General features: G+C 73.0%; 52 protein-coding genes (2 of these 52 running past the window's edge). 21 read left to right on the forward strand and 31 right to left on the reverse strand.

What is annotated here, in order from left to right; all coding sequences use genetic code 11:
* Positions 1-3,326, reverse strand: partial view of a beta-ketoacyl synthase N-terminal-like domain-containing protein gene (locus tag AB0G28_RS25910; protein ID WP_361093965.1) — the 5' portion only. The gene continues 1,990 nt to the left of window position 1, outside the view; only the first 3,326 of its 5,316 coding nucleotides appear in the window; its start codon is at positions 3,324-3,326; its stop codon lies beyond the left edge, outside the window.
* Between the two features lie 230 nt (positions 3,327-3,556).
* On the opposite strand from AB0G28_RS25910, the gene AB0G28_RS25915 reads away from it, so the two are divergent.
* Positions 3,557-5,191: an AMP-binding protein gene (locus AB0G28_RS25915; RefSeq protein ID WP_361093968.1), complete on the forward strand. Its 1,635-nt coding sequence runs from the start codon at positions 3,557-3,559 to the stop codon at positions 5,189-5,191.
* Positions 5,192-5,346: 155 nt separating this feature from the next.
* Here the strand turns inward: AB0G28_RS25915 and AB0G28_RS25920 are convergent, their stop codons facing one another.
* Positions 5,347-5,523 carry a hypothetical protein gene (locus AB0G28_RS25920; protein ID WP_361093972.1) on the reverse strand — a complete coding sequence of 59 codons (177 nt, stop codon included), beginning with the start codon at positions 5,521-5,523 and terminating at the stop codon, positions 5,347-5,349.
* Between the two features lie 342 nt (positions 5,524-5,865).
* Here AB0G28_RS25920 and AB0G28_RS25925 point away from each other — a divergent pair, with 342 nt between their 5' ends.
* The 5 genes from AB0G28_RS25925 to AB0G28_RS25945 all read left to right on the forward strand — a co-directional run bounded on the left by AB0G28_RS25925 (position 5,866) and on the right by AB0G28_RS25945 (position 9,196).
* Positions 5,866-6,192 carry a DUF6235 family protein gene (locus AB0G28_RS25925; RefSeq protein WP_361093975.1) on the forward strand — a complete coding sequence of 109 codons (327 nt, stop codon included), beginning with the start codon at positions 5,866-5,868 and terminating at the stop codon, positions 6,190-6,192.
* A gap of 204 nt (positions 6,193-6,396) precedes the next feature.
* Entirely contained in the window at positions 6,397-6,882 is a 486-nt protein-coding gene (locus AB0G28_RS25930) for a DUF6423 family protein (RefSeq protein ID WP_361094127.1), read from the forward strand.
* The gene (locus AB0G28_RS25935) at positions 6,879-8,240 is read left to right on the forward strand and encodes an FAD-dependent oxidoreductase (RefSeq protein WP_361093978.1); all 1,362 of its coding nucleotides are present in this window, start codon (positions 6,879-6,881) and stop codon (positions 8,238-8,240) included. Before AB0G28_RS25930 ends, AB0G28_RS25935 begins: the two co-directional genes overlap by 4 nt.
* Positions 8,233-8,679 (forward strand): DUF6187 family protein, encoded by a 447-nt coding sequence (locus tag AB0G28_RS25940; protein WP_361093981.1) that lies wholly within the window; start codon positions 8,233-8,235, stop codon positions 8,677-8,679. The genes AB0G28_RS25935 and AB0G28_RS25940 overlap by 8 nt, the downstream gene beginning before the upstream one ends.
* Entirely contained in the window at positions 8,651-9,196 is a 546-nt protein-coding gene (locus AB0G28_RS25945) for a peroxidase-related enzyme (protein ID WP_361093984.1), read from the forward strand. Before AB0G28_RS25940 ends, AB0G28_RS25945 begins: the two co-directional genes overlap by 29 nt.
* 51 nt (positions 9,197-9,247) lie before the next feature.
* Here the strand turns inward: AB0G28_RS25945 and AB0G28_RS25950 are convergent, their stop codons facing one another.
* Together AB0G28_RS25950 and AB0G28_RS25955 are read right to left on the reverse strand one after the other, a co-directional pair.
* A complete protein-coding gene (locus AB0G28_RS25950) occupies positions 9,248-9,742 on the reverse strand; it encodes an SgcJ/EcaC family oxidoreductase (protein ID WP_361093987.1) in 495 nt (164 codons plus the stop codon).
* Positions 9,739-10,209, reverse strand: coding sequence for an SgcJ/EcaC family oxidoreductase (locus AB0G28_RS25955; RefSeq protein ID WP_361093990.1), 471 nt, complete (start codon positions 10,207-10,209; stop codon positions 9,739-9,741). Before AB0G28_RS25955 ends, AB0G28_RS25950 begins: the two co-directional genes overlap by 4 nt.
* Before the next feature lie 238 nt (positions 10,210-10,447).
* Here AB0G28_RS25955 and AB0G28_RS25960 point away from each other — a divergent pair, with 238 nt between their 5' ends.
* Both AB0G28_RS25960 and tpx read left to right on the forward strand, forming a co-directional pair.
* On the forward strand, positions 10,448-10,909 hold the full coding sequence (locus tag AB0G28_RS25960) for an SgcJ/EcaC family oxidoreductase (protein WP_361093993.1): 462 nt from the start codon (positions 10,448-10,450) through the stop codon (positions 10,907-10,909).
* An 11-nt stretch (positions 10,910-10,920) separates the two neighbouring features.
* Positions 10,921-11,457 (forward strand): thiol peroxidase, encoded by a 537-nt coding sequence (tpx, locus tag AB0G28_RS25965; RefSeq protein WP_361093996.1) that lies wholly within the window; start codon positions 10,921-10,923, stop codon positions 11,455-11,457.
* A 173-nt stretch (positions 11,458-11,630) separates the two neighbouring features.
* On the opposite strand, the gene AB0G28_RS25970 is transcribed toward tpx, so the two are convergent.
* The 16 genes from AB0G28_RS25970 to AB0G28_RS26045 all read right to left on the reverse strand — a co-directional run bounded on the left by AB0G28_RS25970 (position 11,631) and on the right by AB0G28_RS26045 (position 32,379).
* On the reverse strand, positions 11,631-11,822 hold the full coding sequence (locus AB0G28_RS25970; RefSeq protein WP_361093999.1) for an acyl-CoA carboxylase epsilon subunit: 192 nt from the start codon (positions 11,820-11,822) through the stop codon (positions 11,631-11,633).
* 17 nt (positions 11,823-11,839) lie between these two features.
* Positions 11,840-13,534, reverse strand: a complete 1,695-nt coding sequence (locus tag AB0G28_RS25975; RefSeq protein ID WP_361094002.1) for an acyl-CoA carboxylase subunit beta — start codon at positions 13,532-13,534, stop codon at positions 11,840-11,842.
* Positions 13,531-13,728 carry a DUF6222 family protein gene (locus AB0G28_RS25980; RefSeq protein WP_361094005.1) on the reverse strand — a complete coding sequence of 66 codons (198 nt, stop codon included), beginning with the start codon at positions 13,726-13,728 and terminating at the stop codon, positions 13,531-13,533. The genes AB0G28_RS25975 and AB0G28_RS25980 overlap by 4 nt, the downstream gene beginning before the upstream one ends.
* Before the next feature lie 77 nt (positions 13,729-13,805).
* Positions 13,806-14,375, reverse strand: a complete 570-nt coding sequence (locus AB0G28_RS25985; RefSeq protein ID WP_361094008.1) for a flavin reductase family protein — start codon at positions 14,373-14,375, stop codon at positions 13,806-13,808.
* 1 nt (position 14,376) lies between these two features.
* On the reverse strand, positions 14,377-14,829 hold the full coding sequence (locus AB0G28_RS25990; protein WP_361094011.1) for an acyl-CoA thioesterase: 453 nt from the start codon (positions 14,827-14,829) through the stop codon (positions 14,377-14,379).
* A gap of 2 nt (positions 14,830-14,831) precedes the next feature.
* Positions 14,832-20,660, reverse strand: a complete 5,829-nt coding sequence (locus AB0G28_RS25995; RefSeq protein ID WP_361094014.1) for a type I polyketide synthase — start codon at positions 20,658-20,660, stop codon at positions 14,832-14,834.
* Between the two features lie 239 nt (positions 20,661-20,899).
* Positions 20,900-21,694, reverse strand: a complete 795-nt coding sequence (locus AB0G28_RS26000) for a TIGR03084 family metal-binding protein (RefSeq protein ID WP_361094017.1) — start codon at positions 21,692-21,694, stop codon at positions 20,900-20,902.
* Positions 21,695-21,811: 117 nt separating this feature from the next.
* Positions 21,812-22,852, reverse strand: a complete 1,041-nt coding sequence (locus tag AB0G28_RS26005; RefSeq protein WP_361094020.1) for a carboxymuconolactone decarboxylase family protein — start codon at positions 22,850-22,852, stop codon at positions 21,812-21,814.
* Between the two features lie 8 nt (positions 22,853-22,860).
* A complete protein-coding gene (locus AB0G28_RS26010) occupies positions 22,861-24,513 on the reverse strand; it encodes a GMC family oxidoreductase (RefSeq protein WP_361094023.1) in 1,653 nt (550 codons plus the stop codon).
* On the reverse strand, positions 24,510-25,079 hold the full coding sequence (locus AB0G28_RS26015) for a DUF5987 family protein (protein WP_361094026.1): 570 nt from the start codon (positions 25,077-25,079) through the stop codon (positions 24,510-24,512). The genes AB0G28_RS26010 and AB0G28_RS26015 overlap by 4 nt, the downstream gene beginning before the upstream one ends.
* A 33-nt stretch (positions 25,080-25,112) precedes the next feature.
* Complete coding sequence (locus tag AB0G28_RS26020; RefSeq protein ID WP_361094029.1) at positions 25,113-26,486, reverse strand: cytochrome P450; 1,374 nt, start codon at positions 26,484-26,486, stop codon at positions 25,113-25,115.
* Positions 26,483-27,481: an enediyne biosynthesis protein gene (locus AB0G28_RS26025; RefSeq protein ID WP_361094032.1), complete on the reverse strand. Its 999-nt coding sequence runs from the start codon at positions 27,479-27,481 to the stop codon at positions 26,483-26,485. Before AB0G28_RS26025 ends, AB0G28_RS26020 begins: the two co-directional genes overlap by 4 nt.
* A 4-nt stretch (positions 27,482-27,485) precedes the next feature.
* Entirely contained in the window at positions 27,486-29,459 is a 1,974-nt protein-coding gene (locus AB0G28_RS26030) for a VCBS repeat-containing protein (RefSeq protein ID WP_361094035.1), read from the reverse strand.
* Complete coding sequence (locus tag AB0G28_RS26035) at positions 29,456-30,439, reverse strand: DUF1702 family protein (protein ID WP_361094038.1); 984 nt, start codon at positions 30,437-30,439, stop codon at positions 29,456-29,458. The genes AB0G28_RS26030 and AB0G28_RS26035 overlap by 4 nt, the downstream gene beginning before the upstream one ends.
* Positions 30,440-30,544: 105 nt before the next feature.
* Positions 30,545-31,540 (reverse strand): DUF1702 family protein, encoded by a 996-nt coding sequence (locus AB0G28_RS26040; protein ID WP_361094041.1) that lies wholly within the window; start codon positions 31,538-31,540, stop codon positions 30,545-30,547.
* Positions 31,541-31,566: 26 nt separating this feature from the next.
* On the reverse strand, positions 31,567-32,379 hold the full coding sequence (locus AB0G28_RS26045; RefSeq protein WP_361094044.1) for an AraC family transcriptional regulator: 813 nt from the start codon (positions 32,377-32,379) through the stop codon (positions 31,567-31,569).
* A gap of 619 nt (positions 32,380-32,998) precedes the next feature.
* Here AB0G28_RS26045 and AB0G28_RS26050 point away from each other — a divergent pair.
* Positions 32,999-33,835: an AfsR/SARP family transcriptional regulator gene (locus AB0G28_RS26050; protein ID WP_361094047.1), complete on the forward strand. Its 837-nt coding sequence runs from the start codon at positions 32,999-33,001 to the stop codon at positions 33,833-33,835.
* 44 nt (positions 33,836-33,879) lie between these two features.
* The gene (locus AB0G28_RS26055; protein WP_361094050.1) at positions 33,880-34,575 is read left to right on the forward strand and encodes a winged helix-turn-helix transcriptional regulator; all 696 of its coding nucleotides are present in this window, start codon (positions 33,880-33,882) and stop codon (positions 34,573-34,575) included.
* Between the two features lie 10 nt (positions 34,576-34,585).
* Here the strand turns inward: AB0G28_RS26055 and AB0G28_RS26060 are convergent, their stop codons facing one another.
* Both AB0G28_RS26060 and AB0G28_RS26065 read right to left on the reverse strand, forming a co-directional pair.
* Positions 34,586-35,827 carry a DUF6596 domain-containing protein gene (locus AB0G28_RS26060; protein ID WP_361094053.1) on the reverse strand — a complete coding sequence of 414 codons (1,242 nt, stop codon included), beginning with the start codon at positions 35,825-35,827 and terminating at the stop codon, positions 34,586-34,588.
* Complete coding sequence (locus AB0G28_RS26065; protein WP_361094056.1) at positions 35,824-36,213, reverse strand: YciI family protein; 390 nt, start codon at positions 36,211-36,213, stop codon at positions 35,824-35,826. The genes AB0G28_RS26060 and AB0G28_RS26065 overlap by 4 nt, the downstream gene beginning before the upstream one ends.
* A 135-nt stretch (positions 36,214-36,348) precedes the next feature.
* On the opposite strand from AB0G28_RS26065, the gene AB0G28_RS26070 reads away from it, so the two are divergent.
* Positions 36,349-37,047, forward strand: coding sequence for a maleylpyruvate isomerase family mycothiol-dependent enzyme (locus tag AB0G28_RS26070; protein WP_361094059.1), 699 nt, complete (start codon positions 36,349-36,351; stop codon positions 37,045-37,047).
* A gap of 3 nt (positions 37,048-37,050) precedes the next feature.
* Here AB0G28_RS26070 and AB0G28_RS26075 read toward each other — a convergent pair whose 3' ends face one another.
* The gene (locus AB0G28_RS26075) at positions 37,051-37,671 is read right to left on the reverse strand and encodes an L-threonylcarbamoyladenylate synthase (RefSeq protein ID WP_361094062.1); all 621 of its coding nucleotides are present in this window, start codon (positions 37,669-37,671) and stop codon (positions 37,051-37,053) included.
* Between the two features lie 146 nt (positions 37,672-37,817).
* Between AB0G28_RS26075 and AB0G28_RS26080 the strand changes: the two genes are divergently transcribed.
* On the forward strand, positions 37,818-38,330 hold the full coding sequence (locus tag AB0G28_RS26080; protein WP_361094065.1) for a DUF899 family protein: 513 nt from the start codon (positions 37,818-37,820) through the stop codon (positions 38,328-38,330).
* 145 nt (positions 38,331-38,475) lie between these two features.
* Positions 38,476-40,821, forward strand: coding sequence for a histidine kinase (locus tag AB0G28_RS26085; protein WP_361094068.1), 2,346 nt, complete (start codon positions 38,476-38,478; stop codon positions 40,819-40,821).
* 51 nt (positions 40,822-40,872) lie between these two features.
* On the opposite strand, the gene AB0G28_RS26090 is transcribed toward AB0G28_RS26085, so the two are convergent.
* Both AB0G28_RS26090 and AB0G28_RS26095 read right to left on the reverse strand, forming a co-directional pair.
* Positions 40,873-41,478, reverse strand: a complete 606-nt coding sequence (locus AB0G28_RS26090) for a response regulator transcription factor (RefSeq protein ID WP_361094070.1) — start codon at positions 41,476-41,478, stop codon at positions 40,873-40,875.
* A gap of 214 nt (positions 41,479-41,692) precedes the next feature.
* Positions 41,693-41,872 carry a hypothetical protein gene (locus AB0G28_RS26095; protein WP_361094073.1) on the reverse strand — a complete coding sequence of 60 codons (180 nt, stop codon included), beginning with the start codon at positions 41,870-41,872 and terminating at the stop codon, positions 41,693-41,695.
* A 458-nt stretch (positions 41,873-42,330) separates the two neighbouring features.
* On the opposite strand from AB0G28_RS26095, the gene AB0G28_RS26100 reads away from it, so the two are divergent.
* Complete coding sequence (locus AB0G28_RS26100; RefSeq protein WP_361094076.1) at positions 42,331-43,074, forward strand: AraC family transcriptional regulator; 744 nt, start codon at positions 42,331-42,333, stop codon at positions 43,072-43,074.
* A 190-nt stretch (positions 43,075-43,264) separates the two neighbouring features.
* Positions 43,265-43,870 (forward strand): response regulator transcription factor, encoded by a 606-nt coding sequence (locus AB0G28_RS26105; protein WP_361094079.1) that lies wholly within the window; start codon positions 43,265-43,267, stop codon positions 43,868-43,870.
* On the opposite strand, the gene AB0G28_RS26110 is transcribed toward AB0G28_RS26105, so the two are convergent.
* The 3 genes from AB0G28_RS26110 to AB0G28_RS26120 all read right to left on the reverse strand — a co-directional run bounded on the left by AB0G28_RS26110 (position 43,812) and on the right by AB0G28_RS26120 (position 49,052).
* On the reverse strand, positions 43,812-45,140 hold the full coding sequence (locus AB0G28_RS26110; RefSeq protein ID WP_361094082.1) for a histidine kinase: 1,329 nt from the start codon (positions 45,138-45,140) through the stop codon (positions 43,812-43,814). The genes AB0G28_RS26105 and AB0G28_RS26110 overlap by 59 nt on opposite strands.
* Before the next feature lie 109 nt (positions 45,141-45,249).
* Positions 45,250-46,689 (reverse strand): SagB family peptide dehydrogenase, encoded by a 1,440-nt coding sequence (locus AB0G28_RS26115; RefSeq protein WP_361094085.1) that lies wholly within the window; start codon positions 46,687-46,689, stop codon positions 45,250-45,252.
* A 53-nt stretch (positions 46,690-46,742) separates the two neighbouring features.
* The gene (locus tag AB0G28_RS26120; protein WP_361094088.1) at positions 46,743-49,052 is read right to left on the reverse strand and encodes a TOMM precursor leader peptide-binding protein; all 2,310 of its coding nucleotides are present in this window, start codon (positions 49,050-49,052) and stop codon (positions 46,743-46,745) included.
* 234 nt (positions 49,053-49,286) lie between these two features.
* On the opposite strand from AB0G28_RS26120, the gene AB0G28_RS26125 reads away from it, so the two are divergent.
* The 3 genes from AB0G28_RS26125 to AB0G28_RS26135 all read left to right on the forward strand — a co-directional run bounded on the left by AB0G28_RS26125 (position 49,287) and on the right by AB0G28_RS26135 (position 51,976).
* Positions 49,287-49,976, forward strand: coding sequence for a winged helix-turn-helix transcriptional regulator (locus tag AB0G28_RS26125; protein WP_361094091.1), 690 nt, complete (start codon positions 49,287-49,289; stop codon positions 49,974-49,976).
* 99 nt (positions 49,977-50,075) lie between these two features.
* Positions 50,076-50,648, forward strand: a complete 573-nt coding sequence (locus AB0G28_RS26130; RefSeq protein WP_361094094.1) for a hypothetical protein — start codon at positions 50,076-50,078, stop codon at positions 50,646-50,648.
* Positions 50,645-51,976, forward strand: a complete 1,332-nt coding sequence (locus AB0G28_RS26135; protein ID WP_361094097.1) for a CopD family protein — start codon at positions 50,645-50,647, stop codon at positions 51,974-51,976. The genes AB0G28_RS26130 and AB0G28_RS26135 overlap by 4 nt, the downstream gene beginning before the upstream one ends.
* A gap of 14 nt (positions 51,977-51,990) precedes the next feature.
* Here AB0G28_RS26135 and AB0G28_RS26140 read toward each other — a convergent pair whose 3' ends face one another.
* Complete coding sequence (locus AB0G28_RS26140; RefSeq protein ID WP_361094100.1) at positions 51,991-52,659, reverse strand: maleylpyruvate isomerase family mycothiol-dependent enzyme; 669 nt, start codon at positions 52,657-52,659, stop codon at positions 51,991-51,993.
* A 101-nt stretch (positions 52,660-52,760) separates the two neighbouring features.
* On the opposite strand from AB0G28_RS26140, the gene AB0G28_RS26145 reads away from it, so the two are divergent.
* The 3 genes from AB0G28_RS26145 to AB0G28_RS26155 all read left to right on the forward strand — a co-directional run bounded on the left by AB0G28_RS26145 (position 52,761) and on the right by AB0G28_RS26155 (position 55,380).
* Positions 52,761-53,486, forward strand: coding sequence for an MgtC/SapB family protein (locus AB0G28_RS26145; protein WP_361094103.1), 726 nt, complete (start codon positions 52,761-52,763; stop codon positions 53,484-53,486).
* 121 nt (positions 53,487-53,607) lie between these two features.
* Entirely contained in the window at positions 53,608-54,543 is a 936-nt protein-coding gene (locus AB0G28_RS26150) for a M protein (RefSeq protein ID WP_361094106.1), read from the forward strand.
* A gap of 129 nt (positions 54,544-54,672) precedes the next feature.
* Positions 54,673-55,380 (forward strand): CPBP family intramembrane glutamic endopeptidase, encoded by a 708-nt coding sequence (locus tag AB0G28_RS26155; RefSeq protein WP_361094109.1) that lies wholly within the window; start codon positions 54,673-54,675, stop codon positions 55,378-55,380.
* On the opposite strand, the gene AB0G28_RS26160 is transcribed toward AB0G28_RS26155, so the two are convergent.
* On the reverse strand, positions 55,377-55,658 hold the full coding sequence (locus AB0G28_RS26160) for a metal-sensitive transcriptional regulator (RefSeq protein ID WP_086678475.1): 282 nt from the start codon (positions 55,656-55,658) through the stop codon (positions 55,377-55,379). The two genes, AB0G28_RS26155 and AB0G28_RS26160, sit on opposite strands and share 4 nt — an antisense overlap.
* A 69-nt stretch (positions 55,659-55,727) precedes the next feature.
* Positions 55,728-56,775, reverse strand: the 3' portion of a protein-coding gene (locus AB0G28_RS26165; RefSeq protein ID WP_361094112.1) for a heavy metal translocating P-type ATPase. 1,025 nt of this gene lie beyond the right edge of the window; the window shows 1,048 of its 2,073 coding nt (coding positions 1,026-2,073); its start codon lies off the right edge, out of view; the stop codon is at positions 55,728-55,730.

Raw genomic sequence — 56,775 nt, forward strand, 5'->3', positions numbered from 1 at the left:
ACCGGCGCGTCCTCCGGCGTGACGACGACCGCGCTGATCGTCAGCGCGCCGTCGATGACGTGCGCCCAGCTGGTGGCGTGCTCGGCGTCCGGCTCGATGGTCATCACCGCGAGCTGGTCGGTGTCGCTGCGGCGCAGCTCCTCGAGGTCCCACGGGAACGCGTAGCCGCCGACACCCATGCGGCGGAACATCGTGTCGACCTGTTCCCACGACGCTTCCGGCAGCCGCTCGCGCAGCCCGGCGACGTCGACCGTGCCGTCGGTGAGCCGCACGCCCGGGTCGATGACGGCGGTGGTGTGGGTGATCCACTCGTGCTCGTCGCCGGCGTCGTCGTCCTCGGCCAGCCGGGTGGACAGGCGCAGCGTGTTCTCCGACTCCACGATCTGCACGATCCGGGGCGGTACCACCGAAAGCGGCGTCCGCAGGACGATGTCGGTGATCGCCGCGGCCTGCCCGTCGCGCGAAGCCGCCTCCGCGAAGGTGTTGATGATCGACGCGGCCGGGGTGATCTCGACCCCGACGACCTCGTGGCTGAGCGGGTACGGCCGGACGTCCATGTCCAGGTGCGTCTGCCACACCACCCGGGTGGGCGAGCCGCTGACGGTCGTCTTGCCGCCCAGCAGGCTGTGCCGCTCCGGGTCGTGGCCGGCGCCGAGACCGCCCGCGCCCACCGCGCCGTCACCGAAGATCCAATAAGGACGGTGCTGCCACGCGGCGGGCGGCAGCGGGAGCTGCGGCGCGTCGGGGTGCTCGGCGGTCCAGTCGAACTCCGCGCCGTGGCAGTGCAGTTCGGCGAAGTTCGCCAGCAGGGTCGCGATCTCGTCCTGGTCGCGGCGCAGGGTGCAGGCGACGGTCGCCTCCTCGACGCCGTGGTGCTCCAGCGTCTCCTTGATGGAGTGGGCCACCACCGGGTGCGAGGAGACCTCCAGGAACAGCCGGTGGCCGTCCTCGATCGCCGCGCCGACCGCCTGGGCGCAGCGGACCGGCTGGCGCAGGTTCGCCACCCAGTAACCACTTCCCCGTTCGTCGGCCGCCCGCGGGTCGGCCAGCGCGGTGCTGTACAGCGGGACCGCGGGGGTGCGCGGGTGCAGTTCGGCGGCCGCCGCGGCCACGCGGGCGGTGACGTCGTCGACGTGCCTGCTGTGGAACGCGATGTCGGTGTCGACGGTCCAGACGCCCAGGCCGTCGGCCTTCCACTGCTCCGCGAGCCGCTCGACCGCGGCGCGGTCGCCCGAGATCACGGTGGAACCCGGGCTGGCCGCGATGGCGGCCTCGATGTCGGCGCGCCCGGTCAGCCGGGCCGAGACCTCGTCGAAGCCGAGGCTCACCAGGGCCATGCCGCCCCGGCCGGCCAGCGGCTGGAGGGCCGCGGCGCGGCGGCAGGCGAACCGGGCGGCTTCCCGGACGTCGAGGGCGCCCGCCACGACGGCGGCCGCGATCTCGCCGACCGAGTGGCCGATCACCGCGCTCGGCTCGGCGCCGTGGCGGCGCCACACCGCGGCGAGCGCGATCTGGATGGCGAAAGTCATCGCCTGGACGTGCGAGGCACTCCAGGGTCCACCGTCCACAATGGCCTCACGCGGGGTCCAGCCCAGCTCGGCGCGGAAGACGTCGGCGAGCGAGTCGACCGCGTCGGCGAACACCGGCTCTTCGGCGAGGAGCTTGCGGCCCATCCCGGACCACTGCGCGCCGTGGCCGGAGAACACCCACACGACCTTGCCGTCGGTGTCGGACGGCACGCGCGCGCCGGCGACGCCCGGGCCGGGCGTGCCCGCGGCCAGGTTCCGGAGCCGCTCGGTGAGCTCGGTGACCGAGCCGGCGACGACCGCGCCGCGCTGCGCGAGGTGGGAGCGGCGCCGCGAGAGCGTGGCGCCGACCGACGCGAGGGAAACGTCCGGGTTGGCGGCGAGCCAGTCCGCGGTCTTTCCGGCGAGGGCGCGGACACCCGCCTCCGACGCCGCCGAAAGCGGGAAGACCGAAGCCACCGGCTCGGGCACCGGCGCCCGCAGCGCCTCGGGCGCCGCGGCCGGAGCCTCGCGGAGGATGACGTGGGCGATCGAACCGCCGACGCCGTAGCTGGAAACGCCCGCGACGCGCGGCTGCTCGCCCCGCGGCCACGCCCGGCGGCCGTCGACCAGCCGCAGGCCGGAGTTCGCCCAGTCGAAGTCGGGGTTCGGCGCGGTGTGCAGGCTCGGCGGCAGCTCTTCGTTGCGCAGCGCGAGGATCGTCTTGATCACGCCCGCGATGCCGGAGCCCGCCTCGACGTGCCCGATGTTCGGCTTCACCGAGCCGATCAGGCACGGCTCGTCCGCGCGGCCCGCGCCGAAGACCGCGGCCAGCGCGCGGGCCTCCTCCCGGTCGCCGACCGGCGTACCGGTGCCGTGCGCCTCGACGTAGCCGACCGACCGCGGCGAAATCCCGGCGCGCCGGTAGGCCTGGCGCAGCATGTGCTCCTGCGCTTCGCTGTTGGGCGCCATCATGCCGTCGGACTTGCCGTCCTGGAACACGCCGCCACCCGCGACGACCGCGAGCACGTCGTCGCCGTCGCGCCGCGCGTCGGACAGCAGCTTCAGCACGACCACGCCGGCCCCTTCACCGCGGCCGTAGCCGTCGGCGTCGGCGGCGAACGCCTTCGACTTGCCGTCCGGGGCGAGCGCGCCGGCGCCCTCGAGGGCGATGTTCAGCGTCGGGCTGGCCATGATGTTGACGCCACCGACGATCGCGACCGGCGTCTCCCCGACGCGCAGGCTCTGGCACGCCAGGTGCAGCGCGGTCAGCGAACCCGCGCACGCCGTGTCGACGGCGAGGCTGGGCCCGCGCAGGTCGAGGAAGTACGAGATGCGGTTGGCGATGCCGTAGTAGGTCGTGCCGTTCACCGCGTACGCGCCGGTGCGGCCCACGTCCTCCAGCAGCCGCCGCCCGTAGTCGTTCGAGTTGGCGGCGACGAACACGCCGGCCTCGGTCCCGCGCAGCAGGTGCGGCGGCAGTCCGGCGTTGACCAGTGCCTCCCAGGCCAGCTCCAGCACGATGCGCTGCTGCGGGTCCAGGAAATCGGCCTCCTTGGGGGAAATCCCGAAGAAATCGGCGTCGAAGCCCTCGATGTCGTCGAGGAACGCGCCCTTGCGGGTGGTGTTCCGGAGGATGTTCGTGGCCTGCGGGCTGCCGGCGGCATAAGGCTGCCAGCGCTTCTCCGGCATTTCGCGCACCGAATCACGCCCGTCGACAAGGAACTCCCAGAACTTGTCCAACGAGTCGAGATCCGGGGCGAAGCGGCAGCTCATGCCGACGACGGCCACTGATTCTGTGAATTCCACGTCCTGGCTCAAGTCCCGGCTCCTCTGCAAATCACGACTCGGCAGCGGCACCGGCGTCCGGTCGTCCGCTGGTCTTCTCGATTCCGCGCATGACCCGTGGGCGGGCGGCGCCAACGCATGTCATTCTTCGGAACCGGTGCGGCCGCGGGCATCTCTTCGGTTGCCCGCATCCGAAGAGACGCGGGCGGCGCGGCGGGCCGCCTACCCTCCGAACCGGAGACCACACCAGAGGAGGTCCGGGAATGCCGGAGAGGACGAGCGCGGGCACCACGCCGTGGCCGCCGGAGTTCGCCGCCCGGTACACCGCCGAGGGCTATTGGGCGGGCCGGTCCCTCGGCGCGCTGCTGGGCGAGCTGGCCGGATCGGACGCGCCTGGCCTGGTGGACCGCGGTCTGCGCCTCAGCCACCGGGAACTGCTGTCCCGCGCCGACGGCGCCGCCGCCCGGCTGCACGCGCTCGGCCTGCGCCCCGACGACCGCGTCGTGCTCCAGCTGCCGAACCAGTGGGAGTTCCTGGTCGTGACGGTGGCCTGCCTGCGTCTCGGGATCGTCCCGGTGCTGACCCTGCCGGGCCACCGGAAGCAGGAGCTCGCGGACGTCGCCGAGCACGCCGAGGCGCGGGCGATCGTCACCGCGGGCACGGTCCGCGGCTTCGACCACGAGGCGCTGGCGCACGAAGTGGCCGCCGGATCGGCGACCGTCGAGCACGTGCTCGTCACCGCCGACGAGCTCGCCCCGGGCAGCCTGGACCTGCGGGCGTTCTGCCTGCCCGCCACCGGGCCGCTGCCGCCGGTGCCCGAACCGGACGGCACGGCGGTCGCGCTTTTCCTGCTGTCCGGCGGAACCACCGGCGCCCCGAAGCTGATCGCCCGTACCCACAACGACTTCGCGTACATGGTGCGGCGGTCGGCCGAGATCTGCGGCCTCGGCCCGGACAGCACCTACCTCGCGGTGCTGCCGCTGGGCCACGGTTTCCCGATGACCGCGGCGCTGGGCACGTGGCTGTCCGGCGGCCGGGTGGTGCTGGCCGGCTCGCCCGCGCCGGAGCGCGCGTTCGCCCTCGTCGAAGCCGAGCGCGTGACGATGACCTCGCTCGTCCCCGCGATCGTCCGGCGCTGGCTCGAACACCGCGCGACCGACCGCCGCCACCACCTCGGCTCGCTGCGGCTGATCCAGGTCGCGGGCTCGAAGCTGCCCGAAGACGTCGCCGCGCGGGTCACGCCCGTGCTCGGCGGCGTCCTGCAGAACGGTTACGGCATGGGCGAAGGGCTGTTCTGCCTCACCCGCCCGGACGACCCCGCCGAGGTCGTCTGCCGGACGCAGGGCAGGCCCATCAGCCCGGCCGACGAGCTGCGGCTGGTCGACGACCGGGGCCGGCCGGTCCCGGACGGCGAACCGGGGATCCTGCTCACGCGCGGGCCCTACACCCCGCGCGGCTACTACCGCGCACCGGAGAAGAACGCGCAGGCCTTCGTCGACGGCTGGTACAACACCGGCGACGTGGTCCGGCTGCGCCCGGACGGCAACCTCGTGGTCGAGGGCCGCGAAAAGGACGTGATCAACCGCGGCGGGGAAAAGATCTCCGCCGAGGAGATCGAAGCCTTCGGCCGCGCGGCCGGCGCGAAGGAGGCGGCTGCGGTGGCGATGCCGGACGCGGAGCTCGGCGAGCGGATCTGCTTGTACGTGACGGGAACGCGGCTCGAGCTGCCGCGGCTGCACGCGGCCATGCGGGAAGCGGGCGTGGCGACGTTCAAGCTGCCGGAGCGGCTCGTGCACGTCACCGCGCTGCCGGTCACGGCGGTCGGCAAGGTCGACAAGAAGGCCCTGCGCGCGGACATCGCCGCCCGGCTGGCGGCCGAGCGGCGGCGGGCGGGGTGACTCCCGCGGCAGGCCCGCACCACGAACCCGAAGTCGCCGGGCGACGCGCCCCCAATGTGGCATTGGGTGCGTCCAACGCCCCCAACGCCACATTGGGGCGCATGGACGCGCCGGACGTCGAACCACTGGCGACCGGCCCGCACCACCGACCCGGATCAGGCCGCCTTCCGCGCACCCTCGGCAGGCCGGCGCGGCGGGAACGTGCTGTGTCCCGCGTGCACGGCCACATAGCGGACGATGCCGTCGAGCACCACTTCGATGTCGGTCCGCTCCCCCGCGCGGAACCGCCCGCCGCAGGCGGCGCACGTCCGCTGACGGGCCGCCGCGCTCACGGCCGCCTCCGCGCGATCACGCCGGTGCGGCCGTCCCGTCCGGTCCGGATCCGCCGGGGGTCAAGGTGTTCGCTCATCGTGCACCTCGGTGGGTCGTCCGTGCTTCGTCACACCACTCCAGCTCACCGCACCGGCCGAGCGCGCCGCGTCTCGCGCGCTGCGCACCTCCCGGCGGCCACGGTGGGCAACTTCGAAGATGACCACGGTCGCGGCCGGCCCCAGACTTGAAGTGATACCGCTCCGGAGGACGAGAGGAGCCTCCGGCCGTCCACACGGCGGGCCGTCACGCGCACGCCCGGGCCCGCTCCAGCCGTCGGCGTGCGCTCGTTGGGAGGCCAGCGGATGGCCATGCGCCTCCAGCTCAGCGCGGGACTCGAGGTGCTCGAAGAGTGGTCGGCCACCGCGAGCCAGGCCGAACGGAACATCGTCTACGAGGCGCTCTTCGCGATCGGCGACGGTTCGGCGTTCCTCATCTACGACGTGTTCGGCGATCCCCAGCAGATCCACAACTTCGCCATCCTGGTCAAAGCCGACCTGATGATCAAAGTGTGCATCCACCGCGGTGAGTCCTTCGAAATCTGCCACATCGGCGTGCTCGACGACGAGACGGCGCTTCCGGACACTCCGGCCAGGCCGGCGGAAGTCGACGTCGACTCCGAAGATCTCTGAGCCGCCGCGATCACCCGCGCGGGCCGAACACCCGTCGTGATCATGTGTTCGTCATCTTGCGATGCCCCGGCCGCTCTGGAATCCTCAGCCTTACTGGGTGGGCAATGGGGGTTCTCGGGGGAACCAAGGAGGCCACACGCAATGTCATCACCGGATTTCGCCGGGCTTGACGTCTCCGGCCGCGTGCGCGCGAAGGACATCCAGCTGGCGGGCGTCGCCGATCTCCGGCGGCGGGTACTGATGATTTCCGGCGCGATCGACACGACCGACCACGACGTTTCGGTGACGGTCAACCTGCCGGAACCCGGGCGCTGGCAGGTCATCAAGTCCGAAACGAACCTGACCGAGCAGACGTGGGTCGCGCTGCAGGTGGTCGTGGACGAGGAGTCCACCTTCGTCGACGATCCCGAATCGCTCGTGATGTCGCGGCAGTTTTCGAAGTCGTTCATGACACCCGACCAGCGCCGCCTGACGTTCTACGGCGGCGAGGTGCGGCCGGGTGAGGCGGTCCTCAAGGTCTACGAGATCGAGACGACCGGCCGGAAGCCGGCCTACTCCTACTCGCGCTACAGCCCCGTGGCCACCGACACGCTGGAGAAGTCCGAGCAGACGCTCGAAGAGCTGGTGACGAACGGGATGCCCCGGCGGCCGATGGTGGAAGTGGTCGTCCCGGTCACCGTGATCGGATGACCGCCGCGCCGGTGACCGGCACCTCGTTCGTCCCCGGACCGCACCTGCTCGGCTCGCCGCGCGGGCGGGACTGGCCACGGCCACCGGCCCCGCCCCGGCCCGGGCGGGACGAGCCGCCACCGCGTGCCGACGTGGTCGTGGTGGGGGCCGGCCCGGCGGGCCTCGCGGTCACCTCGGCGCTGTGGCACCACGGCGTGCGCGACGTCGTCGTCCTGGACCGCGGCGGGCGCGCGTGCGGGCGGTTCTTCGCCCGGACCGACCGGCTGGGCCAGCGCGTGCTGCGCTCGCCGTACGAGCACCACCCCGGGGTCGAGGGGTTCCGCGACTGCGAGCTGCTCGACTTCGCGCGGCTGCACTGGGGACGGCTCACGCCGGTCGAACGCCGCGAAGTGCGCATGGCGCAGGCCGGTCACCGTTCGGTCGTGCCGGTGGACGTGTTCGAGGCGTACTGCGAGCACGTCGCCGCCACGCACGAGGTCGCGGAGAAGACCTGGCGGGCGGTCGTGCGCGAGGTGCTCCCGGCGGACGGCGAGGTCGTCGTGCGGACCGACCGCGGCCCCGTGACCGCCCGCCACGTCGTGCTGTGCCCCGGCGAGGAGCGCGTGGCGGCCCCGCCCTCGTGGTGGGGGGACGGGCCCGTCCCGGCCGGCGTGAGCTACTGGGACGAGCCGGTGCCGCCGGGCGCGGGGCGCCAGGTGGTCGTGGGCGCCGGCCTCACCGCCGCCCACCTCGTCAGCGGGGCCCTCGAAGCCGGGCGCGAGGTGCACTGGGTGGTCCGCGCGGCCGCCGAGCACTACCAGTGCGCCGACGTCAACGCGAAGTTCTTCCGCCCCGAGGGGCGCGCCCGGATCGGCGGCGTGCCCTGGGCGGACCGCCTGGGCCTGTTCGCCCGCTACCGCCGGGCCTCGATCATGTTCGAGTTCCGCCCGGCGCTCGAGCGGGCCGAAGCCGACGGCCGGCTGGTCGTGCACCGCGGCGAGGAGGTCACGCGGGTCGCGGCGGGCCGCGGCGGGACGGTGGAACTGCGGCTGGGCGACGGGCGGCGGGTCGCCGGGGACAACGCCGTGCTCGCGCTGGGCACGAAGCCGGAGATCGGGCTCGGCCTGCTGCCGGCGTCCGCGGTCGGCGCCCGGGACGGCTGGCCGGACCTCGACGAGCGCACGCTCGCCTACACGCGGGCGCCGCGCGTGTCCGTCGTCGGCGCGGCGGCCGGGATGGTGCTCGGGCCGGCGGCCCGCAACATCGACGGCCACCGGGTCGCCACGGCCCGGGTCGCCGACGCGGTCGCCCGCGGCCTGCGCCGCGACGGCGTCGGCGTGGACGCCCTGTCGCGCGGCGAGGTGGGGGCCGGTGTCTGACCCCCGGTTCGACCTGCCGGACCTCGACGTCGCGGCGGAGGAGGAAGCCGGGGTGATCCTGCTCGGCCTCGACCCGGACCGGCTGCTCGCCGGGCTCGGGTTCGCCGAGCTGGCCGACGATCCGGGGCTCGTCACCCAGGTCGTCGACCGCGCCCGCCACGGCGGGTTCACGACCGGCCACGCCGAGCTGGTCGCCGGCGGCGCCCGCCGGTGGCGGCGGCTGCGGCCGGCGATCGCGGCGGTGCCGGCGAAGGTGGCGAGCGGGAGCCTGCGCCGCGAGTGGCGCGACACGACCGCCCGGGTCGCCGTGGCCGTGCCGGACACGGGTCCGGCGTCGCGCGCCTACCTGGCCGCGTGCTGGATCCGCCGCGAAGAAATCGACCGGTTCACCGACCGAGAGGACCGCCGCGATGTCGTACCTCAAATCCCTGCCGGCTGAGACGACCCTGCTGCAGGTCTTCCAGGCGCACCCCGGACCGGCCCGGCACCTGCTCGCGTTCCACGAGACGCTGCTGCGCGGGAACTCGCCGTTCACCGTCGCCGAGCGGGAGATGATCGCCGCCTACGTCTCGGGCGTGAACAGCTGCGGCTACTGCCACGGCATCCACACGGTGACGGCGGAGACCTTCGGCGTGCCCGCCGGGGTGCTCGCGGCCGCGGTCGCGGACCTCGACAGCGCGCCGGTGCCCGAAAAGCTGAAGCCGGTGCTGGCCTACGCCGGCAAGCTGACCCGCACGCCGTCGCGAATGACCGAAGCCGACGCCGACGCCGTGTTCGCGGCGGGCTGGGACGAGCACGCGCTGCACGACGCCGTGCTCGTCTGCGCGCTGTTCAACTTCATGAACCGGATGGTCGAAGGGCTCGGGATCCGAGCCGACGAGGCGTACGCGACGACGTCCGGGGAGCGGCTGGCCGAAGGCGGTTACGCCGGGCTGGCCCGGTTCCTCGGCGACTGAGCGCTCCGGTACGCGGAAGAGCCCGCCGGCCCGCGGGCTCTTCCGCGCCGATCAGCCCTTGACCGGGCTGCTCTGGTGCGAGACCAGCCGCGGGCCGTCCTCGGTGCGGGCGATCACCCACACCGCCCGGATCTGGTTCTCCGGCGCGATTTCCGACTCGCCCGGCCGGATGATCCCGCCCTCGGTGATCGCGATGGCGACGTCCGGGGCGAGGAACTTGACGTCCAGCGGCCAGCCGTGCACGCGCGCGCCCTTCAGGGCGCCGTGGAAGGACGCCCGCATGTAGCCGCGGATCTCCTCCCGGCTGACGAGCTGGTTGTCCTGCAGCAGCAGGCTGCCGTTCTCCGTGAAGACGTCGGCGAAGACGTCGGCGTCGTTGCGCGCCCAGGCGTCCTGGATGCGCTGCGGCACCGCCAGGACGGCCTTCTCGTCGGCGCCGGTGAAGTTCCGGTAGAACGACGTGTCCTCCTCGACGCCGTGCGCCGCGAGGATCGCCGGGGCGTCGCCCCAAGCATTGTCCGACACGATGATCTCCTGTCCTGTCACCAGCGCAGGGTCGCGCCGGCGCCGCGGGGGCTGTTCTGGTAGACGGCCAGCTGCCACTCGTTGTCCCGCTTCACGACGACCCAGGTCGAGCGGACGGCGAGCTCGTCGTCGATCTCGGTCTCGCCCGGCGCGAGGATGCCGCCGTGGGTGCGCAGCAGCGCCACGGTGTCCGAGACGAACCGGACGTCGACCGGGCGGCCGGTGACGCCGGTGCCCTTGAACGGCCCGGCGTAGGCGGCGGTCATGAACGAGCCGATCTCGTCACGGCCCTTCTTCAGCACGTCGCCGGGCAGGATCAGCACACCGTCTTCGGTGAAGCACTTGGCGACGCCGTAGCCGTCGTTCTTCGACCACGCGGCGACCAGCCGCAGCGGCACGCTGAGGGCCTCTTTCTCTTTGTCCGAGGTGAACGGTCCGTAGTAGGCGTCCAGCCTGGCCTGGTCCTGGGCGGAAGTGGGTGCGGACACAGTACGACTCCTTCGCTCGGTGGGCCGACCACGCATGGGGAACACGATCAGCGCATACGCGGAAATGGTCGCAAGCCCGGCGGCCCGCGAACGTCTTCTCGGTTGCCGCAGGGGCATTCCCGGCCCGCGCAGCGGAGAAGACGCGGGGAGCCCGCGCGCCGGACGATCCTGGTGCGGACAGCGGGCCGCCGTCGCGGCACCGGAGAACCGTCCCGGAAAGTCAGCCAAGGAGAGCCGGATGTCACAGAAGGCATCGTCCCTCGTAGCGGGGGCCAAGCAGTGGGCCACGTACTACGGCAAGTTCACCCAGGGCGAGGAGAGCGCGGCCCTGACCGCGCCACTGCGCGCCCGGGCCGCGTGGGACGCCAACGACGCCGACGCGTTCGCCGACGTGTTCACCGAAAACGGCAGTATTCTCGTCGACGACGAGCAGATCAACGGGCGCGAGGCGATCCGCGCCTTCTTCACCGAGGCGTTCGCCGACGGCGGCGCCCTCGCCGGCACGCGGATCGTCACCGACCCGATCGAGATCAAGGTCGTCGAGCCGGGCGTGGCCGTGGTGATCACCGACGGCGGTGTCCTGCACGGCGCCGAGACGGCCGTGCCGGCGCAGCAGACCGTGCGCGGCAGCTGGGTCACCGTGCGGGAGGGCGAAGAGTGGCGTCTCGTTTCCCAGCAGACCAGCCCGGTCAAGGGCTGAGCGGGGGCGAGATGACGACCGAACGCAAGGGAGCCACGACCTTCCGCGGGCGCCCGGTGACCCTCGTCGGCCCGGAGCTCGCCGCGGGCGACCCGGCACCCGACTGCACGGTGCTGGCCGGTGACATGTCGCCGGTGCGGTTCGCCGGCCTGACCGGGACGCGCGTGATCTCGGTCGTGCCGTCCCTCGAGACGCCGGTCTGCGACCTCCAGACGCGCCGCTTCAACGAAGCCGTCGCCGAACTGGGCGAGGCCTCGGTGCTGACGGTGTCGGTCGACCTGCCCTTCGCCCAGGCACGCTGGTGCGGCGCGGCCGGGGTTTCCGGGGTCCGCGTGCTGTCCGACCACCGCGACGTCTCGTTCGGCCGGGCGTACGGCGTGCTCGTCAAGGAGTTCCGCCTGCTGGCCCGGGCGGTGTTCGTGGTGGACGCGACGGGCACGCTCGTCCACACCGAGTACGTCCCGGCGATCGAGCAGCACCCGGACTACGACGCCGCCCTCGCCGCGGCCCGCGAAGCGGAGCGGCACCGCCTCGCCCGCGCGGCGTGAACCACGAAGGCCGTCACCGCGACGCGGTGACGGCCTTCGTCCGTCCAAACGGGAATCACGGGCATCACGCGTGATCAGAGGGGACACAAGCGTGATGGGAAGGCCATCACCGCGATGCCCCTCCAATCACGAGAGATGACCCTCCAATCACGGATGATGCCCCTCGGCGCACGTCAGCCGGGCAGTCCGGATCGCCGCCACGCTCCGGGGAACGCGCGTGAGCCGGGCGGGACCGGGCGGGACCACCACGACCGGTCAGGCCGCCGCGGCGGCGGCCGGCGGGCCGTCAGGGCCGCCACGGCCGCGACCAGCGCGGCCAGTTCGTGGTCGTCCGGGTTTCCCCGTGCCACCCGCAGTTCGTCCACTGTGTCCTCCCGGCGGCTCAGATCGGCTGGTTCCCGTGCTTGCGGGCGGGGCCCGGCTTGCGCTTGTCCCGCAGCATGGCCAGGCCCCTGGCCACCGCCGCCCGGGTGTCGGCCGGGTCGATGATGTCGTCGACCAGGCCGCGTTCCGCGGCGTAGTGCGGATCCAGGTACTCCCGCGTGTAGTCGGCCACCAGCCGCGCCCGCAGGGCCGCGGGGTCGGCCGCCGCCGCGAGCTCGCGGCGGTGCAGGACGTTCACCGCGCCTTCCGCGCCCAGCACGGCGATCTGGTTCGTCGGCCACGCCAGCGAAAGGTCCGTGCCGATCGACCGCGAGTCCATGACGATGTACGCGCCGCCGTAGGCCTTCCGCACGATCACCTGGATCCGCGGCACGGTCGCCTCGCAGTAGGCGTGCAGCAGCTGCGCGCCCTGGCGGATGATCCCGCCCTGTTCCTGCTCGACGCCCGGCAGGAAGCCGGGCACGTCGACGAAGCTGACGAGCGGGATGCCGAAGGCGTCGCAGAACCGCACGAACCGCGCGGCCTTCTGGGACGCGGGGCCGTCGAGCACGCCCGCGAAGACCGCCGGCTGGTTGCCGACCAGCCCGGTCACGCGGCCGTCGATCCGGGCCAGCGCGCACAGCACGTTGCGCGCCCAGCCTTCGTGGAGTTCGAAGAACTCGCCGTCGTCGACGACTTCGGCGAACACGTCCCGCATGTCGTACGGCCGGTTGTGCTCGACCGGGACGATGCCGGCCAGCCGCGGCCGGTGGTCGTTCTTCGCCCCGGTGCCCGCCGTCGCCGGGGGCGGCTCGAGGTAGTTCGACGGCAGCAGCGAAACCAGGTAGCGGACGTCGGCCAGGCAGGTTTCCTCGTCGTCGTGCACGACCGTGGCCACGCCGGAGCGCGAACCGTGCACGTCCGCGCCGCCGAGCTCCTCGTGCGTCACGCGCCGCCCGCTGACCGCCTCGACGACGTCCGGGCCGGTGAGGTACATCCGCGCGGTGTCCCGCACCATGAACGTGAAGTCCGCCAGCGCGGGCGAATAGGCGGCGCCGCCCGCGCACGGTCCCAGGATGACGCTGATCTGCGGGATCACCCCGGACGCCTCGACCTGGCGGCGGAAGATCCCGCCGTACCCGTCGAGGGCGAGCACGCCCTCCTGGATCCGCGCGCCCCCGCTGTCGTTCAGCCCGATCACCGGGGCGCCGTTGGCGATCGCGAGGTCGAGGACCTTGTGGATCTTGGCCGCGTGCGCTTCGCCGAGCGAACCGCCGAAGACGGTGAAGTCCTGGGCGTAGACGAAGACCTGCCGCCCGTCGATGGTGCCGGCCCCGGCGACGACGCCGTCGGTGTGCGGCCGGTTCGCCGCGAGACCGGGACCGTCCGAGCGGTGCCGGCGGTAGGGCTCGAGCTCGACGAAGGAGTCGTCGTCGAGCAGCAGGCCGAGACGTTCGCGGGCGGTCAGCTTCCCGTTCGCGTGCTGCCGCCGGACCGCTTCGGGCCGGCCGGCGGCGATCCGGGTGCGCAGTTCCTCGCGCTGCCGCCGCAGCAGGGGCATGTCCGGCTCGGCCGGCGGTGCCAGGTCGATCACCCGGGCGTCGCCGTCGTCGACGCGGACGAGCCGGCGGCGGCCCTGCTGCGCCGCCACCGGCACCGGCACCACCTCGGTGTCGTCGGCGCGCTGCGCGCCGGAGTCGCGCGCAGCGCTCACGCGGCATCCCTCATCCGGACGTCGGCGGCCTCGCGGTCCCGCTCGATCTCGGCGACGACGTCCGACCACACGATCCCGCGGCCGAGCCGCGGGATCGCGCGGACCCCGCCGTCCACCGGCACCGGCGGTGCCGCCGGCCAGGTCTGCGCGGCCGGGGTCGCGGCGGTGTCGCCGGTGGCTCCGCTGGCGGTCATGTCGGTCCTCCTCGCTCGGGCCGGCCCCGCACCGGGACCGGGCGTCTTCGTGCGGCCGATCGGTGGTTCGCGCGTGGTCAGGCGGCGCGGGCCCGCCCGTCGACCTCGTGGTAGCGGCCGCCGTAGAAGACCAGCGCGTGCTCGCCCGTGCCGCGGCCGGCGGCGACCACCCGGCCCAGGAAGATCGAGTGGTCGCCGCCCGCCAGCACCTGGGCCAGCTCGCACTCCAGCCACGCCAGCGTGCCGGTCAGCAGCGGCGCGCCGGTCTTGGCGCCCGCCGCCCACTCCACCGCGTCGAACTGGGCCATCCCGTCGGGACGCCGCCAGTCGGCGAAGTAGCTCGAGAGCTCCTGCTGCTCGGCGGCGAGGATGTTCACCGCGAACGAGCCCGCGGTGACGACGGCCGTGTGCATCCTCGCGGCCTTGGACACGCAGCAGAGCACCAGCGGCGGCTCCAGCGACACCGACGAAAACGCGTTGGCGGTCATCCCGTGCGCGTCGTCGCCGCCGGCGGTGAGCACGGTGACGCCGGTGGCGAACTGGGCCAGCACCTGCCGCAGCGCGGGCTGTTCCGAGAGCCCGCGGCGCGCGGGCGAGGCCGGCAGCCGCTTCAGCACCCCCCGCCCGGGGGCCGGATCGCTCGCCACGTCAGACTCCCCTGCCGTTCACGGCGCCTTCGGTCGCGTAGGGCGCCAGGGCTTCGAGGAGCTGCTCGGGGACCCGCGACGGCACCGTCGCCGTGTTCGGCCCGCGCATGCAGGCGATCCGCTGCCGCCCGCGGGCGACCAGGCGCTCGCCGTCCGGGTGCAGGTGGACGTAGTCGAACGTGAACTGGATCTGGGTCTGCGTCAGCTCCTCCAGCCGCAGCCGGATGGACAGCTCGTCGAACGCGGTGATCTCCGCGAAGAACTCGCATTCGACCTTGAGCGTGAACAGCTTGAGGTCGGCGCGAACTTCCTCGAGCACGGCCGGGGCCTTCTCCTTGAGGAACATCTCGCGGCACCGGCCCTGCCAGCGCACGTAGTTCACGTAGTAGACGTTGCCCACCAGGTTGGTCTCTTCGAAGCCGACCGTGTGGCGGATCTCGTAGTAGTCGGACATCTTCAGTTCCCCTCTGCGTGGAGCACCGCGAAGACGATCGGGTCGGGGCGGCCGTTGACGGTGGCCGACCAGGTGGCGATCCGGGCGTCGCCGGAGGCCAGCAGCGCCCACCCGTCGGCGTCGACCTGGCGCACGGTCAGGGCCTGGGTCATGGAGCCGGTCTTGCGGACGCACTCCAGCGCGCTCCAGACCCGCGTGTTGGCCACGCCGGCCGGTTCGCCGGTGTCCGCGGCCAGCAGCCGGCCGAGGGCGAGGAGCTCTTCGCCCAGCAGCCCGGCCCAGTCCTCTTCGGACCGTTCGACCGCCGTCTCGATGTCGCAGGCGAGCGGGCCGGTGCCGGTCACCACGAGGGTCAGCCGCGACGTGTGCGACGCCGTGACGTCCGCGCCGTCGAGCTCGGGCTTGCCGTCGGGGCGGTACCGGATCGAGACGGGCCGGTCCAGCGCGCGGCCGGCGGCCAGGGCCGTCTGCGCCCGGCGTTCGGCGATGCCTTCGGCGGGGGCGTCGACCGGGTCCGGTTCCAGCACCACCGCCCGCCGCCCGCCGAGCAGCCGCTCGCAGGACCGCTCCAGGTACGAACCGAGCATCGACGGGACCCAGGGGCCCGCGCCGTCACGCTTGCGGACCGCGCGCAGCTTGAGCCCTTCCCAGCGCTCCACCACGGTGCCGTCCGGGTTGCGGACGTCGAGGTCGTAGACGTAGCTGTCGCCATCCTGCGACCGCTCCCGGGCGTCCAGCAGCACGTAGTCCTCGTGCTGGCTGCCCGGCTCGGCCAGGTAAAGCCGCTCGACGCCCTGCGGCAGCAGGGTGGCGTCCGGGACGCAGCACTGGATGGCGTGCATCATCGCGTCCCGGGTCCCCGGGTCGGCGAGCAGCCGGTCCTGCGGCAGGAACGGCGCGAACCAGTCGACGTCGGCCGTGGTCGCGATCTCGGCGACGGCGTGCCGGGCGCTGGCGCGGCGGTAGCCCAGCACGCGCTGGAACCGCTTGCCCTGGAACAGGACGGACCCGTACAGCTCGCTGATCGGCTCCACCGGCACCGCGGGCAGGGCGACGTCGCGGGCCACCCGCTCGCCCAGCGCGTCCGGGCGCGCGAAGTTCAGCCGGGCCCGGAAGTGGTCGGCGCTGAAGCCGGTCTCCTCGCTGCGGAGCACGACGTCCACCGTCTCGGCGTCACGGGCCAGCGTGGCCAGCCGGATCGTGGTCGTCCCGCCCGGCGACACGATGATCGGCCGGAGGAACTCGACGTCCTCGAACACCGGGACGCCGGTGCGGCCGAGGGTGGCCGCGGCCGCCTGCGTCATCGCCTCCATGCCGAGCACCGCCGGGAACAGCAGCTGCCCGTCGAGCAGGTGGTCGGCCAGGTACGGGTCGCTGCCCGCGGACAGGTCGGCCTCGGTGATCAGCTCGACGCCCGGGTAGTGCACGACCGCGCGGTCGACGAACCGGGTCAGCGGCAGCTCGCGCTTCCGGATCGGCAGCGTGGCCAGGCCCGCCGTGCGGCCGCAGACCACCAGCACCGGCGGCGTGGCCGGGTCGGCCAGCACCTGGCGGAGGATGGCGATGCCCTCCTCGGTGGGGATCGGCGTGATGCCGTCGCGCATGAGGGCGGACACGACGCCGAGCTTCTCGCCCATGCCGGTGCCCGACCAGACCGACCACTCCAGCGCGATCGCCCGCGCCCGCGGGTGTTCCCGGCCGAAGCGCAGGGTCAGCTCGGTCATCCAGTCGTTCGCCGTGGCGTAGTGCGCTTCGCCGCGCAGGCCCGCCCGGCCGATGATGCTGCCGAAGGTGACCAGCAGCTTGATGCGGTCCTGGTCGACCGCGGCCAGCACCGCCTCGAGCCCGCCGATCTTCGGGGCGAGGGTCTTGCGGAAGCTGTCCTCGGTCAGGCTGAACAGGGCGGCCGGCTCGTTGCGGCCGGCGCCGTGCAGGATCGCGGTCACCGGGCCGAACGCGGCTTCGATCCGGGCGACGGCCTCGGCCACCTGCGCCGCGTCCGTGACGTCGGCCCGCTCGTAGCGGTAGCGGATGCCGACCGCTTCCATCCGGTCGAGGTTCTCGGCCAGCTCGGCGTCGGCCTCGGGGTCGCTGCGGCCCAGCAGGGCCAGCCGGGCGCCGGAGTCCTTGGCCAGCGCCAGTGCGCTCTCCGCGGTGATGCCCTTGCCGCCGCCGGTGACGAGCAGGACGTCGCTTCGGTCCAGGGCCTCGCCGACCGGGCCGGACGGCGCGGCGGGCAGCGCGGCCAGCCGCGGCACGGTCCGGCCGCCATCGGCGTCGTAGCGCGCTTCGGTGAAGTCCGTGGTGGCCGCGACCTCGGCGACCACCGCCGCCACGGCGGCCTCCACCGCGGCGGGATCGCCGGGTTCCGGGTCGGCCAGGTCGACGATGGTGGTCTTCGCCGACGGGTCCTCCAGGCGCAGCGTCTTGGCCAGGCCGGCGGCGCCGTAGCCGTGGTGCACCACGACGAACCGGGTCCCGGTGGGGGCGGCCATCACGGCGCGGCCGGCTTCGAGGAACAACCCCACGTTGCCGGCGTCGCAGTCCGAAGGCAGGCAGAGCACGACGCCGTCCCCGGCGCCGGCGGCGGACAGCGCCGCCCGCAGCGGCTCGGCCAGCGGGTGCCCGGGGGTCGCGAAGACCTGCCACTGGGCACTGCCGCCCGCCGCGAGACCGGCGGCGGCCGGACGCGGCGCGGGCACGTACTCGAGGGAGAACGGCCGGACCCACGGGCCGACGCCCGGCGCCTCACCCTGGGCCGCCGGGTCCGCCGTGCCCGCCGTCTGCGCCAGCTCGTCGATCATCTCGGCCAGCTCGCCGAGGCAGACGGTCGCGAAGTTGGGCATGCCCTCCAGCGGCGGGCGGCCCAGCGCCCGGGTGACGTCGTTGACGAGCTGGCCGACCGTGATCGACGACAGGTGCAGGTCGTCCAGCGGGTGCGTGTCCGCGGTGACCGTCTCCAGCGGGAGCTCGACGCGGTCGGCGGCGAGCTGGCGGAGCAGGTCGAGGGTGGAGCTGCCGCCGTCGGCCGCGTCGGCGTCGCCTTCGGCCTCGGCCTGCGCCTTCTCGGTGGCGAGCTCGGCGGCGAGCTCCGCGTCGATGGCCGGCGCGGTCTCGCACGGGCTGGCCAGGAAGCGGAACACGCCGTCCTCGGGCAGGGGCCGCGTCACCCGGCCGGCGAAGAGCGCCTCGACCGCGATGGGGGTGCCGAGGGCGAACGCCGCGCCGAGCACCCGCAGCAGCGGGGCCAGTGACGCGTTGTCGGTGTCGATCGCCAGCACCGGGGTGTCCGGGGCGATCTCCTCGAACAGCCCGGTCAGCACCCGGCCGGGCCCGACCTCGATGACGAGGTCGCTGCGCTCGGCCAGCCGGGCCGCGGCCTCGCGGAACCGCACGGGCAGCACGATCTGCTCCCGCAGCAGTTCGGGCAGGTCTTCGGCGGCGTGGAGCAGATCGCCGCTGACCGTCGAAACGACCGGCCGCTCGAGCCGGGCGAAGCCGAATTCGCCGAGCCGTTCGGTCATCGCCCGGGCCGCGGGCTGGACGGCGGGCGAGTGGAAGGCGTGCGAGACCTTGAGCCGGGACGCGCCCACCCCCTGGGCCTTCGCCCGCGCCACGATCCGCTCGATCGACTCGGCCGGACCGGACAGGACCGTCTGCTGGGGGGCGTTGTAGCCGGCGATGACGACGTCGTCGCCGAGCCCCAGCTCCTCGACCCGGCCGGGCGAGGCCGCGATCCCGGCCATCGCACCGCCGTCGTCGCCGGAGGTCGCCGCCATCACCTCGCCGCGCACCTTGGCCAGCTGGAGCACGGCCCGCTCGTCCAGCGCGCCGCCCCAGTGCAGGGCGGTCAGCTCGCCGAGGCTGTGCCCGGTCGCCGAGTCGGCTTCGATGCCGAACCCGCGCAGCACGCGCAGCCCGCCGAGCGAGCCGGCGACGATGCGGGGCTGAGCCACCTCGGTCGCGACCTGGTCGCCGCCGGAGGGCAGCCCGGCCGCCCGGTGGATCTCCGCGGCCGCGGGGAACCGGCGCCGGAGCGCGGACTCCCCGCCGCGGCCGGAGCCCTGGCCCGGGAACAGGTAGCCGATCTTCGGTGCCGACGTGCGGCTGCTCGAGAAAATCCCTTCGCCGGCGGAGAACACGGAGTCGCCGGACTCCAGCTCCGCCAGGAGCCTGGTGAGCCGCTGGGCGGCCTGCTCGGGGTCCGCGGCGACGACGGCCGCGCGCACCGGCCGGTCCGCGAGCTCGCCGGCCAGCTGCCCGGCCAGGTCCGTCAGCTCCGCGAAGGACAGCTTCGGCACGAATTCGAGCACCGCCGCGATCCGGCCGCGGAGGGTGGCGAGGTCGTCGGCGTCGAACAGCAGCAGCTCGGCGTCCTGCCGTCCGGAGACCAGCGCGCGGGAGCGCTCGTCGAGCTCGCGGCGGCGGGCGGCGAAGGGCGCTTCGGTGACGGTGACGTGCGAGTTGACGCCGCCGAAGCCCATCGCCGAAACCCCGGCGCGCACCGGCTGGTCGGCCGGCCACAGCGTCGCTTCGCGCGGGACGTACATCCGGGCCGACGAGCCGGTCAGCGACTCGTGCGGCTCGTAGTGCCCGGTTCCCGGCGGGATGACCTGGTGGTGCACCGCGAGCGTCGCCTTGATCAGGCCCGCCACCCCGGCGGCGGCCTTCGTGTGGCCGATGTTGCCCTTGATGGTCGACAGCGCCGCGGGCTTCGCGAGCGGGTCCGCGTCGCGGCGGGCCGTCGACAGCGCCTCGATCTCGGTGGCGTCGCCCAGCGCGGTGCCGGTGCCGTGCCCTTCGAAGTAGGAGACGGTTTCGACGCCGTAGCCCGCGCGCTGGTACGCGCGCCGGAGGGCCAGCCGGTGCCCGGCCGCCTCGGGCCGCGTGATGCCGCCCTTGCCGTCCGAGGACACGCCCCAGCCGCCGATCGAGGCGTAGATGCGCTTGTTCTGCTCGATGGCGTCGGATTCGCGCATCAGCACGAGCATGCCGGAGCCTTCGCCCGGCCAGAAGCCGTTCGAGTCGGCGTCGTAGACCTTCATCTCGCGCTTGGCCAGCGCGCCGGTCTTCGCGAAGCCGATCACCTCGAACGGGTCGATCGACAGGTCGACCCCGCCGGCGACGGCGAGGTCGAGGTCGCCTTGGGCGAGCGCGTTGGCCGCGGTGACGACCGACAGCAGGGACGAGGAGCAGGCACCGTCCACAGTGAACCCGCCGCCGCCGAAGTCGAAGTAGTTGCACACGCGCCCGGCGATGGTGTTCGCCAGGCCGCCGGCCAGGCTGTCCTCGTTGATCTCCGGGAACGGCTCCTTGTACTGGACCTCGAGCTCGCGGAGGAACTCGGCGGTCTCCTCGTCGCCCCAGCCCTTCCCGGCCAGCGCGGCGGCGACCGTGCGGCGCACGTACGGCCAGCGCAGGCGCATGATGTTGGCGCGGGAGAACTCGCCGGTCAGGCTGTTGCCGATGACGACGCCGGTGGACGTCTTCGGGGCGCCGTCGCCGTCGGCGAACCCGGCGTCGGCCAGCGCCGCCGCGGCGACCTCCAGGGCCAGCCAGTGCGTGGTGTCGGTGGCCCGGAAGGTGCTGCCGGCGATCTTGTGTGCCACCCGGTCGAACTCGTAGCCCCGCAGCACCGCCGCCTTCTGGGCGTAGAAGCGGTCCGGTGCCTTCGGGTCCGGCGAGTAGTAGTCGGCCCGGTTCATCCGCTCTTCGGGCAGCCGGCGGAACGCCCTGCGGCCGGCCAGCACGTTCTCCCAGAGTTCCGCCGGGGAACTCGCGTCGGGGTACTTCAGGCCGATCCCGACGATCGAAATCCGCTCAACGCTCATGCCACCGCACTCCCACTGGCTCTTCAAACCCCGTTCGCCGGGACTCGCACGGCCCCGCCGGCTTCCGATGCCGGTTCCTCCCGCGCCGGTCCCGGCGCGGCCGTTGCCTGGCTGCCCGCGTCACGGGCGATCCGTTCCAGCATGGCCGCTCACCGGTCCGGCGGTCTTCTCGGTTCCTGCCCGCGGCCTGCGGAAGAGCATGCCGGGACAAGGGAATCCGCCTCGCCGCGAAGAACGCCTCAGCGGGCGAACTGGCCCGGCTGCCTGCCTTCGCCCGCGGGCCCGCGATAGGCCTGCGCGATGTCCAGCCACTCCTGCGCCCGCGCGCCTTCCGCGCGCACGTCGAGGTCGGTGTGGTGCCGCCGGCGCGTGACGAGCAGGCAGAAGTCCTCGGCGCCACCGACGATCCGCTGCGCCGCGTCCGGCGGCCCGAAGGTCCAGACCGCGCCGGACGGGCCGGTCAGCTCGTAGCGGAACTCTTCGGCGGGCGGGGTCAGTCCCCGTGCCTCGTAACCGAAGTCGCGGACTCGCACGGCGAAGCCGCACAGGTGCTTGATCCGGTCGGTCCGCACCGGCCGCACGCCGAGGGCGTCGGCGACGTCCTGGCCGTGGCCGAACAGCTCCATCATCCCGGCGCAGGCGAGCACGTACGGGGGCAGCGGGTTGACCAGCCACGGCACCAGCTGGTCGCCGGGCACCGCGGCGAGGGCCTTGATGCCCGCGTCGCGCTCGGCGCGCCAGCGGGTCAGCAGAGCTTCGGCGGGGTCGTGGATGTACTCCTGCAGGGCCGCTTCGACCGCGACGTCGAGGCCGCCGGTCAGCGAAGCCGTGAGCTGCTTGAACGCTTCGGGCTGGGCGGCCGCGAGCCCGGCGATCCGGAAGATGAAGGCGAGGTGGCCGATCTGGTGCCGGACGCGCCACCCCGGCGCGGGCGTCGGGGTGTCCCACGCGTCTTCCGGGAGGTCCGCGACGAGGGCGTCGACCTCGGCGGCCTCGGCGGTCAGGTCGGCGATCACGCCCGTGGTGTCAGTCACCAGTCTGTCCTCTCACCGTTGGTGGGTCTCGGGAAACGGCGACCGTCGCGCCCGGTGACCAGGAACGCGGCCGCGGCCCTTCGATCCTCGCCCGCGGCGGGCGGGACCGTCTTCTCTTCACGGGCGGACCGGCAAGCGGCCGCCCAGTTCCTCCGCGGCGGTGAAAGCGGCCCACGAGGCCGCCTCGACCAGCGTGCGATCGTCCGTCCCTTCGCGACGGACGGCGGCCACGACGTCGGCGTCGACCTGGTAGGCGGCCTTGGCCACCAGCAGCGCGAACCGCCCGGCCGGCCGCTCGGGCGCGGGCAGCTCGGCGACCGCGCCGGTCACCCAGGCGCGGCTCAGCCCCGGCGGGCGGCCGTCCCACGCCTTGACCTCGCGGCGGACCAGGTCCCGCACGCGCGGCGGCAGCACCCGTTCCCCGGCGGCTTCGAACCCGGCCGCGACGCGCGCGAACGCGTCGTCGAGGATCCCGCCCGGGACGGCCCAGCCCGGGCCGTCGGTCGCCGACGGCGGCAGCAGCGGCAGGGACAGCCCGGCGGCCGGGGGTTCCCCGGGTTTCAGGAAGAACCCGAGGACGGCCTTCGCCTTCCCGCGCGCGGACGGCGGGACGCCGTCCGGCAAGGGCGAGGGCCCGAGGAAAACGCTCACCACCCGGTTGAGGTAGTGGAACGCCACGGCGACCGAGGTCAGTTCGGCCGCCGCGGCCGGGGTCACGGCGGCGGGCAACGGGCCCGCGCCCCGCGACCACGCGGCGAGCGCGCGCGTGCGCGGGTCGGCGATCGCGGCCGGGTCGCCCGCCCCGATCGCCGCCGCCGCGGCGGTCTCGCCCAGCGCGCCCAGCGCCATCCCGTGCACTTCCACGCAGTACGGGCACGAATTGGCCGCCGACACCGCCGAAGCGACCACTTCCCGTTCCGCGCGGGTCGTCAGGCCGCCGGCGACGAGCGACTCGCGCAGCAGCACCCACGCGGCGGCCAGCACCTCCGGCGCGGGCGAGTGCAGGGCGACCGGCGGGGCCAGCATCCCGAAGTCCCGTTCGACCTGCCGGTACACCTCCCGGACCACCCCGCGCGCGTGCCGCGGCCGCACGGCTTCCACGTACTTGACGTCGCGCAGCGTCCGCCGCAGGGCGACGCGCACCGGTCCCGGCGTCATCGGCTGCCTCAGCTCCCGGCCACGAGGTCCAGTTTGGACACCGCGCGCCGCCCGGTGATCGAGCCGTCGGGCGCCGGGGCGCCGTACTTGACGTCGACGCCGCGGGCCTGCAGCGCGCGGACGATGCCGGGGATCGAACGCTCGGCGAGCGCCGCGATGGTCATCGCCGGGTTCACCGTCAGCGCGCCCGGCACCGAAGCGCTGTCGGTGACGAAGATGCCCGGGTGGTGGCGCAGCTCGTGGTTCGGGTGCAGCGCGGACGTGGCCGGGTCGTCCCCGATCCGGCACGACGCCAGCGGGTGCACGGTGTAGGCGCCGACGACGTCGTTGGTCCACGGCGCGACCTTCGCCAGGCCGTCCTTCTCGATGATCGCCTTGCAGTCCGCGTCCGCCAGCGCCCAGCCGCGGCGGGTGTTCTCCGTCGGGTCGTACCGCAGCGATCCGCGCCCGAGCATCTGCTGCGAGATGCGGTAGGCGTTGCCGGTGGGCGGCGGCGCGCCGAAGACGCCCTCGTTGTCGTCCTCGGTCATCAGGAAGATGGTCAGCCAGTTGGCCCACTGCTTGAGGACTTCCTTCTTCTCCGCGCCGAACCAGCGCGGCTCCTCGCCGCCGGGCACCTGGGCCAGGATGGTGCCCAGGCCGGGCGGGAAGTACAGCTGCTCGAGGGAGTACCGCTCGTACTCCGGCAGCGAGCCGTCGAGCTTGTCCCAGTTGGCGACGGTCGGGCCCTTGCCGATGTGGTTGGCGGAGTACACCGGACCGTCCTCACGGGACAGTCCGAGCACTTCGCGGACGCGGTCCTCGTCGATGATCGCGGTGTTGAGCCGCTCGCCGTTGCCGGAGAAGTACCGGCCGACGCCATGGGGCATGGTGCCCAGCGCGGTCTCCGAGCGCTGCAGGATCACCGGCGTGGCGCCGGCCCCGGCGGCGATGATGACGACCTTCGCCTCGAGCACGCCGCTGCCGGTGTGGATCCGGTAGTCCTCTTCGTCGATCAGGTCGAAGTGGACGCGGTAGCCGCCGTCCTCGGTCCGTTCCAGGTGCTGGACCTCGTGCAGCGGCCGGATCTCGGCGCCGTGCGCCAGCGCCGCCGGCAGGTAGTTGGTCAGCATCGACCGCTTCGCGTCGAACTTGCAGCCGGCCATCATGAAGTTGCAGTTCACGCAGTGGTCGTTGTCGACCGCGACCGGCGCCGGGTTCGCCGTGCGCCCGGAGTGGTGGCAGGCCGCGGCCCACAGGCCACCGGCGTAGGAGACGTCGTTCCAGTCCTGCCTGGACACCGGGATCGACTCGTCGACGCGGTCGTACCACGGCTCCAGGGTGTCGCGGGAGATGGCGTGCGGCCACATCCGGCGCCCGATGCTGCCGTGCCGCTCGAACACGAAGCGGGGTGCCCGCGGCATCGCGGCGAAGTACACCACGCTGCCGCCGCCGACGCAGTTGCCGCCGAGCACGCTCATCCCGTCGCCGACGACGAAGTCGAACACCCGGGTGTAGGACGAACCCAGCAGGTAGTCGTGCTCGAAGTCGTTCGCGGCCAGCCACGGCCCCCGCTCGAGCACGGTGACCTTCGCCCCGCCCGCGGCGAGGTGGTACGCGGGGATCGACCCGCCGAATCCGCTGCCGACGATGACGACGTCGGTCTTCTCGACCGTGCTCATGCGGGGCTCCCCGATTCCGTGGTGTCCGGGTGGAGTTCGGCCAGCTTCCGGCCGTAGCCGTACTTCGGGAACCGCCAGAAGCCGTCGGCGTCGGGCGGGGTGTACCCCAGCGCCAGCAGGCCGGGGTGCCCGTCGCGGATGGCTTCGGCGGTGTGGCGGTGGGCGGCGCTGTCGTAGGCCATGTTGCTGAACAGCGCGAGGCTGACCCAGCCGTCCTTTTCCGGGTGGCCGGGCGCGGTCAGCCGCCGCACCAGCTCGCGCCGGTGCGCGTACGGCAGCGCGACGAACGGCGGGACGTCGAAGTCGAGCTCCAGCTCGACTTCACCCGCGTAGGTCTTCGCGTGGTCGTTGAGCGACTGCGCGAGGTAGGGCAGGCCGGCCGTGACGCCGGTCGCGTCGAAGTTCAGCAGCTCCAGCGCGCCCGCCGCCACCGACCCCGGGCCGGGGGCGGCCCCGGCGACCGCGCGGTCCCCGGGGAACCGCTTCTCCCCCGGCACGATCGTGTCCGCGAAGGCCTCGAGGGTGAGGGTCTTGACGCGTTCTTCTTCGGTGGCCTCGGGTTGCACCGGCCTACCTCCTCATCGGATGTCCACTGTGGATCAGGCGGCGCGCGACAGTCCGGCCGCCCGCTCGTGCACGGTCATCGGCAGCCCGCCGCGCACCCGCAGCGAGAGCATGGCTTCGGGCTCGACGCGGTAGCCGGGCAGCTTGCGCAGCCGCAGGCCGCGGGCCACCATCGCGAGCACGAACACCGCCTCCATCACCCCGAGGCTGTTGCCGATGCAGAACCTCGGCCCGGCGCCGAACGGGATGTAGGCGTAGCGCGGCGGCCGCTCGGCCGCGGTGAACCGGCCCGGGTCGAAGCGCTCGGGGTCGGTCCAGAACTGCGGGTGCCGGTGCAGCGTGTAGGGCACGACGACGACGTCGGACCCGGCAGGCACGTGGTACCCGCCGATCTCGTCGTCGGCCTGCGCGATCCGCGGCAGCAGCCACACCGGCGGGTACAGCCGCATGACCTCTTCGACGACCGCCGCCGTGTAGGTCAGCTTCCGCAGGTCGTCGTGGCCGGGCAACCGGTCGCCGAGCACGTCGGCGGCTTCGGCGTGCAGCCGCTCGCCGACCTCCGGGTGCTCGTCGATCAGGTGGAACGCCCAGCCGAGCGTGCTCGCCGTCGTCTCGTGCCCGGCCAGCAGCAGCGTGATCAGCTCGTCGCGCATGCGTTCGCGCGAGGCGCCGTCCCCGGAGCCGGAAGCGATCAGCCGCGACAGCACGTCTTCGCCGTCCTCGACCGGGTTCGCGAGCCGCCGCTCGACCAGCTCGTCGGCGATCCGGCGCAGGTCGTCGCGCGCGGTCCGGAAGTGCAGCTGCTTCTTCAGCGGCACCCACTGCGGGACCATGCTCAGCGTGACCGCCTCGAACATGGCCTGGTCCTGCACGGCCTCGAACGAGTGGCCCAGCGTGTCGTACCCGCCGAGCTCGGCGTCGAGCAGCGTCTTGCCCAGCACGCCGAGCGTCAGCCCGGTCATCTCGTGCAGGATCTCGACGGGCCCGTCGTGCGCGGCCAGCCGTCGCACCAGACTGTCCACTTCGGACGCGACGACGGCGGCCTGGCGCGCGATCCGCTTGGGCTGGAACACCGGCTGGATGGTCCGGCGCTGCCGTCGCCAGGTCTCCCCGTCGCTGGTGAGCAGGCCGTCGCCGAGCGCCCGGCGGGCTTCCTGCAGGCCGATCCCCTTGTGGTAGTTGGCGGCGTTGTCGGCCAGGACGTGCTTGGCCAGGTCCGGGTGGTTGACGAGGTACATCGCCTTCGGCCCGATGGCGATGCGGACGACGTCGCCGTAGTCCTCGGCGCTGTCGCCCATGAGCGCGAGCCGGTCGGTGAACAACTGCTTCAGCAACCGGATGGTCGCCCGGCGCGGCGGCCCGGGCGGCGCGGTGCGCGCCACCCGGGCCTCGTGCGGTGTGCCGGTCATGCCGCGAGAGGCTTCTCGTCGGCGGCGGGCTCGGGCCCGGCGAGCTCGAGCTTGGCCTTCTGCGCGGCCTGGTCGGCCTCGAACTTGATCCGCGCCTTGTTCGAGAAGTGCAGTGCCCACAGGAAGGCCCCGCGGATCAGGCACACGGTCGCGGTGGCCAGGAACAGCCCGTAGGCCACGTGCACGGCGGTGAAGAAGCCGTACGCGAGCGCCACCCCGGCCCCGAACGCGAACTGCGAAACCGGCTTGGACGGCGACGTGCCCGGGTCGGTGACCATGTAGTTCGTGTAGAGCACGAACGCGATCCCGGTGGCCATGCCCAGCGCGCCGGGGATGGCGGTGCCGAAGATCAGGCCACGGGCGACGGCCTGGACGACGAAGAAGCTCAGCCAGCCCGCGACCAGGAACATCCGGCCGGTGAGCATCGCGTTGAGCATCGTGCCTGAGAACAGGATGACGCCGACGATCAGCCAGCCCACCCAGGTGTCCACCTTCTCGCTGAAGTGGTACGGCGGGGCGATGCTCGCCCACGGGAAGACCAGCAGGATGATCGTGATGCCGAAGTTCGACGGGTTCATGTAGTGCCGCATCCGGCCGTACACCGGCGCCTGCAGCACCCACTTCGCGCCGACCGCGACCACCACGCCGAAGACCATGACCTGCCAGCGGTCGTTGACGTAGGTGAGCATGTTGAGCGCGAGACCGGTGATGTGCGCCGGGAACAGGAACTCGACCAGTCCCTTGAACCCGTTGCCGCGGAACCGCACCTCGCGGTGGGTCACCCGGGCGTTGATCGTCTCGAGCGTGATCTCCGTGGCGTACGCGGTCGCCAGCGCGAGGAACGGGTACAGCCACGGCTGCTCGAAGCCGAGCACGGTGTAGCCCAGGATGTTGAAGATCGTGATGGAGATGGCGAACCGCCGCAGCGCGGTGACGACCTTGTTCGTCCGCTTCGGTGGCGCGCTGTCCACTTTGGTCAGAGTCGGGGTGGTCATGACGTCACATCTCTTCCATCGCCGTGGAGCCGAGTTGGTACATGTGGCAGCCCGGTTGCAGCTTCAGGTCCTGCGTCCGCAGCTGCCCGGTCCGGTCCCGCCACTGCAGGTGCACGTCGAGCGGGCCCTGGACGTCCTGGCCGAGGCCGATCTGGACGTCGAAGCTGCGCCGGCCGGCCTCCCCGCTGCTGCCGTCGACCCGGCCGAGGTACTTCTTGCCGTCCGCGGTCGTCACGGTGACCTCGGCCCCGATCGCCGGGTTGCCGGCCGCGGGCAGCGGGCCGGGCGCCACCGGGGCATCGGTGGTCAGCTTCAGCTGCAGGTACCGGCCGGGGTCCGGGCTGTCGTTGTGGTAGAAGATCGGCTCCTCCCACTGCCGCGCCACGGCGAACTCGGGCAGGCCGTCCCCGTCGGTGTCGCCGACGGCGATGCCGCGGGTCGGCACCGGCACGGCCAGGCCCAGCTGCGGCGCGATGTCGGTGTACCGCCCGTCCGCGCTCTTCGCGAAGAAGTGCAGGGTCTGGTCGCCGGCGATGTCGTCACCGGCCCGCGCGTTCGGCCACCAGAAGGGGTTGGACAGCAGGCCGTCGTTGGCCGTGGCCAGCTCCTGCAGGTTCGGCCACCGGTTGACCTGGCCCTTGACGAACCCGGTCGCCTGGGCGATCTGGTTCTCCCCGCTGTTGTTGAAATCCTCGATCTTGACGTCCCAGCCCCAGCCGGACCACGCGGTCCCCAGCTCGGCACTGTCGTCGTGGAACGGCGCGACGCCGTCGTGCAGCTGCTTGCGCAGGTCCTCGGCGTTCTTCGCGGTGTTCATGAACTGGAAGTTCGACTCTTCGATGCCCCACGACGTGGTGATGTTGCTGACGAACAGGTCGTAGAGGCCGTCGTGGTTCAGGTCGCCGAAGTCGACGCCCATCCCCTTGAAGGAGTCGTTGCCCAGCACCTTCGACTTCGGGTCGGTGATGCCGCGGACCCCGGTGACCTCGCCGAAGCTCACGTGCCCCGGCGTGGACTTGTTGTACAGCAGGTGGTCGTGCCCGAAGTCGTTGGCGATGTAGAGCTCCGGCAGGCTGTCGCCGTCGATGTCGGTCGCGCTGGAGGCCAGCGTCCAGCCCGTCCGCGCGTTCTCCGGGATGCCGGCGGAGGCGTCGGCGTACTGCGCGCTCGGGTTCGCGCCGGCGGTGGCTCCGGTCCAGCGGAAGATGTACTTGGCGCCGGAGTTCTTCGCGTGCGACATCGACTGGTTCATCGTGATGCCGCCGTCGGCGTTCGGGTCGAGCACCTTGCTGTCCGGGAAGTAGTTGCCGACGAAGATGTCGGGGTGCCCGTCGCCGTCGAAGTCGCCGGTGGTGACGGAGTCGGTGTTCCACATCGGACCGTCGTACTTGCCGTCCGCGCCGCGGTGGTTCCCCGGCACCAGCTCGGTCGGCTGGAACGCCGACGCGTCGAACTTCGTCGCGGTGGCCTTCTGCAGGAACAGGACCGGGGTGCGGCCCCAGTAGTAGGCCAGCACGTCGGTCCGGCCGTCCTCGTTGAAGTCACCGGGGACACAGCCCATCGGCGCCATGTAGTCCCACGTCGGCAGCGCCGGCGCGGGATCGAGCGCGAAGGGTGCGTAACGCGGGCCCGAGTCCGGCGCCGGGGTGATGACGACCTGGTCGCTGCGCGGGTCGACCAGGCAGAGGTCGTTCGCCTTGCCGCTCCCGCTGATGTCGTTGAGCGCGATCGCGGCGCCGACCGAGGAAATCCACGCGGCGATGTCCTTGTACTGCTTGTTCACCGTCCGGATCGACTGCGACTTCTTCGCCGCGGGCAACGCGATCGTCATCGGGGTGAAGTGGAACTTGCTCGCCATCGAGTCCTGCTCGGCGGCGGAGACGCTGGGCAGCCGCGCGACCAGGAACAGGCCGAGGATCAGCGCCAGCGCCACGATGCCCGCCAGCTGCTTGCGCAGCCAGCCGAAGGTCGCGGTCATTTCTTCTTCCCTCCGTGGGTCAGCACTTCTTCGGCGATCCGCTGCCGCCAGGTTTCGAAGGCCGGGACGTCGTCGCCGTCGACCACGACGGCCGGGCGCACCTCCTGCGTGATCGCGGCGGCCCGCTCGGCGGGCAGGCCGCAGATCGCGCGGGTGGCGACCTCGGTCTCCGGGAGCAGCAGGCCCGCGCGCACCCGCGCTTCGGCGGCGAACGCGCTGCCCTGCGCCAGCTGCCCGTGGTGGATCCCGGCCCGGTCGACCAGCTCCTCGAGCTCGTCGGCCCGCACCCCGCACGCGTAGGTCGAGGCCAGCCCCACCCCGGCGTACAGGTCGCCGTGGCGCGACTCGGGGAACGCCTCGATCGTCTTGGCCACCAGCGGGACGTCGGTGCCGCAGACGAACCACAGCGCCCGGCCGATGCCCTGGTCGATGGCCCGCAGCGCATAGCCGGCGTACCGCTTGTCCGGCCAGGGGAAGCCCTGCTCCTGGTACTGGTCACGGACGTAGGAGTCCGTCTTGAAGTACGCCTGGTGGAAGCCGTAGCCGTCGAGGACGAGCCAGCGCAGCAACGGGTCGAAGGCCGCCGCCTTCGGCCACGCGAACCGCGGGATGCGGGCCATCGCCCAGCCGACCCCGACGTAGATGATGTAGTCGTGCTTTTCGCCCGGGCCGGCCAGGAATCCGGCGATGTTCGTGCGCTTGCCGAAAGGCAACCCGTCGAGCACGCCGTAACCCATTCCCGCGCCTTCGTAGGCGAAGCCGCGGAACTGCGGCGGAATGCGGTCGAGCCATTCTCCGGCCTGCTCGGCCGAGCGGGCTTCGACCGCGTGCGCGTAGCCGAGGAGAAACTTTTCCCCGACCGTCTCGAGCAGTTCTTGAGCGGCCGGGCTCTTCCGGTGGAAACCGCGCTTGGCCAGCGATGTCTCCGAGATGTCCGGTGTCAGGATGCGGCGTCTGAGCGCGCGCCAACCATTGCCCAACGCACTCTCCCCCTTCGGGTCGAATTCGGTTTGGTTCAGCTCTTCACCATTACGTTCACAGATTCGCCGGTCGGCGGTCTACTCCACGGTTGCGTGCGATCACTTTCAGCTCGCGCGCAACCCGGCGGCCGGCCGGAACTCGGCCCGGATGCGTTCCCGCCACAGCTCGTACGGCGGCTGCGGCCCGTCGTCGCCGTCGGCCCGCTCGGTGCGGTCGGCGAGGTGCTGCGCGCCCTGTACCGACAGGTCGGTGAGCACCCCGGCGGCCAGGTGGGTGTGGGCGGGGACGTGGGAGGAGTACGTCCGCGCCTTCACCGCGAACACGACGCCGAGCGCCAGCTCGTCGAAGTACTCCCCGGCCGCCCGGCGCAGCCGGGCCAGCCCCTGCTGGTCGGCTCCGCCGGCGAACGTCGCGGCGAGCCCGACCCCGCTCCACAGGTCGGCCCGGCGGGGTTCGGCGAAGCGCCCGACCCCGGCCGCCACGGCGTCCGGGTTCCCGCCGTGGATGAACCACAGCGCCCGGCCCACGCCCTGGTCGAACGCCCGGCCGAAGTAGCCGGGACGGCCCGCCCACGGGTAGGGCACCGGTTCGGCCTGCTCGCCGACCCACTTCGCCGTGTCGAAGTAGGCGCGGTCGAAGCCGTAGCCGTCGACGGCCAGCCAGCTCATCACGGGGTGGTAGGCCACGCCGGTCAGCTCGGGCAGGATGTTCTTCCACAGTGGACGCGGCAGCCGCGCCATCGCGAAGCCGATGCCGATGTAGGTCAGGAAGATGTGCGGGCGGCCCGGTCCTTCCAGCAAGGCACGGGTGCGATCACGGCCGCCGCCCGGCATGGCGTCGAGGATCGTGTAGCCCATCGTCGCGCCCTCGTAGGCGAACCCGCGCTGCTCGGGCTCGATGAGCGCGAGACGGCGCTCGATCTCCCACAGCGAAGCACCTTCGACGGCCCACTCGAACCCGCACACCACCGCCTGCGGGACCGCCTCCAGCCGGGCCGTCGCGTCGGTGTGCGTGACCGGGAAGCCGCGTCCGGCGAAACCGACGGACGCCAGCGGCGGTGCCAGCACGCGTTTGCGCAGGACACCCAGGAAAGTCGACATGGGACTCCTTCGTTCGTCGGGGCTTCTCAGGCGACGGCGCGCAGGTGCGTCCGCTGGGCGGGCACCATCCGCTGCCCGGCGGGCGTCTGGCGCGAAGCCAGGGTGATGGCGACCGGCGGGTCGGTCAGGGACGGCGGGCGCAGCCGCAGCGTGGTTTCGGACGGCTCGAACTCGGTCACCGTCGCCAGCGACGACGCGATCGTGAAAGCCGGACCGGCCTGCGCGCCGCGCACGGCACCGTGGTCGGCCACCGCGATCACCGTCCAGGTGCCTTCGGGCACGCAGTCGATGGTCAGGTCGGTCGACAGCGCGTCCGCCACCCCGCCGAAGGCCACGGGGCCGCTCTGCGGCACGGCGTCGGCGAACACGCCGACGAGCACGTTGGCCGGCGCGGCGTCCTGCGGCATCCGCAGCCGCACGGTCAGCCGGCCGCCGCAGGGCGGCGGCGACGGCCGCGTGCTGCCGGCCTCGCGCAGGGACCGCAGCGACGGCAACCGCTGGAAGTGCGCGGAATGCGCCACCAGCAGCTCGCCGACCTCCGGCTCCCGGTACTCGGTCGGGGTCATCCCGACCGTGCGCAGGAACCGGCTGGTGAACGTGCCCACGCTGCTGTACCCGACGCTGCAGACGATGTCCGACACCGTGAGCGACGTGGTCAGGAGGAGCCGTTTCGCTTCGAACAGCCTCACCGCGGTGAGGAACCGGCCCGGCGTCACCCCGGTCGCCTTCGCGAAGATCCGGGAGAAGTGGAACGGGCTCACGTACACCTCGGACGCCAGGGCCGACAGCGTGATCGGCTCGAAGTACCGCTCGAGGATCAGTTCGATCGCGCGGAGCACGGCGGGCTGAACCGCTTTGCCCCTGGCCGGTTCCGCCTCCCAACCACCTCGCTCCGCACCTGCCGACGGCTCGGTCCCGCCGGAACCCACGGACGCAACCGATCGCAAGATCATCAGTCCAACCTCGAATTCCTGCCGACGTCAATTTCCCTCGCCGCCAGGTAAGACGCCGTGCCTCGCAGGCCGGTGGACCTCCGATAGAAGGCCGGAAGAGGTCGCCGCGGCCCCCGGACGGCACCGGTGCGGGCGTCCCGGGCCGTGATGTGCAGAACGCACACCCGGCACGTGCGCGACGAACGTGACAGAGTGCGGGAGCGGTGCTCGCGGCGCGTGAGAGCGGCCACGCCTGGTGCTCCCGGCGGCATCGGGAAGATCAGGACCTGCGGTTTTACCTCGGCACACCGGTCCCCGGGCCGTGCGCGGCGCCCGGCGCAGGACGTGCGGAGCGCACGGGACCGCCCGGAGAAACACAGCTCGACTCTGGTGGACGGTTCACTGGCTGCGGCCCCGCCGCGTCTGTCACTGTCGAAAACGGACAGGCCCCGGGCCGGCGACCCGGCCCACACGGCTTCACTGGGGAGCTCGAGAAATCGCAGCGGGAACACTGGAGGCGCCCGGCATGTACTCCGCGAAAAACCTGACGGACGATCTGGCCGTGGTGCCGGACCGGGCCGAACCGGCACTCGGAAGCGGCGTCCGGTTCACGGTTCTCGGGCCGCTGGCCGTGGTGCGCGACGGCGTCGACTACGCCCCCACCACACCGAAGCTCCTGCAGCTGCTGGCCCTGCTCGTCCTGCGGCCCGGCAAGATGGTGCACGCCGACGCGATCGCCCAGGAGCTGTGGGCCGACAAGCCACCGCGCACCATGCGGACCACGATGCACACCTACGTCTACCACCTGCGCCGCTGCATCGAAGAGCACGGCCTCGACGACGGTCTCGACTCGATGCTGGTCACCAAGGCACCCGGGTACGTCTTCCGGATCGACCCGGCCCAGGTCGACGTCTTCCGCTTCGGGCAGCTCCAGCAGGAGGGCCAGGAGCTGCTCCGCCAGGACCGGCACGCCGAGGCCGTGGCGCGGTTCCGCTCGGCGCTCGACGTGTGGACCGGGCCGCCGCTGGCCAACGTCCCCTCGGGCCCGATGCTCCTGCCGTACACGGTCGAACTGCTGGAGCAGCGGCGCACCACGATGCACATGCTCTTCGAGGCCGAGATCGCCAGCGGGCACCACCGCGAGCTGATCGGGGAGCTGCGCTCGCTGACGGCGGGCAACCCGCTCGACGAAGCACTGCACGGCCAGCTCATGCGGGCCCTGGGCCGCAGCGGCCGCCGGTCCGACGCGATGGTCGTCTACCGCACCCTGCGGAAGCGGCTGAGCGAGGAGCTCGGCGTCGAGCCGTGCGCCGATCTGCAGCTGCTGCACCGCGACCTCATCTCCGAGGGCGACCACCACTGATTCCTCACCGTCCGCACCCACCCGTCCCGCGAAGTGAGGATCCAATGACCGGACCCGCCCGAACCTACGGCCAGTTCTGCGGACTGGCCCGCGCGCTGGAGCTCGTCGGCGAACGCTGGGCCCTGCTCGTCGTGCGCGACCTCGTCCTGGGCCCGAAGCGCTACCCCGAGCTGAAGGCGGGCCTGCCCAGGATCCCGCCGAGCATCCTTTCGGCGCGGCTCAACGAGCTGGAGGCGGCCGGTGTCCTCCGCCGACGCGTCCGCCCCGACCTCGACGCCGGCCTGGTGTACGAGCTCACCGAGTACGGGAGCGAACTCGACCAGGTCCTGCTCGACCTCGGCCTGTGGGGTGCGAGGTCGCTGAGCCGGCCCGCCGCGGGCGACGTCTTCACCCTGGACACGGCGATCCTCTCGCTGTACACGGCCTTCCGGAGCGAAGCCGCGGCCGGCGTCCAGGTCGGCTACGAGATCGAGTACCCCGGCGAGCTGGTCGTGCACGCCATGGTCGACGACGGCGCGCTCAAGGTGTCCGAAGGCCACCACCCCGGCGCCGACCTGGTCATCCGGTGTGGCCGCGACGCGGCCCTGCTGGACGTGATCAGCGGCCGGGTCAGCCCGGCGGAAGCGGTGCGATCCGGCCGGCTGGCGCTCGAAGGCGACCTCGGCGACCTCGAGCTGTTCGCCCGCCTGTTCCGGCTGGCGAGCGCACCGGAACCCGAGGCGGGCATCGTCCTCCGCTGAGCGCGGGGACTCAGCCGAGGCGTTCCGCGCGCTCCTCGAGGTAGCGCCGCTCGGGCAGGCTCGCCGTCCGCTTCGCCGCACGGCGGTAGTGCTCGCGAGCGGCCTCGTGGTCCCCGGCCCGCTCCAGCAGGTGCGCCCGCACGGCGTCGAAGCGGTGGCTCTGCTTCATCCGGCCGTCGCCGGCGATGGAGTCCAGCAGCTCCAGCCCGCGGGCCGGGCCCTCGACCATGGCGACCGCGATCGCCTGGTTCAGCGTCACCACGGGGCTCGGCGCGAGCTCCTGCAGCACCTCGTAGAGCTGCGCGATCTGCACCCAGTCGGTGCTTTCCGCGCTCGGTGCCGCGTCGTGCAGCGCCGCGATCGCCGCCTGGACCTGGTACGCCCCGACCGGGCCGCGGCCCAGCACCCGGCCGATGAGCGCGGCGCCTTCGGCGACCATCGCGCGGTCCCAGCGGCCGCGGTCCTGCTCGGCCAGCGGCACCAGGGTCCCGTCCGGACCGGTCCGCGCCTCGCGGCGCGCGTCGGTGAGCAGCATGAGCGCGAGCAGCCCGGCCACCTCGCCGTCGTCCGGGCGCAGCGCGTGCACCGCCCGGGTCAGCCGGATCGCTTCGTGCGCGAGCTCGGGCACCCGCAGGTCGGTGCCGGAAGTGGCGGTGTACCCCTCGTTGAAGATCAGGTAGAGCACCTGGAGCACGACCGCCAGCCGTCCGGCGTACTCGTCCGGCGCCGGGTCCCCGAACGTCGACCCGGCGGCGGCGATGCTTTCCTTGGCGCGCGTGATGCGCCGGGTCATCGTCGCTTCCGGCACGAGGAACGCCTTGGCGACCTGGGCGGTCGTCAGGCCGCCCACCGCGCGGAGGGTGAGCGCCACCTGCGACGGCGGCGAAACCGCCGGGTGGCAGCACAGGAACAGCAGCCTCAGCGTGTCGTCGCGGTCGGGCGGCCGCTCCTCCCCCGGGCCGGCCACCGCGCCGGCGTCCGAGGGTTCGCGGACCGCGACGGATTCCTCCCGCCGGCGGCGCGCGCTCTCGCTGCGCCAGTGGTCGGTGAGCCGCCGCCCCGCGACGGCGACGAGCCAGCCGTGCGGGTTGTCGGGCACGCCTTCGGCGGGCCACTGCTCGGAAGCGGCGAGCAGGGCCTCCTGGACCGCGTCCTCACACGCGTCGAACTGGCCGTGCCGGCGCACGAGGACGCCGAGCACCCGCGGCACCAGCGGCCGGAGCAGCTCACCGACGTCCGCCGGGCCGGTCACCCGCCGGTGAACTCGGATTCGGTCTCCGCGTCGGCGAAGAACACCACGGGGCGGACTTCGATGCCGAGCCCGTCGATCTTCGCGTCCGGGATCATCGCCGCCACCTCGTACGCCCGCTCGGGACTCGCGCACTCGACGAGGTAGTAGCCCGCGAGGAACTCCTTCGACTCGACGAACGGGCCGTCGGTGATCGCCGGCATCCCGTCCTTCACCCGCACCACGGCGCTCTCGGCCGGCGCGCCGAGCGCCTGGGTGCTGATCATCTCCCCGGACTCGCGGATGCGCCGGATGAACTCGCCGTGCCCGGTCATCACTTCGTCCTTGTCCTGCTCGGACAGGCCGTCCCAGACGTCCGGGTTCATGTACATCGCCAAGAGGTACTTCATTCCGGCTCCCCGCGTTCGGCAACCCCTGGTGGCAACATAGCCGATCCGGCAGCGCAACCTGCGAGTGGTCGGCGGGCGCGCGGCGGCGGCAGCATCGAGGCTTCGGGATTCGATCACCGGCCGGAGGACGCCCCCATGCCAGACGTGCACGCCGACCTCGGCACCGAGGCGGACCTGCTCGCGGAGCTCGTCCGCGCGCACGAGGGGACGGTGCTGCTCCCCGCCGCCCGGGTGATCACCGGCCACCTCGCCGAGCTGACGGTCCTGGCCCGCCGCGTCGTGCTGAGCGTCGAAGGCGAGGAAAGCGCTTCCGCCCCGCACATCACCGGCTCGGGGATGCTCGGGGACGCCGTCCTCGGCTGGCGTTCGGAACACCGGAAGGCGGCCGAGCTGCTGGCCACCGCGACGTCGGACATCGCGTGGCCGGGCGGGCCGGTGCGGCCGTCGGTGCTCGCCGCCGCGCTCCTCACCGCGGTCTTCGCCCGCGGCCAGGACATCGCCGACGTCCTCGGCGCCCGCCTGCCCCGCAACGACAGCCTCGGCCACGTCGCTTACTACGGCGTGCGCACCCGCGACGACGCCTACGCCGGGCGCGGCACCCCGCCCGCGGCGCCGTTCCGCTTCGAGCTCACGGCGCCGTCGGGCACGCGGTGGGAGTTCGGCCCGGCCGGCGCGGTGGACCGCGTGACCGGCCCCGCCGAAGACTTCTGCCTGCTGTTCACCGGCCGCCGGCCGCTCGCCCGGCTGGCCGTCACCACCACGGGTGAGGCCACCCGGTGGGCGGAACTGGCCCAGACCCACCGGAATCCACTGTGGACATCCGATGTGGACTGAGGATCACTCGAAGCGGTCCGGGTCCCCGGCGCCGCGGCGGACGATCTCGGCTTCCCCCGAGGAGAAGTCCACCACCGTGGTCGGCTCGACACCGCAGTCGCCGGAGTCGACGACCGCGTCGAGGACGTGGTCGAGCTCCTCCTTGATCTCCCACCCCTGGGTGAGCGGCTCGGCCACGTCCGGCAGGAGCAGCGTGCTCGACACCAGCGGCTCGCCGAGCTCCGCCAGCAGCGCTTGGGTGACGGCGTGCTCCGGGATGCGCACGCCCACGGTCTTCTTCTTCTCGTGCATCAGCCGCCGGGGCACCTCCTTGGTCGCCGGCAGGATGAACGTGTAGCTGCCCGGGGTGGCCGCCTTGATCGCGCGGAACACCGCGTTGTCGACGTGCACGAACTGCCCGAGCTGCGCGAAGTCCTCGCAGACCAGGGTGAAGTGGTGGCGCCGGTCGAGCCGGCGGATCGCCCGGATCCGGTCGAGCCCCTGCGGGTTGTCGAGCCGGCAGCCCAGCGCGTAGCAGGAGTCCGTCGGGTAGGCGATCAGGCCGTCCCCGCGCACCAGTTCGGCGATCTGCCCGATCGCGCGCCGCTGCGGGTTGTCCGGGTGGACGTCGAAGTACCTGGCCATGACCGCGAGCCTAGGCCCCGGCCCGCCGGGGCGCCCGGCGACCCCGCCGCGTCTTCCACTTTGCGCAGAACCGCCCCGGACGGTGACGGCGCCCCGGCCGCGACCGCATAATCCGGGCAAAGCACGTTCACCCCGAGGAGGCGACCGTGATCGGACTGGCGCTGCCCGGCAGCACCCGCCCGCCGCTGCCGCGGCCCCGCGCCGTGCCCGCGGCGGACTACCGCTTCACCGGGCCCGCCGGCGGGGTGGACCTGGCCGGGCTGTTCGGCGGGCACCGGCGGCTCGCCGTGCACCACACGCTGCCCGACCGCAGCCGTCCCGGCGCCGCCGTGGCCCCCGGCGAGCTCGCCGCGGCCATGCACGCCGCCGGCACGCGGCTGGTGCTCGTTTCCCACGCCCCGTACGCGAAGCTCGAGCAGTACGGGGTCCACTTCGGCTGGGACCTGCCGGCGTACTCCGCGGTGGGCACCGCGTTCGGCTCGGACTTCCCGGCGACGCGGTACCTCGACGGGACCGGCTGCGACGACCGGGAAGACGCGCCCGGACTGAGCTTCTTCGGCCTGGACGGGGGATTCGTCCGGCATCTCGGCTCGGTCGCCGTGCCGTACCTGGATTTCCTCGGCCTCGCGGGGGTGACCGGCCGGGTGCGCGTGCGCTGAAGCGCCGGTGCCGGAACGGTCCTCCGGCGCTCGCGCGGACCCGCGTCCGCGGGCTTCCATGAGATAGCATCGGCTGATCAGCGTGCCATGAGACAGGCGCGGCCGGCCGGGCCTGTCTCTTCGCCGACCCGCCGGAGGATCGCAGATGTCACGGGGAGCCCCTCTCGACCCCACGGCGGCGCTCTCCGTCACCGCGGAGCCCCGGGGCACCACGCGAGCCGACCGGCGGCCGCGGCTGGCGACGTTCCTGGCCGGCAGCATCATCGTCGTGGTGGTCGCCGGGTTCGGCGTCGTGGGACTCGCGAACCTCCTGCCCGCCTCGGTCGACTTCTTCCACGCCGCCTACGGGATCGTCGGTGTCACCGGGCTGCTGGCGATCCAGCTGCTCTGGTTCAGCCGCCCGTCGTCCAGGCTGGATTCGACGACCAGCAAGGTCCTCCTCGGGGCCCTCGTGCTGCTGGCCTACGTGCCGATCCCGACCTTCGGCATGCTGTGGGCCGACATGCCGGACTTCGTCGGCGGCGCGGTCCTGCTGGTCCTGCCGTCCCGCTACGCCTGGCCCGCGTTCGCCGCGGTGTGCGCCAGCATCGCCTGGACGTACACGATTTACGACGGCAACGCGATGAGCACGCTGTACAACACGTTCGCCTCGATCTTCTACTGCCTGGTCTTCTACCAGCTCGCACGGCTGGCGCGGATGGTCGACGAACTGCACCGGGCACGCACCGAGCTCGCCCGGCGGGCGGTCGCCGAGCAGCGGCTGGTGTTCGCCCGCGACCTGCACGACCTGCTCGGGCTCAGCCTGTCCGCGATCGCGCTCAAGGGCGAGCTCGTGCACCACCTGCTGCGGAAGTCGCCGGACCTCGCCAAGGCCGAGCTGGACGAGATGACCGCCACCGCGCAGCGCACGCTCTCCGACGTCCGGGCGGTCTCCCGCGAGTACCGCGAGCTGTCGCTGGAAAAGGAGTCCCGGACCGCCGAGTCGCTGCTGGCGGCCTCGGAGATCGCCGTCCAGGTGCACCTCGACTCGGGCGACCTGCCGGTCCAGGCGCGGACCCTGCTGGCCAAGGTGCTGCGCGAAGGCGTGACCAACGTACTCCGCTACAGCGACGTCGAACACTGCGAGATCGACATCGTCCAGCACGACGACAAGGTCACGCTGCAGATCACCAACGACGGCGTCGCGGCCGACGAGGCCGGGCTCGAGCCGGGCAGCAGGCTCACGAAGCTCCCCGACGAAGTGGCCGCGCTCGGGGGCACGGCGACCGCCGAGGCCGGTCCCGGCGGCCGGTTCGTGCTGCGCGTCGAGCTCCCGGTCCCCACCCGGCTGGACGGGCCGGTGACCGGCCGTGACGAGACCGACCGGCCACAGTCGACGCTGTTCCGCTGGCTGCTGCCGGCGACCATGTCGCTGATGGGCGTCGGCGCGACCCTGCACGCGCTCCGGCTGACCACGGAGGCCTGGCGGGTCGCCCTGGTGATCGGCTCGGTCGTGGCGCTGCTGGCGCTGCAGTTCTCCTACTTCAACCGGCCGGCGACCCCGCTGCGCTCGGCCCAGACCTACGGGATGCTGCTGGTCCAGGCCTGCCTGACGTACCTGCCGCTGCTGCCGCTGAAGCAGGACTGGGTGAGTGTCCCGGGCCTGCTGATCGGCACGGCCCTGCTGGTCCTCCCGCCGGTCGCGGGCTGGAGCTTCTTCGCCCTGAACACCGCCGTGTACGCGTTGATCGAGTACCGGGCCGGGGCCAGTGACGCGGCACTGGTGTTCTTCACGGCGGCCACGGTGATGACCGGGCTGACCGTGTTCGGCCTGCTGTGGCTGGTCCGGCTCGTGACCGAACTGGACCTCACCCGGCGGCGGCTGGCGGAGATGGCCATCGCCGAGGAACGGCTGCGGTTCGCGCGCGACCTGCACGACCTGCTCGGGATGAGCCTGTCGGCGATCGCGCTGAAGAGCGAGCTGACCTCGCGGATCCTCGCGATCGACCGCGACCGCGCGGCGGCCGAGCTGACCGAGATCCTCGGCCTGACCCGCCAGGCGCTGTCGGACGTGCGGTCGGTCGCCAGCGGCTACCGCGAGCTGTCCCTGGAGAACGAGTCCCGCACGGTCCAGTCGGTGCTCGCCGCGGCCGACGTCCGGGTCCGCATGGATACCCTGCTTTCGGAGGACCTGCCGCCGTCCGTGCGGACCGTGCTGGCCGTGGTGCTGCGCGAAGGCGTGACGAACGTCCTCCGGCACAGCCAGGTCGAAAGCTGCGACATCGCGCTGCGCCGGGTGGACGGCGGTGTCACCCTCGAGATCGTCAACGACGGCGTGGACCGCCCCGGCCACGTCACACCCGCGGCCGGCAACGGTGCGGCGCCGCGCCGCCGGCCGCCGGGCAGCGGGATCGGCAACCTCTCGCACCGCGTGGCCGACCTCGGCGGCGAGCTGACGGCCGGGGTGGACGCCGACGGCCGGTTCCGCCTGCGCGCGGTCATCCCGGCCTGACCGGACGGCCGGCGCCGGGCTCAGGGCTCAGGGGCTCAGGGGCTCAGGGGCTCAGACCCAGCCGGACTCCTGCGCGATGCGGATGGCGTCCACCCGGTTGCGGGCGTTGAGCTTCGAGACGACCGCCGTGAGGTAGTTGCGGACCGTGCCCGCCGAGAGGTAGAGCCGGGCCGCGATCTCGACCGTCCCGTAGCCCTGCGCCGTCATGCGCAGCACGTCCAGCTCGCGGCCGGTCAGCGGGCAGTCCACGCTGTCCCAGGCGGCGAGCGCGAGGTCGCCGTCGACCATGCGGCGGCCCGCGACGACCCCGCGGATCGCGTGGGCCAGGCGCTCCGGCGGCGCGTCCTTGAGCAGGAACCCGGCCACCTTGGCGTCCAGTGCGCGGCGCAGCGTCCCCGGCCGGCCGAGGCTGGTCAGGATCAGCGTGCGGCACCCCGGCAGCTGCTCGTGGAGCTCACCGGCGGCGGTCAGCCCGTCCTTGCCGGGCAGGTCGATGTCGATCACCGCCACGTCGGCCGCGGCTTGGCGGGCCATCGGCAGGATTTCCAGCCCCGAGGCCACCTCGGCGACGACCTCGATGTCGGGCTCGAGACGCAGCAGCGCCACCAGAGCGCCCCGTACGATGTGCATGTCCTCCGCAACGAGCACTCTGATCATGGTGCCTCCGCGATCGCATTCCCCAGAGGCCCAGTTAAACATTCCGGGCACCGGATCGCTTACCGATGAACGGGCAATACCGCGTACCGCCCGCGCAATGCGAGCGGCACGCGGTCGAGGTGGACCGAAAAATGCCTTGTTGCGATCGAACAGCTACCCGACGTAGTGGCGTCGTGATTCTTTCCCGCGCCGGGCGATCGGCCCCGGCCGCCACTCAGGTGGCATCGAGCACGTCCATCCGGCAGATGGTCCCGCGCATCGGTGCCCGGCCCGCGGCCGACTCGCGGCCCCACAGTTCGAAGCGATCGATGACGAGACCGGCCTCGACATTTCGGATATCGATGCCGAGACCGTCGAAAAGGGCTCGGACGTCGGCGTTTATCTGCGAACTCATTGTGTACTCCCCAGCGTGCCGTGAACTTTTCCGTCCATAATTATTCCGCGCACCGGGGGGCGGACAGCCAGTGTCCGCGTCATCGGGCCGTCGTGCTTTCCTGCTAAGCCGGACGGCCCCAAGGGTTACGCTCATCGGCCGATCGTCCGCAGCGGATGACCGACCGAGCGCGCCGATCACGTGACGAAAGGTAGTCGATCCGGCGATCACGGGTGCCGTCACGCGGCTCGCGTCCGCAAGGTCGGATACCCGCTCACCGGCCGTCCGAAGCTCCGGCGGCGGCCATGTGAGAAACGCATGCCAGGCACCCGCGAAAGCCATTCCCAACGGGTGCCGATGAGCACTTAAGAAGTAGACGGCTCCGACCCTAGAGTTCCGGTATACCCAATCTGCCGTCGCCGGCGGCGTTCGCAGGGAACACGCCCGGCAGGCACCCGGCCAGCGGAGGGACGGCCACCATGGACGACATCGTGCGGCAGGCCGTGGCACGCGCCATCGAAGCCATGCAGGGCAACCTGGGCGAACGCCTCACCATCGATGATCTCGCGCGCGCCGCGATGTTCAGCAAGTTCCACTTCACGAGGATCTTTCTGCGGGCGACCGGGTTGTCCCCGGGCCGTTTCCTTTCGGCGCTGCGGCTGGCCGAGGCGAAGCGGCTGCTCGCCACGACGGCGACGTCCGTCGCGGACATCAGCCACCAGGTCGGCTACAACAGCGTCGGCACGTTCAGCGCCCGCTTCAGCGGCAGCGTCGGCCTTTCCCCGACGGGGTACCGGCAGCGCGGCGGGCAGCCCGGCCCGCTCCCCGAGCGCACCGGCCAGCCGGAGTCCGCGGCCGCGGTGCGCGGCAGGCTCTGGTTCCCGCCCGCCAAGCAGCGGGGCCCGGTGTTCGTCGGGCTGTTCCCGGCCCGGATCGCCGAAGGCGCGCCGGCCCGGTACGCGGTCGTCCCCGGCGGCGGGCACTACGCGCTGACCAGCGTGCCGGTGGGGTCCTGGTACGTCATCGCCTGCGCCTACGGCGTGTTCGACGAGCGCGGTCCCCGGGCGCTGACCGGGTTGTCCGGGCCGGTCACGGTGCACCGGGAGGTCACGGCGCACCTGGCCGACGTGCGGCTGCGGCCGCGTCACCGCTTCGACCCGCCGGTCCTGCTGGCCCTGCCCGAGCTCCGGCCGGCCCCGGCGCACCGCGCGGTCGCGGTCTGAACCCGGTCCGAGCGAGCGCGGGCCACCACCCCGCGGCGAAAAGCGAAACCGGCGGCTTCGCCCCGGGACGGCAGAAATACCGTCCCGGGGCGAAGCCGCTCACTGTCGGGTGATTCCTCCGGCGAGGCCGGACGGTGGCGTACAATTCGCGCGGGGAATTGACTCGGCTGGGGGATGCGAGGAACACAACGTGATAAAGGTTCTGCTGGCCGAGGACATGGACATGGTCCGCGGCGCGCTCGTTGCCCTCTTGAGCCTCGAGTCCGACATCGAGGTGGTGGCGGAAGTGGATTCCGGGGACGAAATCCTGCCCGCCGCCCGGTCCGCCCGCCCCGACGTCGCCGTCATCGACATCGACCTGCCGGGCAAGGACGGGCTGACCGCGGCGACCGAGCTCCACGAGCACGTCCCCGAGTGCCACACGCTGATCCTCACCAGCCTCGGCAGGCCGGGCACGGTCCGCCGCGCGCTGGACGCGAAGGTGAACGGGTTCCTGCTCAAGGACGCGCCGTCGGACAAGCTCGCCAACGCGGTGCGGTCCGTCGCGGTCGGCAGGCGGGTCATCGACAGCGAGCTCGCGCTGTCGGCCTGGGAAGCCGACGACTGCCCGCTCACCCCCCGCGAGCTGGAGATCCTCGCGCTCGCCGCGCGCGGGCGCAACGTCGCCGACATCGCCGCGGACCTGTTCCTGTCGCCGGGCACGGTGCGCAACTACCTGGCGGCGTCGGTCACGAAGCTCAACGCCCGGAACCGCGTGCACGCCATCCGGATCGCCACCGAAGCCGAATGGCTCTGAGCCGCTTCGGGACCAGGCGCGCGCCCCGCCGGGGCGGCAGGAACGGCTGAAGCGGCACGACGGCGCGCAGCGCGTACGTCCCGTCGGGCCGCACTCCGGCGGTGAGGGTGCCGCCGAGGGCGCCGATCCGGTCCTCCAGGTTCGGCAGGCCGGAACCGTGCTCCTCGCCGGCCGCCGGGTCGTCGCCCTGCTCGTCCTCCGGCACGACGCCGTCGTTGGTGACGCACAGCCAGGCCTCGTTCCTGGTCTCGCCCACGGCGAGCTCGCACCACGTCGCCCGGCTGTGCCGGACAATGTTGGTGGCGCTCTCCCGCAGCACCGTGGCGAACGTCGTGGCGACCGGCTCGGGGAGGCGCTCGGGCACCTGCGGGCCGAGGCGCACGCTCACCCCGGCGGTCTCCAGCACCGCCGCCGCGGACCGGCGTTCCTCGGCCAGGGAGAACTCCCGGCTCCCGGCCGCGATCGAGCGGACGTCCGCGAGCGCTTTGCGCGAGATCGCGACGAGCTCGGTGAGCTCGGCCCGGGCCCGGTCCGGCTCGGGCCCGACGAGCCGCCGGGCCAGCTCGATCTTCAAGGCGATGGCGGACAGGGTCAGCCCGAGCAGGTCGTGGGTGTCCTGGGAGAACCGCAGGCGCTCCTCGGCGATCGCGCGCGAGGTCAGCTCCCGTCCGCCGGCCTCGTAGGCGGCGGCCAGCCGGCTGAACCACGCGAGCGCGAACAAGACCCCCGAGGCCACCGCCGTCAGCACCGCGCCGTCGACGCCGGCCGCGACCGACACCACCGGCGTCCCCGCTCCCGCGGCGAGGACGCCCGCCCCGGCCGAGACCAGCGCGAGGACCGGCACGGACACCAGCGGCCTCGCCACGAGCAGCACGCTTCCCGCGAAGAAGCAGCCGAGGACGCTCCAGGCCCCGCCGAGGTGCAGCACCGGCAGCAGGCCGAGCAGCGCCTGCACCGCCAGTGCGGGGCCGCGGGCCCGGGGACTGCCGTAGCAGAGCGCGGCCAGGTGCACGGCGACCAGCACCAGGGCGTAGCCGCACGCCGCGAGCGCCGGCGGCCACGACCGCGCCTCGCGCAGCGGCCCCAGCAGCCCGAGGCCGGCGACACCGAGGCAGGTGGCGGCGTGCACGACCTGGACCAGGCGCGTCGGGAAGCCACCACCCGGCAGCCCGTCGGCGGTGGCGTCCGGATCGGCCGGCCCCGCCGCGCCGGCCGGCGCCGGGTTCGACGGTCCGAACCTTGCTTCACGCAGCCTCGCGTCAGCGATCACGCAGCGCCTCCCCAGAAACGCGCCGGCCCCGAGAGGCAATGTAACAGCCGGAACGGCCCCTGCCGGATCACTGCCGAGGGGGATTTCGCCGGAGCCGGCCGGGCGGGGGTCAGGCGGGGAAGCCGAGCACGCACTCGCCGATGCTGACCTCGGCGGGCCACTCCAGCTTGAGCGCCCGGTCGGCGCGGTCGCCGGAGTCCGCGGGCACGGCGTGCGCCGTCAGGCCCATGGCCTTGGCGACCAGGGAGAACACCTGCTGGAGCGCGCCGAGGTGCAGCAGGGTCGTCGCGTAGGCCGCGCCACCGAGCGCCCAGGCGATCCGGGACATCCGCGCGGTCATGGTCAGCAGGACCGACGGGCGGCGGTGGCTGCCCGCCGCGACCATCGCCATGTCCAGGAGACCGTCCAGGACGGCGGTGTCGTCGTCGACCAGGGTGAGGACGTGCCAGAGCGGGTCGTAGTGGTAGATGCCGCGGGCGAGGCCGGCGCAGCGGTTGATCCCGACGTAGATTTCGAGCTCGTACAGGCAGGCCACGCTGAAGTACGGCCGCTGCGTCGCGTCGTGCGAGCGCCCGCCGGGGAGACCGGCCTGCCCGATCGAACGGACCCGCGCGGCGCGGAACAGGAACTCGCCGATCTGCCGCGCCGACAGTTCCCGCTCGCTGACGACGGGGCAGGTGTGGTCGGTCTCGAGCAGCTCGCCCAACGTCGGCCCCCCGGAGACCAGTTCGGCGGGCTCGGGCCGGTACAGCGGGTAGGAAGGCCCGCCCGTGCGCGGTTTGACCATCGACGGGTCCGGGCCGGGCCGGGCGTCGTCGGGTTCGCGGGACGACGGCATCTGCCAGGTCCGGCTGCAGGCGTGGAACATCAGGTCGTCGTGCGACCAGTGCGCCGTGCCCGGACCGCCGTGCTCGGTGAACCGGTCCTGCGCGTCGGCGAGGAGCACGACCCCGGCGGCGACCAGGAACTCCACCACGTCGGCGACCACCGGCCCGGCCACGCCGGTGGCGGCGGCCAGCTCCTCGACCGTCGTCGGCGCGGCGAGCGACGAGGCGAGCAGCATCGCGGGCGGCCGGCACAGCGCGACCTTGTACGGCGCCCCGGGTGTTTCGGCCAGCAGGATCCCGCCGTCGGCCCGCAGCGCGGTCAACCGGGACAGCCGCACCCGCCGCCCGGCCGGCAGCGGCCCGGCGCGGAAGGCGGGGAACTGGGTCACCGGGATCGCCGACAGCACCGGCCCGCGGCCGTCGTTGAGCGCGAGGGAGTGCACCACCGAACCGGCCAGCCGGGCGAGCACCTTCCGCAGCGACCGCCGCCAGGCCTCCTCGCCGGCGCCGTCCGCGGCCACCAGGTTCGCCATGGACACGGGCCCGAGCGCCAGCCGGGCGAGGGACTCCGGCACCCCGGCGGCCGTGCCGCGGAACTCGTACTCGCCCCACCACGTGATGGCGACGAGCGAGCCCTCCTCACCCGCTTCGAGCAGGGTGTCCTCCGTGAACGACCACAACCGCACCGTTTCGGCGTGCCTTGCCGGATTCTCGGCAGCCAACGCGAACTCCTAGGTGGACGACGGAACGGCGCACCGGGCGACCCGGCAACGTGCTACAGGAACATCGGGAACGGGTTGAGCTGCTCGTAGGGCACCGGCTCGGCGACCCTGCCGAGGCGCACCGGGACGTCGAACAGCCTGCCGGGCGCGTACCGGGCCCAGAACGGCCGCAACCCGGGAGCCAGCACCTTGACCACCGGCAGGCCGATGTCGGGGCGGGTCTGGTCGAGGACGAGCAGCTCGCTGCCCGCCTCCGCCAGGGCACCGGCCAGCGCGAAGACGTCGTCGCGCACGTCCGGCCGGTGGACGTACCGGAAGTCGGCCGGCGTGCGGGTCCGCTCGCCCGCGGCCGGGCGCAGGTAGGGCTGGTTGGCGACGGTCGCGTACTCCAGCCACCGCGCCGCGTCCGGGTCGCCGATGCCGTGGCCCTGCCGCAGCAGGTCCGGCAGCATCTGGTTCAGCTCCGCCACCGCGCGCCGCACGGCGATCCGCGGGTCGAGGTGGGCGCCGAAGCCGAACATGATGTGCTCGTGCGGCCGGTCGGTCCTGCGCGAGACCGCGGCGAACACCGGCACGTCGAGGTCGGAGCTCACGTCGAGGACCCACAGCTCCCGGCCGAGACCGGCGTAGTGGCCGACCATCTCGGTGAGCCAGCCGTCCGCGAACGAGCCGAGGTCGACGCCGGGCACCGGCGTGCGGTTGTACCACCACAGCGCGACGGCGTCCCGCTCGATCAGCTCCAGCGTGCCCTGCAGGACCGCGTCCTCCAGGCTGCTGCCCGCCGCGGCGCCGTTGGAGTCCGCGAGCAGGCCGCGCGCCCCGGATTCGGCGGGCACCCCGTAGTACAGGTACGCGGTGGGCAGGAGCCGCCGGCCGCCGGACAGCGTCCAGACGGGCGTCCAGTCGACCGCCGCCCGCGGGTCGAACGGGACGGAGACGTGCTGGAACGAGCCGTGCCCGGCGTTCCAGGCGGCGCGCTCGCGGTACTGGCGGTCGGCGAACAGCATGCAGTCGTTGGGGTGCACCGCCTCCGCGCCGAGCTCGTCGAACGAGGCCCGGATCCGCAGCTCGTCGCCCTGGTAGTTGCCGGAGAAGCGCTCCACCGCCTCGCACAGGGCGCCGACCTCGGCGTCGAGCGGGGTGGTCCCCTTGCCGCCGTTCTCGCCCCGCAGCCCGGCCCGGATCCCGGCCACCCCGGTGACGCCGCGGGCGACGTTGTGCCCGGAGCGGTAGGCGTTGACGTACGGCGGAGCCGCCGGATCCCGCCGGACCTCCTTGACGATCCCGGTGACCGGGCTGATCAGGTGCCCGTACCGCTCGAGGGTCTGGTACGGCGTCGAGGTGCGGTGACCGCCCCCGGTCAACGTCGTCTTGCGCGCCGGTTCGAGCCGGACCGGCCGGGCGCCGCGCGCCGCGACCAGCGTGCTGTCCCCGCAGGCGGGGCACTGCGGCCTGCGGCGCAGCTCGTGCAGCGTGCCTTGCAGGGCCAGCGTGTCGAGCACCCACACGCACTGCTGGCCGTGGTACCGGTAGCCCGCCAGCCACTTGCTGGCCTCGAGGACGATCAGGTGCGCCGCGGCCGCCGACAGGGACGGCAGCGCGGCCGTGGGCCGGTGCGCGGGACCCTGGTGGCCGAGCACCTCCTGCGCGCAGGCCTCCGCGTGGCGGTGGCCCCACAGCCGGTGGGTCAGGCAGTGCCAGCACGCCGACACGCCGGGCCGCAGCACCGGCCCGATCCACACCTGCGCGCCGACCGGCCGGGCCAGCAGCCACGGCCGCCCGGTCCGGCGGTGTTCGGCGTCGAGCTCCGCCAGCCGCGGGTCGAGGTAGTCGTTGCACAGCACGATGCTCAGGTCCGCGTCCCCGGTGGCGGCGGGCTCGACCGCCGGCGTGGCGTCGGTCAGGGCCCGCTCGACCGGCCCGGTGTCGACGTCGTCGCCGACGGCGAGCAGCCGGATCCCCGGCCGGGCGCGCGAGGTCATCCGGGCGGCGTCGATGCCGCACGCGTCCCAGTAGGCGAGCTCCCGCTCGTCGACGGCCGGCCCGAGCACCGGACGCACGGAAACCAGGCCCTCCTCGACCAGCTGGGCGACGATCGCGGCCACCTCCTCGGGCGTCATCCCGGCCGGCCGGGCGCGGAGCACCTCGGCGAGCTCACGGGTGCCGTCCAGCAGCGGGGCGAGCGACTCGATCCGGGCACCGCGCATGGCGATGACACCCCGTTCGGAGAAGAGGTAGGCACCGTTGCCGTCGGACACCTCGGCGCGCAGGTGCCGTTTGAAGGCGAGCACGCGGGTACCCGCCGCCAGTGCTTCCCCGGGGCAGGCCGGGCCCGGGACGGGCCGCACGGCTGATCCGCTCATCTGCACTCCTGTCCGGTGCGCGCGATCGGAGAAACCGGATTCTTCTCCGACCCACCGGCCTGCGGCCAGTGCGCGGCGCACCGATCGGGACATGCGAAACGCACGAGTTTTCGTGGGAAAGGCACGCGCGACCGGGGTTTAGCACACTGGTCGCCGTCACCGGTGGTTCGTCACCCTGGTTCGCGAGGGCAAGGTGCCCGGCGGCACGTACGACCGAAACAGTGAGGATCGAGTATGACGACCACTCGCACCTACGGCCAGTTCTGCGGCCTCGCACGCGCACTCGAAATCGTCGGGGAACGCTGGTCGATGCTCGTCATCCGGGACCTGGTCCTCGGTCCGAAACGGTACACGGACCTGCAGCGGGGCCTGCCCCGCATCCCGGCCAGCATCCTGTCCTCCCGCCTCAACGAGCTCGAGCAGGCGGGTGTGGTCCGCCGCCGGGTGCTGCCGCAGCTCGACGCGGGCCTGGTCTACGAGCTGACCGAATACGGCAGCGAGCTCGACCACATCCTGCTGGACCTCGCGCTGTGGGGCGCGCGGTCGCTGGGGTACCCGAAGGACGGCGAGGTCTTCACCACCGACGCCGCGATCCTCGCGCTCTACACGACGTTCCAGGAGGACGCCGCGAAGGGCGTCAACGTGACGTACGTGCTGCGCCACAGCGATTCGCTGATCGTCCACGCGATGGTCGACGACGGCGCGCTGAAGGTCAGCACCGGCGACCACCCGGCCGCCGACCTCGTGATCGAGCCCCAGGGCCCGGAACTGATCGACCTGGTCAACGGCGACCTGACCGCGGCCGAGGCGATGGCGTCCGGGCGGGTGCGGATCGAAGGCGAGTTCGCGCACCTGGAGCTGTTCACCAAGCTGTTCCGCATCCCGCCGAAGCCGGAGCCGGCGGAGGGGCTCTCGTTCCCCTGATCGGCGGCGGCAGAACGGCAATTCGGAATAACGGCCCGCACGCCGGCGGCGGTTATCGTCGAAGCGCCGTGCCTGTCCACGACAACCCTGGGGTTCCGCATGACGACGTCCGAAACCATCCGGCCCGGCGGCTTCCTCGCCGGGCTCAACAGCCGTCACCACCACCGCGCGCTGGCAGTGTTCATGGTCATCGTGCTGGCCCACTGGGCCGAGCACATCGTGCAGGCCGTCCAGATCTACGCGTTCGGCTGGCCGGTGGCCAGGGCGCGCGGGATTCTCGGGATGCCGTTCCCGTGGCTGATTTCGCAGGAATGGCTGCACTACGGCTACGCGCTGGTGATGCTGGTGTTCCTCTGGATCCTGCGGCACGGTTTCGCCGGCCGGTCGCGGCAGTGGTGGAACCTGGCGCTGGCCATCCAGTTCTGGCACCACATCGAGCACCTGCTGCTGTTCATCCAGGCGCAGTCGGGCTGGCGGCTGGCCGGGCAGAAGGTACCGACCAGCATCATCCAGCTGCTGGTCCCGCGGGTGGAGCTGCACCTGTTCTACAACACGATCGTCACCATCCCGATGATCGTCGCGGTCGTCCTGCACCGGCGCGCTTCGGCGGCCGAGCACGAGCTGACCGGCTGCGTCTGCGGGCTGCCGAAGGCCGCCCTCGCCGCGTCGTGAAGCGGGCGCTGGCCCTGCTGGCCTTCCTCCTGGGCTGGCTGGTGCTCGGCGCCGTTCCGGCTTCGGCCCACGTCGAGATCGTTTCGTCGGCCCCGGGGGACGGCGCCCGCCTGAGTGCGGCGCCGCCCCTGGTGTCGGTCACCCTGTCGGAGAACATCGGCATCCAGCCCGGGTCGATCAAGGTCGTCGACCTCGCCGGCACGCAGGTCGACACCGGGCCGGTGTTCCAGCCCGGCGACGTCGCCGAGCAGCTCGCGGTGCGCCTGAAGCCGGGCCTGCCGGACGGCAGCTACCTCGTCGAATACGCCTTCGTCTCGGCCGACTCCCACCCGGTGCGCGGCACCTTCGCGTTCGTGGTCGGCACCGGGCCGCTGGTGACGTCGGCCGGCGCCGTGTCGGCGTCGACCGGCACCGACGCGGCCGTCGACGCCGTGTCGACGGGCGTGCGCTGGCTGGCCTACCTCGGGGTCGTGCTGCTCGGCGGCCTGGCGTTCGTGGTGCTGTGCCGCCCGGCGGCCCGCACCGACCCCCGTGCCCAGCGGCTGCTGCGCTGGGGCGCCGGCCTCGTCGCGGCGACCGCCGTGGCGGCGTTCGTGCTCCAGGGCCCGTACGCGGCCGGGCGGAACCTCGAAGCGGTGTTCGACACCGGACTGCTCTCGGACACGCTGCGCGTCGCCTACGGGAAGCTGCTGCTGCTCCGGCTGGCCGCGGTGGCTGTGCTGGCGCTGCTGCTGCCCCGGCTGCTGCGGCCGGACCTGCCCGAACGGCTGCGCTCCCGCCGCGAGAACCTGGCCATGGTGACCGGCTTCCTGGTGCTGCTGACGTTCTCGGCCACCGGCCACCCGGTCACCGACCCGATCATGTTCGTTTCGGTCTCGGCGGACCTGGTGCACTTCGGCGCGATCGCCGTCTGGGCGGGCGGCCTGGCCCAGCTGGCCCTGGGCCTCCACCGGCCGGCCCCCGGCGAAGACCTGGTTCCCGTGGCGGCGCGCTTTTCCCGCATCGCGGCCGGCGCGGTGACGGCGATCGCGCTCAGCGGCGTCGTGCTGGCGCTGCGCATCATGCCGTCGCTGCCGGCGCTCTGGACGACCCGGTTCGGCCTGCTGGTGCTGCTGAAGATCGCGGGCTTCGCGGTGCTGCTGGCGGTGGCGAGCCGTTCCCGCCGCGCGGTACGCCGGAGCCTGACCGCGGCACCGGCGGAGGGCACGACGATGACGGTCACGGCGGACCTGCGCCGCCTGCGCCAGGCGGTGGCCATGGAGGTGCTGCTCAGCGTCGTGGTGCTGGCCCTGGCGGCACTGCTCACGGTGACTCCGCCGGCGGGCTGAACCCCGGGCCGCGGTCAGACGCCCGGCCGGGCGGGCGGCGTGAACGGCCCCCAGCTGAACGCGGGCAGCCACGGCCCGGGTGCCGCGCTCCAGGTCAGGGCCGCGAGCTGGGCGAGGGACCGCCGTCCGGCCAGTGCGCGGTAGAGGTCGTGGGCGGGCGCCGTCACCGTCGCCGCCGGGCGGCCACCACCCGCCGTCCACTCCTCACCCGCCGTCGTCCGCAGCCGCAGCGACGGCAACCCGTGTGCCGCGATCGAGCCCGACAACCCGCTGACCAGCACTTCGAAGCTCGGCACCCGGGCCGCGTGGTCCTCCGGCGGCGCGACGCCGAGGGCCGCGCCCAGGTCCAGCTCGTGGGTGTAGGCGTCCATCACCATCACCGCGCCACTGCGCCCGCCCGCGTCTTCGAGCCGCCGGTCGAGCTCCTCGCCGACGTCGTCCCAGTGATCGAGCAGCTCCGGCACGTCCGCGGTCGCGGACGGCGCCGCCGGGCTGCCGCCGTGGCGCGCCAGGACCCGCCCGGCGATCGCCGTGAGGTGGCCGAGCAGGTCCGTGACCGTCCACTCCGGACACGCCGGGACCCGGCCGGGCCCCGCATCGGGCCGCGCCGCGAGCAGGGCGCGGACGCCGTGGCGCACGGCGCGGTAGGCGACGAAGTCCGGAACCGGCCCGCTGGCTGTCACGTGTCCTCCTCGCCTGGCACGATCGGGGCGTCCGGCCCAGTATGCCCAGGTAACGGCACCCGCCGTTCTCCCCGCTTGCCCGCCGCCGGAACCGGGAGGTCATGACCTTGCCCACACTGTGGTCCACGCCGGCGCAGTGGAGCCTGCTGCCGCCGGTCGTGCTCGCGCTCGTGCTGAGCGTCGCCATCGGGCTCGAACGCGAGGCCGGCATGAAGGCCGCCGGGCTGCGGACGCACAGCCTGGTCGGCGTCGGCTCGGCCGTGTTCATGCTGGTGTCGAAGTACGGCTTCGCCGACCTGCTCGGCTTCGAACACGTCTCGCTCGACCCGTCGCGGATCGCCGCCCAGATCGTCTCCGGGATCGGCTTCATCGGCGGCGGGCTGATCTTCGTGCGCCGGGACGCGGTGCGCGGGCTGACCACGGCGGCGACCATCTGGCTGACCGCCGCGGTCGGCACCGCGTGCGGGGCCGGGCTGCCGGTCCTCGCGGCCGGCACGACGGCCGGGCACTTCGTGGTGACCCGGGGCTTCCCGCCGCTGCAGCGGTTCGTGGCCCGGCACCGCCGGGAACCACCGGTGGTCCGGTTGAGCTACCTCGACGGCCACGGTGTGCTGCGCGCGGCGATGGCCGTGTGCACCGGGCGCGGGTGGGCGGTGCACCACGTGGAGGTCGACCACGAATCGGTTTCCGAAGAGGGGCAACGGATCGCGGTCGTGACGCTGCGCCTGGACGGCCGCGGTGATCTCTACGACCTGGCCGCCGAACTCGCCGAGCTGCCCGGCGTCCGGAGCACGTCCACCGGTCTCGGGGAACCGCTCGACGAATGATCGCCCGCCCGGGCAGCGCGCGGAGGCGGGTTTGCGGCACACTGGGGTGCACACGGAAATTCCCCGGTGTCGCAAGGAAAACGTGCGGCCGAGGAGAAACCATCCAATTCGGAGGTGAGGCATGGCCCCCGGCGGTGGCGAGGACGTGGCGCTCGCGTTGCCCGGATTCGACCTGGCGTGGCGCGGTTTTCACCGCGCACAGGTCGCGGAATACGTCGCGTGGGCCGAGGCCGAGATCCGCAGACTCACCGCCGAGCGGGACTCCGCACGGCAGCGTGGCGCCGCGCTCGCCGAGGAGAACCGCGAGCTGCGCGTGAAGATCGACCGCATCAGCATGACCCCGATCCCCGCGGACGCCTTGCAGGAGCGCTCGCGCCGGATGATCGAGCTCACCCGCGAGGAAGCGGCCGAAATCACCGCGGCGGCAACGGAAACCGCGGAGCGGATCCGCAGGGAGGCCGAGGCGGAGGCGGTCCGGCTCACGGAGAAGGAACGCCGGCTGGTCGCCGAGGCGGAGGCCGAACGCGAACGGCAGCGTGCCGAGCACGAGGAATTCCTGCGTGCGGCCGAGCAGCGCCGCCGGGAGCTCGACGAGGCCGCGGCGCACCGCCGTGCCCAGCTGGAAGAGGACCATACGCGGGCGATGACGGTGCGCCGCGCCGACGCGATGCGCGAGCTGGCCGAGCAGGCGGCGGCCGCCCAGGCGAAGGCCGACCGGCTGATCGCCGAAGCGCGGCAACGCGGCGAAACCCTGGTCACGACCGCGGAGTCCGAGCTGACCTCGGCCCGCGAAAAGGCCGAGCAGCTGGTCACCGACGCCACCCGGCACGGCGAATCCCTGGTCGAGGCGGCGCAACGCGAGGTCACGGCCCTCACGGAGGTCCGCGACAAGCTCAAGGCGAGCCTGTCGGGCTGCCGGGACCTGCTGGCCGATGCGGCCGTCGCCCTCGACGACCGGCCGGCGCCGTTCGACCCGGAAGCCACCCTGCCGATGTCGAAGAGAGTGCCGATCCAGCGGCGCTCACCGGCGGACGACCTCACCGACGCGGTAGGTTGACCCTGGCCCGCGCCACGACATCGGCGCAGGTCACGAGGTCGCGAACGACTCGTTCACCTCGTCCGGAGGCAGGAAAGAGTCGTTCATGACGTTCGGCAGGCCACGCTGTGACGTCGCCGGGGCCATGCCTTGACCGAGGCCGTTCCGTTCCCGCCGCGGCGGGTGTTCGCGCTGGTCGCCGCGGTCGTGACGCTCGCCGCGTCGACCACGCTGGCCAACCGCGTGCTGCCCGGCTGGGCGTACCCGGTGTGCGGCCTGGTGGCCGCGCTCGTGCTGGTCGCGCTGGGCCGGGCGGCCGGGTGCTCGTGGACGGACCTGGGGCTGAGCCGGCTCCGGCGTCCCGCGCTCGCCGGCCTGGCCGGCGCCGCTTCGGTGGCGGTCGTGTTCGGGATCGCGCTGGCCGTACCGTCACTGCGCACGGTCTACCAGGACGGCCGCGTCGGCGACCCGGACTTCGCGCAGCTGCTGTGGCTGACCTGCGGCCGGATCCTGTTCGGGACGGTGCTGATCGAGGAGGTGGCCTTCCGCGGCGTCCTGCCCGGCCTGTTCGGCGCGGACGACGAGCGGTGGCGGTGGCCGCCGATCCTGTGCTCGGCCGCGCTGTTCGGGCTCTGGCACGCGCTGCCGGCCCTGGCCATCGGCCGCAACGCCGCCGTGCACGCCGTGTTCGGCTCGACGCCGGTCGTGGTGTTGCAGGTGCTGGCGATGGCCGCCGCGGGCGTCGCCGGGATCTTCCTGCACTGGTGGCGCCATCTCGGCCGGGGTGTGCTCGCGTCGGTGATCGTGCACTTCACGACGAACGCGGGCGGCCTCACCCTGGCCGTGCTGGTCCGCTAGGACCGCACCAGCCGCGCGATCGCGTCGGAGGCTTCCCGGACCTTCAGGTCGGCTTCCTCACCGCCCGCTGCCGCCGCCTGGACGACGCAAGTGGCCAGGTGCTCGTCGAGCAGTTCGAGTGAGAACGACTGCAGCGCCTTCGTCGCCGCGGAGACCTGGGTCAGGATGTCGATGCAGTACTTGTCCTGCTCGACCATGCGCTGCAGCCCGCGGATCTGGCCCTCGATCCGGCGCAGGCGCTTCAGATAGGCTTCCCGCTCGGTGCCGTACCCCGTCATCGCCCACCTGTCCCCGTCGTCGGCATCCTTCCGGCCGAGTATACCCTCCCGGCGTATCGGGAGGGTACGTCAGCGGAACCGGCGCAACCGCAGGCTGTTGCTCACCACGAAGGCCGACGAGCACGCCATCGCCGCCCCCGCGATCATCGGGTCGAGCAGGCCGAGCGCCGCGAGCGGCAGCGCCGCCACGTTGTAGGCGAACGCCCAGAACAGGTTCCCCTTGATCGTGGCGAGGGTGCGGCGGGCCAGCCGGATCGCGTCGGCCGCGGCCCGCAGGTCACCCCGCACCAGCGTCAGGTCGCCGGCTTCGATCGCCGCGTCGGCGCCCGTGCCCATCGCCAGGCCCAGGTCGGCCTGGGCGAGCGCGGCCGCGTCGTTGACACCGTCGCCGACCATCGCCACCACGCGGCCCTGCGCCTGCAGCCGCTTGACGACGTCGACCTTGCCCTCGGGCAGCACCTCGGCGACGACCTCGCCGATCCCGGCTTCGGCGGCGATCGCCCGCGCCACGCCGGCGTTGTCACCGGTCAGCAGGATCGGCTCCAGACCGAGTTGCCGCAATTCGGCGACGGCCCGCGCGGACGTCGGCTTGATCGTGTCGGCGACGGCCAGCGTCCCGCGCAGCTCGCCGTCCCACGTCACGCCGACCGTGGTCACGTCGCCGCCCGGCGCCCGCCCGACGCTGACCGCGCGCCCTTCGACCACGCCGGTCACGCCGACACCCGGCGTGCTGCGGAAGTCGGTGACGGCGGGCAACGCGCCGAAGCGTGCCCGGGCCGCGTCGGCGATCGCGCGGCCGATCGGGTGCTCGGAAGCGGCCTCGACGGCGCCGGCGAGCCGGAGCACCTCGCCGTCGCCCTCGACGAGCGTCATCCGGCCGGTGGTGACGGTGCCCGTCTTGTCGAGCACGACGGTGTCGACGCGCCGCGTGGACTCGAGCACCTCGGGGCCCTTGATGAGGATGCCCAGCTGAGCGCCGCGGCCGGTGCCGACCAGCAGCGCCGTCGGCGTCGCGAGGCCGAGCGCGCACGGGCAGGCGATGATCAGCACGGCGACGGCGGCGGTGAACGCCGCGTCCGCCGTGCCCCCGGTCGCCAGCCAGACCACGAGTGTCGCC

It is taken from the genome of Amycolatopsis sp. NPDC021455 (assembly GCF_040640995.1).
Taxonomy (GTDB): Bacteria; Actinomycetota; Actinomycetes; order Mycobacteriales; family Pseudonocardiaceae; genus Amycolatopsis.

Coding starts and splice junctions, on each gene's coding strand:
- AB0G28_RS26095 (WP_361094073.1), bottom strand. CDS start 41,872: ATGAGTTCGCAGATAAACGCCGACGTCCGAGCCCTTTTCGACGGTCTC.
- AB0G28_RS25945 (WP_361093984.1), top strand. CDS start 8,651: ATGTCGTACCTCAAATCCCTGCCGGCTGAGACGACCCTGCTGCAGGTC.
- AB0G28_RS25980 (WP_361094005.1), bottom strand. CDS start 13,728: ATGACCGCCAGCGGAGCCACCGGCGACACCGCCGCGACCCCGGCCGCG.
- AB0G28_RS26055 (WP_361094050.1), top strand. CDS start 33,880: ATGACCGGACCCGCCCGAACCTACGGCCAGTTCTGCGGACTGGCCCGC.
- AB0G28_RS26030 (WP_361094035.1), bottom strand. CDS start 29,459: ATGACCGCGACCTTCGGCTGGCTGCGCAAGCAGCTGGCGGGCATCGTG.
- AB0G28_RS26090 (WP_361094070.1), bottom strand. CDS start 41,478: ATGATCAGAGTGCTCGTTGCGGAGGACATGCACATCGTACGGGGCGCT.
- AB0G28_RS26145 (WP_361094103.1), top strand. CDS start 52,761: ATGACCTTGCCCACACTGTGGTCCACGCCGGCGCAGTGGAGCCTGCTG.
- tpx (WP_361093996.1), top strand. CDS start 10,921: ATGACGACCGAACGCAAGGGAGCCACGACCTTCCGCGGGCGCCCGGTG.
- AB0G28_RS26050 (WP_361094047.1), top strand. CDS start 32,999: ATGTACTCCGCGAAAAACCTGACGGACGATCTGGCCGTGGTGCCGGAC.
- AB0G28_RS26075 (WP_361094062.1), bottom strand. CDS start 37,671: ATGGCCAGGTACTTCGACGTCCACCCGGACAACCCGCAGCGGCGCGCG.
- AB0G28_RS26065 (WP_361094056.1), bottom strand. CDS start 36,213: ATGAAGTACCTCTTGGCGATGTACATGAACCCGGACGTCTGGGACGGC.
- AB0G28_RS26025 (WP_361094032.1), bottom strand. CDS start 27,481: ATGACCACCCCGACTCTGACCAAAGTGGACAGCGCGCCACCGAAGCGG.
- AB0G28_RS26100 (WP_361094076.1), top strand. CDS start 42,331: ATGGACGACATCGTGCGGCAGGCCGTGGCACGCGCCATCGAAGCCATG.
- AB0G28_RS25925 (WP_361093975.1), top strand. CDS start 5,866: ATGGCCATGCGCCTCCAGCTCAGCGCGGGACTCGAGGTGCTCGAAGAG.
- AB0G28_RS26160 (WP_086678475.1), bottom strand. CDS start 55,658: ATGACGGGGTACGGCACCGAGCGGGAAGCCTATCTGAAGCGCCTGCGC.
- AB0G28_RS26120 (WP_361094088.1), bottom strand. CDS start 49,052: ATGAGCGGATCAGCCGTGCGGCCCGTCCCGGGCCCGGCCTGCCCCGGG.
- AB0G28_RS25935 (WP_361093978.1), top strand. CDS start 6,879: ATGACCGCCGCGCCGGTGACCGGCACCTCGTTCGTCCCCGGACCGCAC.
- AB0G28_RS26070 (WP_361094059.1), top strand. CDS start 36,349: ATGCCAGACGTGCACGCCGACCTCGGCACCGAGGCGGACCTGCTCGCG.
- AB0G28_RS26130 (WP_361094094.1), top strand. CDS start 50,076: ATGACGACGTCCGAAACCATCCGGCCCGGCGGCTTCCTCGCCGGGCTC.
- AB0G28_RS25960 (WP_361093993.1), top strand. CDS start 10,448: ATGTCACAGAAGGCATCGTCCCTCGTAGCGGGGGCCAAGCAGTGGGCC.
- AB0G28_RS25990 (WP_361094011.1), bottom strand. CDS start 14,829: ATGTCCGACTACTACGAGATCCGCCACACGGTCGGCTTCGAAGAGACC.
- AB0G28_RS26085 (WP_361094068.1), top strand. CDS start 38,476: ATGTCACGGGGAGCCCCTCTCGACCCCACGGCGGCGCTCTCCGTCACC.
- AB0G28_RS26040 (WP_361094041.1), bottom strand. CDS start 31,540: ATGTCGACTTTCCTGGGTGTCCTGCGCAAACGCGTGCTGGCACCGCCG.
- AB0G28_RS25915 (WP_361093968.1), top strand. CDS start 3,557: ATGCCGGAGAGGACGAGCGCGGGCACCACGCCGTGGCCGCCGGAGTTC.
- AB0G28_RS26010 (WP_361094023.1), bottom strand. CDS start 24,513: ATGAGCACGGTCGAGAAGACCGACGTCGTCATCGTCGGCAGCGGATTC.
- AB0G28_RS26005 (WP_361094020.1), bottom strand. CDS start 22,852: ATGACGCCGGGACCGGTGCGCGTCGCCCTGCGGCGGACGCTGCGCGAC.
- AB0G28_RS26125 (WP_361094091.1), top strand. CDS start 49,287: ATGACGACCACTCGCACCTACGGCCAGTTCTGCGGCCTCGCACGCGCA.
- AB0G28_RS26020 (WP_361094029.1), bottom strand. CDS start 26,486: ATGACCGGCACACCGCACGAGGCCCGGGTGGCGCGCACCGCGCCGCCC.
- AB0G28_RS25995 (WP_361094014.1), bottom strand. CDS start 20,660: ATGAGCGTTGAGCGGATTTCGATCGTCGGGATCGGCCTGAAGTACCCC.
- AB0G28_RS26150 (WP_361094106.1), top strand. CDS start 53,608: ATGGCCCCCGGCGGTGGCGAGGACGTGGCGCTCGCGTTGCCCGGATTC.